We start from the raw sequence: 57,671 nt of genomic DNA, 5'->3' as shown, positions 1-57,671 counted from the left end.
TTTGGATTATCTCTGATAACAGAAAGACAGACTCATTGAGTTAGAAAGCCTTAAAGACAAACAATTCTCTTCTGCCCCTTCCCTTTTCATTCGGTTCTACGACTTTGAAATATGTCAATATCTTTTAATGATGAAGATGAAGCTTTGCTTTTTTTCTCATTTTTACATATAAGCTCACATCCTTCACACAAAACAGAGCATCCCTAAATAGTATGTTTTTCTTATTTATATTATTGTTTTATTTTAATGTTTCTAAGCCCATTTCACAACGGTGTATCTAAAAGTACTTACGAAAATCCTCTCACGAATGGTATAAAAATCGATTAGACACGATTAACCTTTAATTAATAAAACCTATAGCTCTATCATCCCTTAACTCCCAATGTTGCAAAAGCCCTTTCATTTAGAGCACTCATAAGAAGTATATTCACTGCTTTTTAGAAGTTTTTTATCCATGCTCCTCCTCAACTTGTATCATAAGTAAGCGGATGGTTTTGATTGATTCAACATCAAAAAAATTCGAATAAATTATATTTGAACTTTCATTAAAATTATAAACAATCATTATAAATCAATATATTATAAGAAAGCGCCCCGCATAAAAAATCAGCTAAATATTAGGGATACTCTAATTGTTTTATTCACTTTTGATGGTGGTGGTGGTGGAAAAGAACCAACGCGTCGAAGGGCTGCCATCGCTAATCGATCAAGTTCCGGGTCACCAGCAGAGACTACTACACGACTAGAAAAAATACTCCCCTGCTCATGCACCATAAATTCTAACTTCACCGTTCCTTTTGTACGATTGGTGCGCTGTCCCACAATATAATTTTTTTGCCTTTCTAATTGTGACTGTACCTTTGCTAACCACTCCATTAACAACATATCTTCAAGCCCTGCTGTACCGCCGCCCTTGTTGATGGAAGAAGAACGTACCGCCTTTGCATTGGAGCGCTTTACTACAGCCTTTGGCATCGGTATTGTTTTTTTGATAAACGCTTTATGCTCCACTTTTTGAGGTAGGGGTTCTTCCAAAGGCTTTAAGTCATCTTGTTCTACTATATGCTGAGGTTCTTCCGATTGAACTTCATCCACGGATTCCAATCCTTCTGACTCCTGCTCTAGGAGATCAGACTGTAATACTTCTTGCTCTGTATTAATATCCGACTCTCTATGAATATCTGGCAAGTCTGTATCAACATCCGGATATACAGTTTCTTGCATAAAAGTCAGCATAATCTCCGACGAGAGCAAACCATTACTTATACCAGTACTTTGAAAATAAAACTGTGCTGCCAATAATACATGCAAAAAGAAAGCCCCAATAAATGCACCAATCCAAAGAGTTAATAATTGTTTCGTATTTGCAAAATTCATCGTTTCTTCTGCCACTATTTTAAGCTTAATATTGGTGTTCAATCTCATTAAAACAGGCTATTTTGAAATTGCAACTTTTTTCTTGACTGATTTTGTCATGTTTAATATGGTCTTCTAATGATTTTGTGCCGTTGTCAAAATCATTCCTGCTTGGCTGGCAAGTTTTAATCAGTGAGTCCAGCCTTTTTGTATTAAAAAAATTTCAAAACAGAGAGGGGATGTTTAAAAGGGTTATGATGTGTTATGCAAATAAGACGAAAAAATATCTATAAAAGCTGTGTAATTTTAAGTGCATTATCGGTCTGTATACCTTCATTTGTTTTTGCACAAAATAAAGATGGAAGTGCTGTCACTGAACTTAAACCAATCCTTATTAAAGGAAAAAAAATAGAAGATGCTTCAAATTCAATAACCATTCTGACTGATCGTAAGAACAACAAGAATATTGATGAAAGACAAATAACTGATGTTTATGATGTGAGTCGTCTTAATCCTTCCGTATCCTATAACTCAGAAAATAACAGTTTCGTTATTCGGGGTTTAGATGCAAACCGTGTTCTTACGACAATGGATGGTATTTCTCTTCCATGGTTTAATGATATATTCCGTGGTGGAGGTGGAAACACAACTTTTGATTTCAATGCTCTTTCTACGTTTGATACTATTCAAGGGTCAGATTCTAGTCTTTATGGTTCTGGCGCCTTAGGGGGAATCATTGCGTTGCGTACCCTTGATCCTGAAGACCTGATCGTGGAAGAAAAGAATTGGGGAAGCCTTATAAAAGGTGGTTATAATTCTGTTGATAACAGCTGGCGCATCGATCAAGCTTTTGCTGTGCGTAATTACCGGACATTTTTACTTTTTCAAGGATCTTATGTAGAAGGTCATGAGCGCAAAAATATGGGAACAGTAGAAGGGTATGAGGAACGCACGCGCAAAAACCCTTCTCACTTTGATAAAAATAACTTGCTTTTTAAAATTCATCAATATTTGAGTGATAATCACCGCCTTGGTTTTACCGCAGAGCGTTTTGGTCATAATAGTAACACACATGAATTAAATTCGTCTAAAAGATACGCTCCAGGTTCCGTTTATGAGCAGGATAATAAACTTCGTGAGCGCTTTTCTCTTTCTTATAATTATAATGGTAATGGTGATGCAGTTCTTGATGCGTTTAATGGGCAGCTTTATTGGCAAAGGCAATCAAGTCGTTACGTTATGACAGGCGTTCGTGTTTCAGCTCCCAAAGGGGATTATTTGAGAGATAATTTCTTGCGTAATATCAATTATGGTTTCAATGCTAATGCCCTTAAAAAAGTGGATTTTGGCACTATAAACCATACGTTAAAGTTTGTAATGAATGTTTCGTCATCTAAATTTCATCACTATTTGTTAGGTAAAGACAATTGTCATATAAAAGAATACGCTCGGGGATGTCTTTTTGTTCCTGCTAATCGATCAGATTCACCAGACACAAATGGTTACAATTTAGGTTTTGTTTTTGAAGATGAAATTGGGTTGGTTGATGATCGTTTTCGTGTAACACCGGGAATCCGGTATGATTGGTACAAATATGTTCCTCAGAAAACACCTTCTTATGAGAAAGCACTGATTTCTGATAAATTCCCTCCAGAAAGAAGTGGTTCACGCTTTTCTCCTAAATTACGCGTGGAGTGGGATGTTCGTAATCAAGTAACGCTCTATGCTCAGTGGGCACAGGCTTTTCGTGCACCACGTATTTCAGAACTTTACGTCTCTTATATCAAACCTTCTGCTTATTACGTGAAAGGGAATCCTGATCTTCAACCAGAAACAAGCAATGGGTATGATGTTGGTCTACGGTATGGAAATGTAAATTTCGGTGGTTCCTTCAATGCCTTTTTCAATCAATATAAGAATTTCATAGATACTGAGGATAGAGGGCCATCAGAGGAATTTAGATTTGCGCGTCGGCATTACATGAATCGTTTTCACGTGCAAATTTTTGGTGTTGAGACAAAAGCCCATTTAGTTCTTAAAAATGGTTTTCATAGCAATGTTGCTCTTGCTTATTCACAAGGAAAAGATCTTGATAAAAAGGAGTATCTTAACTCAATTCCTCCTTTGAAAGCAGTTATCGGATTAGGATATGCAAAAGAGGTTTGGGGAAGCGATATTATCCTTACTTTGGCAGCTAAACGTGACAAAGTAGCCGGAGAATCTGATTACCAAAAAATTCCAGGATATCATGTCGTTGATATGACAGGGTGGTGGAAGCCATTCGGTGAAACGGGACCTATTCTAAGAGCCGGTGTTTATAATCTTTTCAATACAAAATATTGGAATGTATCTGAACTTCCTTCAGGTAAAAGTTCAACACCAAAAGATTATTATAGCCAGCCTGGTCGTAACTTTAAAGTGTCGTTTGTACAAAAATTTTAGTCACTTCTGTTAATTATTCGGTCAATAAAATTGTATTGATAAAAGGATTAATTATTGTGTTTCTATTTTCAACATCTTTAAAATTACAAAGATTTGGTAGAAAAGTTTTAATTCTTTCTGTTTTATCGTTTTTTGATTGCTCAGCTGTTGGCGATAGAGTGTTATTTTGTGATAGATTGAACTCTTAAAAGAATTTAATTTATTGCCTTGGAATTGTAAAATTTGAAAGTTAGTTTTTGAGTTAAGTAACATAAGGTAAATTCATGGCACATACAGCTGAAATGATTCTTCGTTTGCGTGAAGAAAAAAAAGAAATGCGAAACCGCGATTTTGCGGTTTCGATTGGTATATCTGAAGCGGAGCTTATTGCGGCTTATTGTACCATTGGAAAAGCAAAAAGGCTACAAACTGATGTTGCTACTCTCTTGGAAAATGCACCTCGACTTGGAACCGTCATGGTCTTAACTCGCAATGAATATGCTGTTCACGAAATAACGGGACGCTTTGAAAAAATTGTTCAAAACGAACATATTCCTATCACACTTGGTGAAATTGATTTGCGTATTTTTACAAAACAATGGAAGTTCGGTTTTGAATATGATGTCGTTATTCTTGGAAAACCTACAAAAAGTCTGCAATTCTTTGATCAACATGGCGTTGCTATTTTAAAGGTCTATTCTAAAGATATGACAAATATGGAAGAGTGGAATAAACTTGTTGAAAAGCTCCTTCTTGAAGATCAGTCTCCTGTTCTTAACATTCTTCCTGTTTCTCTCCCAGCCCAATGTGACATAACAGAATTGGATATTGAGAGTTTTCGGGATCGTTGGCGGAAAATGACAGATGTACACCAACTTCACAAAATTATTTCCGAATTTAAAATTAATCGACATCATGCTGTAAAATATGTTGGTAATGAATTTGCCGATGAATTACAGGTAAATGCTGTTGAAATAATGCTTAACCAAGTCGCACAACAAGAACTGCCAATCATGTGTTTTGTTGGGAATAAAGGGTGTATTCAAATTTTTAGTGGGACTGTAAAAAATATTAAGCAAATGGGACCTTGGCTTAATGTTCTTGATCCAAGATTTGACCTTCATTTACTCACGTCCGGGATTGCTAGTGTATGGCATGTTCGCAAACCTACCCGTGATGGTTATGTCAGTTCACTTGAAGTTTTCGATAAAGATGATGAGATGGTTATTCAATTCTTTGGCGTACGCAAGGAGGGTCAAAAAGAACGTGAAGATTGGCGTTCTTTGTTGAATAGTTTGCCATCATGCCAAGAAAACAGCAGTAACTAAGATAAGATAAGGTTAGACATGTTCATATCTCTTTTACATAGGTTATCAAACCTTTTTCTTACGTGTTTACTGCTCTCTCTTACTTGTTTTTCTAAACAAGTAATTGCTGAACCTGCAACGCGTTTTCCTGAAAATGCTCGAATTGTTTCTATCGGCGGCGCACTTACAGAAATTGTCTATGCATTGGGAGCCCAAGATCAACTTGTCGCTCGTGATAGTACAAGCGTCTATCCACAAGAAGCGCTCAAGCTTCCTGTGCTTGGATATATGCGTGCTCTTTCACCTGAGGGTGTTTTATCACTTGCTCCAGAGGGTATATTGCTTGTTGAAGGAAGTGGTCCCGCTTCAACAATTGATATTCTCAAAAAAACATCAATACCTCTGGTGATCATACCAGAAAACTACTCCCGTGAAAATGTGATAGAAAAGATTCGCCTCGTTGGTCAAGCCATTCATCGCGAAGTGCAAGCCGCGGCGTTAATTGAGAAATTGAAGCGTAATTTTTTAGACAACGATGCGCTTTTGGCGAAAGTAACAACACCAAAGCGTGTTCTTTTTGTTTTCTCTGTGCAAAATGGACGCGTCATGGCATCTGGAACAGGTACTGCAGCTGATAGTATGATCAAACTTTCAGGCGCTATCAATGCTATCACCGATTATAAAGGATATAAACTTCTCAACGGCGAAGCATTATTGAAATCAGATCCTGATGTTATTTTGCTTGTAAAACATGGTGCAAGATCAACCAGCATTGATAAGATTTTAGCCATACCGGCAGTTCAAGCAACAACTGCAGCGAAAAATCATGCCATAAAACAGATGGATGCTATGTATTTTTTGGGATTTGGTCCACGTACTGCAGACGCATCAAGAGAGCTTATTGAGATACTTTATGGTGCACATCAAAACGGTAAGAGCTGATAAAAATGGTAGACGGTACATCCATGATGCATTTACCTAAAGAAAAAGAAGGTAAAAAAATAAACCGTTCAAAGCAGGGAAAAATTTTATTATTAAGCTTAATAATATTCCTTATTTTCAGTATTTTTGGTGGGCTCTTGAATGGTGCAGCAAAGGTTTCTTTCGTTGATCTCCTCCATGTGATACTTACACAAGATTTTTCGGTAAGTAGTAAAACGCGTGATTACCTCGTGCTCATCGACATAAGGCTTCCCCGTGTTATCTTGGGATTATTAATTGGAGCAGCTTTAGCTGTCTCCGGTGTTCTTATGCAAGGGCTTTTTCGTAATCCTCTTGCAGATCCCGGAATTGTAGGTGTATCAGCAGGTGCTGGACTTGGAGCAGTCTTAGCAATTGTTGTCGGCATTGCTTTTCCTGTTTCATTTGCACCTTTTCTAGAGCCTTATAAAGTTATCATAGGTGCTTTTTTTGGTGGACTTTTATCAACGATTATTCTCTACATAATAGCAACGCATAATAGCTTTACCTCTATTGCAACCATGCTGCTTGCTGGTATTGCTCTTGGTGCATTAAGCAGTGCAGTTGTCGGAACATTGATTTTTGTCGCAAATGACCAACAACTGCGTGATATCACTTTTTGGAGTCTTGGCTCTCTTGCGGGCGCTACATGGTTGAAAGTATGGCTCGTTCTCCCTTTTATCGTTATTGGTCTTCTTTTCTCTCCCTTTTTATCACGAGCGCTTAATGCCCTTGCTCTTGGAGAAGCTGTTGCTGGCCATATTGGTTTCCATATTCAACGCGTCAAAAATATTGCTATTCCCCTTGTTGCTCTTATGTGCGGTAGTGCTGTTGCTGTCAGTGGTGGTATTGGTTTTATTGGTATTATTGTTCCTCATATTTTACGTCAACTCATAGGTCCTGATCATCGCTATCTCATTCCTTGCTCTGCTCTCTTGGGAGCAGCATTACTTATTTTTGCTGATATGTTTGCACGCTTAATTGTTGCCCCCGCAGAATTGCCGATTGGGATTGTAACAGCACTTTTTGGTGCACCTTTCTTTCTATGGATCCTTATATGCAAACGAGGAACAGACTTTTCATGATTGAAGCGACAAATATTTGTGTTCAGCGCGGAAAGAAGCAGATTCTTAAACACATTAATCTTCAAGCTAAAAGTGGTGCTTTTACCATTATTATTGGTCCTAATGGATCAGGAAAAAGTACTTTTATCAAAGCTCTGAGTGGTGAAATTCCTTACAGTGGAAAAATAACCTTAAATGGTTATAATGTATGCCAAACAAAAACTCATGTAATGGCAAAAATGCGCGCTGTACTACCACAATCAACAACGCTCGTATTTCCATTCTTAGTCCATGAAGTTGTAGGGCTTGGCCTTTCTGTAAACCAATTTAGCATTGCCAAAGCCGAATTGCAAAATCTTATCCAGAAAGCTTTAGAGTGCGTTGACCTTTCTGATTATGGCAACCTGTATTATCACCAATTATCAGGCGGAGAACAAGCTAGAGTACAACTTGCCCGTGTACTTTGCCAAGTCTGGAAACCTGTTCATAATGGGATTCCTCGCTGGATGATATTAGATGAGCCTATTGCTAGCCTCGATATTCAACATCAAATCATCGTTATGGATATTGCTAAACAATTTGCTCATTCTGGTGGCGGCGTTCTTGCTGTTCTTCATGACCTCAATCTCGCGGCACATTATGCAGATAACATGATCTTGCTCAAGGAAGGTGAGATTTATTGCGAAGGAAATGCAACTAATGTTTTGACAACACAAAATCTCCGCAATGTTTATCATTGTTCTTTAAACGTTTCTGAATTACCTAAAGAAGATATCCCTTTTATACTCCCTCAAACGACATCCTCCTATGAAATTAGATCTCTAAGCTATCGGCTTCAATCTAAAAACTAAAGTCCATAGCAAAATAAAACACGCAAATATTCAAGAATCTTTTTTATTTTTATATGAACTCCTTTTTGTCATCTATCATTAAAAAAGAAGACCAATTACCCTAAAGATATTTTTGGAAAAAAATACCAGTTTAAAATCTTTCAAGATTTTACGTAACTAAAAACATGTGAAGTTTTGTTTTGTTATCAAATTTTTAGATAATACGAATTTATACAACATAAATATGCGTTTTCCCACTCTTTCTATCACTTTTATCTTTATAAAAATGATTCAAGAAATACATACAAATGCCTTTGTTATAATAACGGGTGTATTATTTATATCTTCTAAGGACCATATAGAAATCAAGTACCTTTCTCCCCTCCATAAAAGATTTATTTGTAGCTTTAATGGTAATGTTTTCTTTATAACACATATACTTTAGCTTTTTGTATAAATAAATATTGATTTACAATGATATTTTTACTTTTCTCTCTCTATTAAAAAATTGTTTATTGGCATATCATAAAGAATTAACCTATTGAATAAAAACTTTAAAATAAACTCAATAACGCTTCTTGTAAGCCCCCTAATGCAAAAACAATACGGAATATAGGGATGAGGAGAGAGTATAGAAATAGCGTTGCTCTGCTGCTTCACAAGCATAACGATGATTCCACTCAAAGGGGTACTATCATTTACAGATAAAGCCTCCTACCATGGCAATGCAAAGAAATGAAATTGACAACAAGGTGAGAAATATCTTTATAAGATGAATTAACTCATACAGGGGTATGCTATTTTTGCACAAAAAAACGCTAAAAATATTGTACTTTTTTATGCCTCAGGTTGAATAATTTTATTACCTTCCCCTATCAAAACACCTTATGAAAAAATATATCTCCAGATCTCTTCACGGCACAGTTTAAATGATTTTTACACATTTTCCCTATGTTATCATACAATTATAAAAAAGTTATGATTTTCTTTTTTTATAATAAATTATATCCTTAACTCTTTCTTTCAATCATTTTAAAATTGTTTTTTGACTCTCTCAAGTATCCTATTAACAATATAGATTTCCTTTTCATATGCATAAAAAATAACGCGGAATTACTCCGCGTTAACAAAATTATCAAGGTGTATAGATTATTATTACTTAAACATACTCATGATTTTATAGCATAGACAACGGTTGTATTAACAGGGCGCGTTTCTGCCTCACCCGTATGGGAAAGAGTTACCTTGTGTGTATGTGCACCAGCAGAAGCTGTTCTCCCTTTCAGGGTCGTATTATAAGTATAATGATTCGGGAGTCTCCCAATATCACCAACGGGCCATCCTACCCCTTGATACTCAAAATTATGCGCATGCTCGCCTGCGTTTTCAATACTCCCAATATGCGTATGTGATTTTATGCTATCTTGTTGTTCATCTGCAAACTTTCTACCACCATCTAAACCCCGACCATTATCAAAGCCGCGTAAAAACATGCCTCTAAAATCAGGAACTTTAAAAGTTTTATTGCTGTCTTTTCCCCATTTATCACCTATTGCCTCGAATAACTGCGGATAATCTTCACGCTTATAGGCCTTACCATCACATAAAAGCCAACCATTTGGCACATTTTGCATAGCAAATGTTGCAATGAATCCAGAGGGGAAACTTTCTATCTTTGGTGGTGTAGGGTTTAATAAATACCAACCCTCATGCTCTTTTATTAAAACACCATTATTGTATACCATTTCATAAATGCCATCTGTTTGAAATTCTCCACCTTCTAATGGTATAATCCCCGCATCAGTGGCTTTATAGATAAGCTTTTCTCCTATATTATTAACAGTTATTGTTGTCACGCCAATATTTACACCACAAGCTTTAAAACGTATGACGATATCATTGTTGTATTTCTTTATAGGCGAAACTGTCTTTAAGGTAATTAATGTTGTTTTATCTTCCAAATTTACTATAAAGCTTGAATTAATAGACCCACCATTATCTGCAAGATATTCGCGCACACGCTGCATCATCGCCCGTGCACTATCATTAACAGAACTAGGCGGCTGTCCTTCTGCCCAATTAATGATACTATCTGAATAAGCATTTTCATCAGCCTTTAGAGACCAATCATAGATATTAGACATTTTAAATCCCCCATTATTTTCATAGTTTTTCTAACAACTTCTCGTTCTGTGCACTAAAATGTGCTGCCGCTGTTGATTGGTACATCATAACCACTGCACCATCCTTATTTACGCATTTTATCTCTCTTCACTCCTTCCAATTTTATAACCTAAATTCACCAGACGCTTTTCATAACATTAGTATTAATGCTTTCTCTTCTAATGTATAATGTAACCACCTCATCTAATGTTACTTAATATCTTGTTTTGTTGCTTTTCTGTTGTTATATAATTATTTTTTCAATTTCGCATCTTGTTGCAAAATTTATAAATACTTCCAAAATTTTTCTTATTATGGATTTCATATAACCATTACTGAATGTAATAACTTATCACCCACATAGAAAGTTTCTGACTTAAACATTATCTTTTTTTATTTTTTCAATAGTTTAAATCTATCTCGTCGATATTTTATACCATATATTTTAAACAAAGAAATTCTATCTTTTAGCTATCATTTGTATTAAAATTTTAAAAATTAGCTTCAAATTTTTTGCATGCTTCATTATGTTTTTATTCACATGCAGATACTGTGTTCTATTTTATTCAATTTATTCCTGAAATTGTGTTACAGGATTATCACCAATGTTTTTTTGAACAAGCTTTTGTTCAATCTAAATACATCATAGAGAATATATTCAATATGGCTATTTCCTCACGCTTTCATTGAACTGAAAATGAAATACTTTGAAATACTAAAGAAACACCACACACCTTCACAAAATTTGAAGGTTGTATCCGATCCGGAAAAAATTAAAAAGCATAACCTAGCGCCCTCCCCCAATTTTTATGAACAATATCCTTGTTTTTTAAACGCCCCATAACTAACTTTTCCCCTCCCACACTTAGCACATCTCCCTCTATATATTATTATATGTATATTTTTTTTGCAAGAACAATAAATCATTCTAAACAACATCTTGCAATTATTGGTGTTCTTCTTAATTCAAGGCAATATTATTTTTATAATAAAGATTAGGTATTGTTTCACGCTTTTGTTTATCGCATTCTTAATGGGAACATCCCCCTCATAAAGAATAAAGTACCTCAAACAAAATATAATGATATTGCATATTACGCACTTTTTAAGAAATATTGCTCAAAATATACTCCTTTCATTTTATGACAGCGCACGTCAATGATACAATAGAAAGCCATTATAGATCATCAGCTTTAAGCTTTTGAAGATACAAGTGGAATCCATCATACATTTTGTTGTCCCCCACGTTTTGACAGCCTCACATCTTAGAATGTTCATTAAATGACATTTGGCTTCCTTTCTTCAAGTGTTTTGCCCCATACGCTCCCACTTATGACGTGCAAGGAAGTGTTTTTATATGAAAAGATATATGATGAGAGGATCTTATGGTATTCTGAGTTATTATTTTAATATGAAAAAAATCTCAATCAGAGCCATAAACTATTTACTTTTCCCTGATAATCCGTTTTTAACTTTATTCTGGTTTATAAAAGCTTCAATATCATAGTTTATCACTTCATAATATCTATTTTCACTCTTAAAAACACACCAAAATCGTTTAAAATATATTTTTATGATTGACAATATAGATATTTAAGCCAACCATATTCGTATTAACAAAAATACTTCAAGTGGGAGGAGGCATGCAAATATTAGAATAGATATTGTATCAGTTTTTCAAAATAACTTTTCTTGAGCTGTATTGGGTTTTCTTTGCTACAAAGCAATACTATCCCTATTCATCTGAATGCTCGTGATTGATAATTTGAATACATCTCCATTAACATCGTAACTCCATTAACATCGCAACCTATTTTTGAACTCCGTGTCTATAAGGAAAAAGTTTGTGCAGAAAAATACTCCATCAATCAGTTGTAGCCCCTTTCCCGCTTCACGCAAAATTTATCAACAGAGCCTTCTCTTTTCTGATGTGCGCGTACCATTGCGTGAAATTTCACTGGCTGATGGCAGTGGTGAAAAACCTTTAAACGTCTACGATACTTCTGGCCCCTACACAGATAAAGATATGATCATTGATATTACAAAGGGCTTGCCAGCAATTAGCTTGCCTTGGCTCTCTAAGCGGAATGATACTGAAACTTATCCTGCACGATTAGTTAAACCTGAAGATAATGGATTGACTTCTGATAAAAACCTTACACCAGCCTTTAAACAAAAGCGTTCTATTTTACGAGCAAAAAATGGCAAAGCAATTACACAAATGGCTTATGCACGCGCAGGCATTATTACCGAAGAAATGGAATATGTGGCTATACGAGAAAATGAAGGATTAGTAGTAAAAGAACGGCAGAATGTACCATCAAATGAAACATTTGCTGGATCAATACCAGAAATTTATACTGCGGAATTTGTTCGCAATGAAATTGCTTGTGGACGCGCCATTATTCCACAAAACATTAATCATCCAGAATGCGAACCCATGATTATTGGGCGTAATTTTCGTGTTAAAATTAATGCCAATATTGGCAATTCAGCAGTAACGTCATCTATGGAAGAAGAAGTTGATAAAATGGTTTGGGCCATTCGCTGGGGAGCAGATACAGTTATGGATCTCTCAACAGGTCGAAATATTCATAATATCCGTGAGTGGATTATTCGAAATTCTCCTGTGCCCATCGGAACAGTTCCTCTTTATCAAGCACTCGAAAAAGTACAGGGTATTGCCGAAAACTTAACATGGGATATTTTCCGTGATACCCTTATTGAGCAAGCAGAGCAAGGTGTTGATTATTTTACCATTCATGCAGGATTAAGATTACCATTTATTCCTATGACCATTGATCGTGTAACAGGTATTGTTTCACGAGGCGGTTCTATTATGGCAAAATGGTGTCTCCATCATCACAAAGAAAGCTTTCTCTATGAACATTTTGATGAAATTTGTGATATTGCAAAAACATATGATATCTCTCTTTCATTAGGAGATGGATTACGCCCTGGCTCTATTGCCGATGCCAATGATGAAGCCCAATTTGCAGAGCTTAAAACTTTGGGAGAATTGACAAAAATTGCTTGGAAAAAAGATGTACAGGTTATGATTGAAGGTCCTGGGCATGTCCCAATGCACAAAATTAAAGAAAATATGGAGCAACAATTAGATCTTTGTCATGAGGCGCCTTTTTATACTTTGGGACCTCTTACAACGGACATTGCTCCTGGTTATGACCATATTACATCAGCAATTGGTGCCGCTATGATTGGATGGTTTGGAACTGCTATGTTGTGTTATGTAACACCTAAAGAACATCTAGGACTGCCCGATAGGAATGACGTAAAAACTGGTGTGATTACTTATAAAATTGCTGCTCATGCCGCTGACCTTGCCAAAGGTTTGCCTAGAGCACAATTGCGCGATAATGCTCTTTCGCGTGCACGATTTGATTTTAGATGGCACGATCAATTTAACCTTTCTCTTGATCCAGAAACAGCCTGTGCCTTTCATGATGAGACAATGCCTAAAGAAGCCCATAAATTGGTGCATTTTTGTTCCATGTGTGGACCAAAATTCTGTTCTATGCGTATTTCCCATGATATTCGTGAGGCAGCCGCAATAAGAAAAACAAAAGGGGAAGGTATGATCGCCATGGCCGAAAAATATCAGAAAAATGGTGACCTTTATATGGAAATTGTTCCTCCTCAAAAAAAGAAAGTAAATAGTTGAAGAACATTCTTATCAAAGGTGCAGGTGTAGGCGGCTTAACAGTTGCCTTTATGTTACAGCAAAAAGGTGCTTCTGTTACTGTATCGGCCCCCCCACATTCACCTATAGGAAGTGCTAGTTGGTATGCAGGAGGAATGCTTGCACCTTACTGTGAAAGGGAAAGTGCAGAACAAATTGTTGAAGATCTTGGTGTACAAGCTATACAATGGTGGCGTGAAACGCTCCCAAACCTTGTCATACAAAAAGGCACTTTAGTGGTTGCACCTACACGAGATAGAGGAGAGCTTGAACGATTTTCTGTGCGTACGCATAATCACAAAACCGTAGATAATACAGAAATAGCTCATCTTGAACCAGATCTTGCGGAACGTTTTAACTGTGCACTCTTTTATGAAAATGAAGCCCATATTGATCCTCGCAAAGCACTTATGGTTTTAAAAGAAAAGCTTCTCAACAATGGAGCCTGTTTTGTTGATGTAGAAATAGCTGAAAAAAATTTTGATATTGTTATTGATGCGACAGGAATAGCACGTTTAGGAAAAGATAAAAATATACGGGGCGTACGCGGCGAAATGCTTCTCGTGCGCTGCACCGATATTAAAATTTCGCGTCCAATTCGTCTTCTTCACCCACGGTTTCCTCTCTACATTGTACCTCGACAAGATAATATTTTTATGATTGGTGCAACGATGATTGAAAGTGACTTTGATGGTGCAATCTCTGTAAGATCAATGATGGAACTGCTCAACGCGGCTTATACTTTACATCCTGCTTTTGCTGAAGCAGAAATTATTGAATCTGGCGTTGGTGTTCGTCCATGTTATCCTAATAACTTCCCTTCTGTGCATAAAAATGGTAACTTTATTTCTATTAATGGATTTTATAGACATGGTTTTCTGTTGTCTCCAGAAATGGCAAAACGAGCAATGGAATTGGCATTGGAATAAAACATGCAAATATTTGTTAATGGTGAAACAGTCCAAACAGAAGTTATGACTCTCGGTCTCTTGCTTGAAGAATTGGGGTATGAAGGAAATTGGCTTGCAACTGCTGTTAACGCTGAAGTTGTTCCCATAGATGCACGAAGCCAATTTGTCTTGCATGAAGGAGATAAAATTGAAATTTTAAGCCCAATGCAAGGAGGCTAAAATTATGCTGAATCTTTATGGACGACAATTCTCTTCCCGTCTTCTATTAGGTACAGCGCAATATCCTTCACCAGCAATCCTTCGTGATGCTATTCATAAATCGAATACGGAAATTGTAACTGTTTCCTTGCGCCGTGAAACTGCAGGTGGAAAACAAGGTGGACAATTTTGGAAATTTCTTCAAGAACTTGGGGTAACAGTGCTTCCTAATACTGCTGGTTGTTATACTGTTAAAGAAGCCGTAACCACAGCGCAATTAGCAAGAGATCTTTTTAAAACAGCTTGGATTAAACTCGAAATTATCGGTAATTCAGACACCTTACAGCCAAATATTTTTTCCTTAATCGAAGCTGCTCAAATTTTAAACAATGAAGGTTTCAAAATTTTTGCCTATACAACGGATGATCTCATTGTTGCTGAAAAACTTTTCGACATTGGTTGCCGTGTTATTATGCCTTGGTGTGCTCCTATTGGTTCTGCCAAAGGACCTCATAATACTGATGGATTGCGTTCTATCCGTGCTTACCTTCCTGATGCTACTCTTGTTATTGATGCCGGCATTGGACGCCCATCACATGCCGCCATTGCAATGGAACTAGGTTATGATGCGGTCCTTCTTAATACCGCAGTTGCTAAAGCAGCTGATCCTGTCTTAATGGCTGAAGCATTTTCTAAAGCTGTTCAAGCAGGACGTATGGGATATAAAGCTGGCATGATCGAAGCACGCAATGTAGCAGTCCCTTCAACACCAATCATTGGAAAAGCGGTATTTTCATGAAACTGGATCCATTTTACCTCATCGTTGATAACGCTGATTGGATTGAACGTTTGCTTCCTCTTGGTATCAAGCTCGTACAATTGCGTATGAAACATGAAAATCAACAAATAATCCGTCAACATATTAAGCGTGCAAAAAACATATGCAATAAATTGGGAGCACAATTAATTATTAATGATCATTGGGAAATAGCAATTGATGAAAAGTGTAATTTTATTCATCTGGGACAAGAAGACCTAAGCAATGCTGATCTTCACGCAATTCGTAAAAGTGGTATAAAAGTTGGTCTTAGTACACATGATGAACATGAATTGGATATCGCACTCTCTGCTAATCCTGAGTATATTGCACTTGGTCCTATTTATCCGACAATCTTTAAAAAAATGAAATGGATGCCGCAAGGACTAGAAAAAATCAAACAATGGAGAAAGCGGATTGGTGCTTTACCTTTGGTGGGTATTGGTGGTTTAACACCAGAACGCGCAGTGGGTGTTTTAAAAGCAGGAGCAAATAGTGCTGCTGTTGTGACTGATATTATCCTCCATAAAAAACCAGAAGAGCGTGTACAGCAGTGGATAAAAGTGACACAAACATGGCGTTGATACCTTCTATTCTTATTGTTGCGGGCACTGATCCAACAGGAGGTGCTGGTATTGTTCGTGATATAGAAACCTCTGCACATTTTCAAATAAAAGCAAATTTAGCAATTACTTGTGTTAACGTACAAGATGATAATCGCGTTGTCGAAATCATTCCAATGCGTGGAGACCTCGTCGCTGCGCAAATGCGTGCTGCCCTAGAAGCAAATCCAATAAGCGCAATAAAAATCGGTATGACGGGGACAAAAGCAATTATAGCAGCAATCTGTAACGTACTCAAAGACTATCCCCATGTTCCAGTTATTTTGGACCCTGTACTTGTCGCTTCATCAGGAGGAAAACTAATAACGGAAACAATCATCGACACGATGATCGATAAACTGCTTCCTCATGTTGATCTTTTAACACCGAATAGAGAAGAACTCGCTCTTCTTAGCAAAAGTCCATTGGCATCTCATGATAAGCAAGCAATACAACAAGCAAAAAAACTTTTGTCATTGGGAGCTCGCTCTATTTTAGTAAAAGGGGGACATGCAGAGGGGCCTCTTGCAATTGATAGCTTCATTGACAAAACTGAAGTCATAAATATCTCTACTCCACGTTTAAAAGGAACAATGCGAGGAACAGGTTGCATTCTCTCAAGCGCTATTGCAGCGCATTTAGCATTAAATGAACCTCTCATTTCAGCTGTAAAAAAAGCAAAAGCATATATCCACACATTGCTTTTAACCCATTGTAAAAATAGTTTATAACGTCTTAGTATTTTCTCATATAAAAGTAATATTTATATATTTCAATTAATATATTTAATATTTTTAATAAAAGTTATTAAATATATATAATAATATAAAATTTATAATTAATCTTATAAATAAAATACTACAAAATTCACTTTCATTAAGTATTAAATATAGAATATAATGATAAAAAATATTATCACACCACTTGCATTCAGTAAAAAATTCTTTTAGTATGAGTGAGTTTAGTCTGTTTAAAAAGTTGAAATAACGCAATTTAAACAAATTATACATTTAAAGATGCATATAATCGCGAACATTCGCATTTTACGATTTGCCTTTTTTGTGAAAAGAGAGAATCCTATCAGCGTTCTTATACATTAATGGCTAGCGAATACATTTAATAAAACTTGAAGGATAATTTTGTTTGATCTATAATCGCTAGATCATTAGAAAAAATAAAATGTTAAATCAAACGCCATGCTCAATTTCCTATGAAGAACTCTTAAACTTTTATAAAGAAAGTGGTGCGGATGCCGTTCTGACAGATTTTCCTATTGATCGTTTTAAGCAGTCTGCTTGTTCAGAGAGAAAATTAATATCTGTCGTGAACATTTCTCATAATCAACAAGCATCTCCCAAAACATCTCCAACCATAAAATTAGATCATCATCAGCTGCATAACTCTAGGACTATACAAAATGAATCCACAGCTATAGAGAGTGCAAAAAATGCAAAGACACTTGATGAATTAAAATCTGCTCTCCTTGCATTTAATGGCTGTTCATTAAAATTGACAGCAAAAAATACCTGTTTTTCAGATGGAACAGCAGGAAGCCCCCTGATGCTTATAGGCGAAGCACCAGGACGAGACGAGGATATACAAGGAATTCCTTTTGTGGGAAAAGCTGGGATGTTGCTTAATAAAATCCTCGCATCAATTGGCTTAACAAGAAATAATGTTTACATTGCCAACACTATTCCTTGGCGTCCGCCAGGAAATCGTACACCAACACCAAGAGAAGTTGCCTTGTGCCGCCCTTTTATTGAACGGCACATTTATTTAGCGCGTCCTCGTGTTCTTATAGCACTAGGAGGCGTTGCTGCACAGTTTCTTACTGGATCTCAAAATGGGATTATCCGAACAAGAGGGAAATGGCATATCTATGAAAGCGAGGATAATATAAAAATACCTGTTATGCCAACTTTCCACCCAGCTTACCTTCTTAGAACCCCTAGTCAAAAGAAGCTTACATGGATAGACTTCTTAGAAGTAAAAAATCGCCTCGACAGCCTTTTGTAATTCTTTAATCCTATATTGCTTCTAAAATTAACACTCCCTTCTTTAACTCTTAAAATACAAATGGGAAAAAACTATGAAACAGCCAATAACATCTATTTATCGTTTGGAAGACTACCAACCAACCCCTTACGTTATCCCTAAAACACAACTTTCTTTCCAATTAGCACCGACAAAAACCTATGTTACAGCCATATTGTCTATTGAATCCCGTCACGATACAAAAGAATTAACACCTCTTGTTCTTTCTGGTGATGATCTTACTTTAATTTCCGTTTCTATTAATGATGAGATATTAGCCCCAAACACTTATAAAGTGACGCCTTCACGTTTAGAAATTACAACGCCACCAACGGCTCCTTTTACATTGAAATTGGTTACAGAACTGAATCCTGAAAGCAACCGCCAACTTATGGGGCTTTACCTTTCAAATGGTGTTTATTGCTCACAATGCGAATCGGAAGGTTTTCGTCGTATTACTTATTTTTACGACCGCCCAGATGTTCTTTCTACCTATAGAGTGAAAATTGAAGCAGATTCCCAAACAATCCCAATCTTGCTTTCCAATGGTAATCTGGTGGAAACAGGAACTTTAGAGAATAATCGCCATTTTGCCATTTGGGAAGATCCTTATCCCAAACCATCTTATCTCTTTGCTTTAGTAGGTGGAGATCTTGATAAGTTAGAAGACCATTTTACAACTGTATCTGGACGACGTATCGAGCTTGGTATCTATGTAGAAAAAGGAAAAACCGAACGCGCAACCTACGCAATGGATGCTCTTAAACGTTCCATGCGTTGGGATGAACAATGTTTCGGACGCGAATATGATCTTGATATTTTCAATATTGTCGCTGTGTCCGACTTTAACATGGGAGCAATGGAAAACAAAGGCCTTAACGTTTTTAATGATAAATATGTTCTTGTCGATCCTGAAACAGCAACCGATCAGGATTATAGAAATGTTGAACGTGTCATTGCACATGAATATTTCCATAATTGGAGCGGTAATCGTGTTACCTGTCGCGATTGGTTTCAACTCTGTTTAAAAGAAGGATTCACTGTTTATCGTGATCAGGAATTTTCATCAGATCAAAATGTACGCAGCCTACAGCGAATTGAAAATGTAAAAGCATTAAAAGCGACGCAATTTGCAGAAGACGCAGGACCTCTTGCGCATCCTGTACGTCCTCGTCAATATAGCCAAATTAATAATTTTTACACCACAACTGTTTATGAAAAAGGTGCTGAAGTTGTTCGCATGATACGAACTATTTTAGGTCCTACTCTTTTTCGTAAAGGCACTGATCTTTATTTTCAACGTCATGATGGACAAGCTTGTACAATTGAAGATTTTATTACCTGTTTTGCTGAAGTGTCTGGTCAAGACTTCTCCCAATTCATGCTATGGTATGAACAGGCAGGAACACCCAATGTAGAAATCGATAGTCATTATAGCGATGGTGTTTTAACAATTCATGCAAAGCAACATATTCCCGTTACCCCACAACAAAATACAAAAAAGCCCATGCTTATCCCTATCGTATTTGGCTTGTTAGGACCTAATGGAGAAAACCTCACCTATGAAGCAGATACAGATATTCAATCAGATGTTATGCTTTTATCCAAGGAAAGCCAAACCTTTACATTAAAGGGACTGCGTGAAAAACCCGTTTTATCACTGCTGCGAGACTTTTCAGCACCAATCATTCTACACACTCCATTCAATGAAAGAGAACTTATTTTTCTTGCACAACATGATGACAATCACATCAATCGCTGGCAATCTCTTAATCATTTAATGACGCAAGCTTTGATTCAAAGCATTCAAGATAAAACACAAGAAAAAGCAACACTTCCTTCTGCTTTGCTAAAGCTGATTGAAACGATCATAACAGATGAAACCTTAGAGCCTGAATTTCGTGCCTTCTGTTTAAATTTACCTAGTGAAGTTGAGCTTGCTCATACAATCGGTAAAAATATTGACCCAAATCGTATTCATTATATCCGCAATCAGTTTTTAGCTTCACTTGCACAAACTCATCAAGAGCTCTTAACAAAATTCTATGGACAAATGCAAACCCAAGAGCCCTATTCACCAAACACTGCACAAGCTGGAAAGCGAGCATTAAAGAATATCATACTGGATTACCTTTCCATTGCTGAAGCCAATCCAAATCGAGCTGCTATACAGTATGCAACAGCTGATAATATGACTGACCGTATGGCGAGTATCGCTGTTCTCGTGAAGCGTTTTAATGAAAATGAGCAGGCACAAAATGCCTTAAATGATTTTGAAAACCGCTATCGGCATGACCCTTTGGTCATGGATAAATGGTTTTCTATTCAAGCAATGGTTGCTGGCACATCAACACTCGAGAATGTTCAAAAGCTCATGCAACATCCGCTGTTTTCACAAGATAATCCTAATCGTGTACGTTCTCTAATCGGTGTTTTTGCCTCTAACAATCTCACGGGCTTTAACAGGATGGATGGAGCATCTTATCATTTTCTTTGCCAAGTCATTTTGGAAATTGACAAAAAAAATCCACAGCTTGCTTCACGATTATTAACAATGATGCGCTCTTGGCGACAATTAGAACCTATTCGACAACAAAAACTTGAAACTGAATTAAAAATGATTGCTGCTGCGCCAAAATTATCAAGCGATGTTGCTGATATCATCAACCGTCTGCTTACTTGAAACAAAAAATTATTTTAAATCAATATGCTATGATATTTTTTAAAATAAATTCTATAAACTATTCGATCATCATTAAACCTATAAACAGGCAATCTAAGCCTGTTTATAGGTCACGTTTAAAGTATTTTTTTCTTTTCATATTCCAAAATCATAAAAGTAAAATTATTTTTTTAAAAAAAAGACTGGACAGAAGACTCCTGTTTTGATTCATTGCACTCGATGGGGTTACTATGAATATCGAAGCAGTTTTTAAATCACATTATTCCAGAATTAAAGGAACGCGAGATGGCTAAATTGGACGCATATAATGCGCCAAGGGAGGTGTATGCTGATTCAAAATCAAGCGCTCAAAGTCGCAAGGAGCGGACAGAGCGTACCAATCTGTTTTCTGGTTCTGCCTATAAAAAACTTCTTTTTATTGAACCTTGGCTGCGACGTTCACTCCCATTTGTAATTCTTGCATTTCTTGTTATACTAGCAGCAATCCGTTTCCTATCAATCTATGATTGGCGCAACACAATTGATAAAAACACGCATTCTACCATCGCTCTCTTAGCTTCTCATATTACCAATACAATCGACCGTGACTTACTTGCCGCCACTCGACAAGGAAAAGCTGCTGCTCTTTCTCATAATCATTTACAAAATATCCTAACCAATTTTCGTAACAAAGGTTTTATAAAAACCAGCGCTGTTATTGCTATTGTCGATCAAAAAGGCAATGTCCTAGCTTCATCAAGTTCCGAGATTGTCTTAGGAAAACCCTTACAGGATTTTACCTCTGAAAGCATTGCTTTACAAGCTCTAGGAAAACATGCTGGAATCATGAAAATTACAATAGGAAAAAATATTCCTGCTCTCGCTTCCTTTCAGCAAACAGAAAATGGACAATATGGGGTATTCATCAGTGAAAAAATGCAACATATTTACATGGAATGGCGGAAAGCTCTCTCGTTAAATATAACCATATTCATTGGAACTAGTGGCGTTATCCTCGCTCTTCTTTATGCTTATTATAACCAAATTATACGAGCACGCAAAACAGATCTTGTTTCAGAAAAAATTCAAAACCGTATTGATATGGCAATGATGCGTGGACGCTGTGGACTATGGGATTGGAATATGGCAAGTGGACGCGTCTACTGGTCACGAGCAATGTACGAAATGCTCGGCTATGTCCCTCAAGATGCATTGCTCTCAATTTCCCAAATTAGCGCCATTATCAATCCAAATGATGCGAATTTTTTTGATCTTGCTCAGGAATTAATGAGCGGTAAAAAAAAGCATATCGATATTAACGTTCCTATGCGTCATGCTGATGGTCATTATGTATGGATGCGCATTCGTGCCGAAGTGACTGAAGAAGAAGAACCCCATTTGGTTGGTATTTCCTTCGATATTAGTGAACAGCAACAATTGGCTGAACAAACAGCGCAAGCCGACCTTCGTATCCGTGATGCGATTGAAAACATTTCAGAATCTTTCGTCTTGTGGGATGCTGAAGGACGTTTAGTCATGTCCAACAGCAAATTTTGCGAATATGCCGCTATTCCTAAACAAATTCTACAATCAGGTATCCAACGTGCAACCGTCGAAGCCATGGCACGTCCTGCACTCAGTGAATATCCCCTTAAAGATGATGGTACTGGTAACTTAACCAGTATTCGCCAAACGGCAGATGGTTGTTGGCTCAAAATTAACGAACGACGAACCCAAGATGGAGGATTGGTTTGTATTGGTACTGACATTTCTGAGCTTAAACAACAACAGGAAAAATTTGAAGACAGTGAAAGGCGTCTTTTTTCTTTCATTCAAGAACTCAAGCGCGCACGAGGGAGTGCTCAACAACGCGCAACAGAAGTTGAAAAACTTAATAAAAGTTTGAAAGCAGAAAAAGAACGCGCCGAAAGTGCTAATAAGGCTAAATCAGAATTTTTAGCCAATATGTCTCATGAATTGCGCACGCCTCTGAATGCTATTCTTGGTTTTTCAGACATCATGTTGCAATCAACTTTTGGTCCTCTTGGTTCACAACGCTATAAGGAATATATGCATGATATTTACAATTCAGGAACCCATCTTCTAACCCTTATCAATGACATCCTTGATATGTCAAAAATCGAAGCAGGAAGATTTACGCTTGATTGTAAAAATACCGATCTTGAGCCCATCATTAGTGAAGCAGTACGAACATTAACGCCTCAAGCTCAAGAAAAAAATATTGTTGTTACAACAAACATTACCCCAGAACTTCATGCTGAAGTTGATGGTCGTGCAATGAAACAGATTTTCCTTAATCTCATCTCTAATGCCGTTAAATTTACGCCTTCTGGTGGAAATATTGATGTCTGCGCTTTCAAGAAAAAAAATAACCTTATTTTTAAAATTACAGATACAGGTGTTGGTATTCCCCAATCAGCAATTAAAAAACTTGGGCAACCTTTTGAACAAGTTGAAAATCAGCTTACTAAATCTCATACGGGCTCAGGTCTTGGCTTAGCCATTTCACGCTCTCTTTTAGAACTCCACAAAGGAAAACTTGAAATTACTTCAAAAGAAATGAAAGGAACAACTGTAACGATTATAATGCCCATCACACAAAGTTAAATTTCTCCATTTTGTTCTCGTTGTAGTAAAATCTGTTTCCGTTTGTCCCCCCAACGATACCCTGAAATAAAACCATTTTTACGCACAACACGATGACAAGGAATGATAACAGCCAATTCGTTACGTGCACAGGCATGAGCAACGGCACGAAAAGCTTTCGGCATACCAATACGGCACGCTAAGATCTCATAGGAAATTGTTTCACCACATGGTATATCACATAATACTGCCCATACTTGTCGTTGAAAAACTGTACCATTTATATCTAAGGGAAAATTATATTTTTTTACCAGCTTAGGTGTTTCTATCATGGCTATAATATGGGCAACTTCTCTCTTAAATGTATTGTCACCTACAACTTGTTGTGCATCACCAAAGCGTATCGTAAACTCCTGTAATAATTGCTCTATAGTGTCTCCTAACGCTATATGACAAATCCCTTTTTGAGACCTAGCCACCAAAAGCTTTCCTATTGATACATCTTTCAGACAGAATACTCTCGTTTGGGAAATATTCAGCATTTTAGCCTTCTTTATATCTTAAAAAGTTTTGAACATCATCCATAAAGTAAAGGGAGAGTATTCACTCTCTTTTAAAAACAAACAAAATCATTCTGAAATTATCTCCTTAGCCATTGTATTAAAATACACTCTCACCTTTTTATGAAATGGAAAGATACATAGATTGACTTTCTTCCTACCCTAAGACGGAAACTTCGACCAGAGCTGATCTATCAACAATCTTGCTTTTTATATAACAGATTCCAATTGAAACCATTTGATATGGTTTATTTCATAAGCTCTCTACAGACAAATCCTGCCCTGAATTCTATCATACACTCTAACAAAAAACACCTTAATGTGGTAAATTTTCATACCTTATATCACAGCTCTAAACGGCAGTATTTTACAGAACAACACGATAAGCTTCCCATTTCATTTTACGAAATCCCATCGCACCATAAATAATGGCTTATGTTTTACAAGCAACAGAAAAAGCGCGTGCTCTCTTAAGCAAAAAACGTCATAAAACACAAAATATGCCGGCAATGGATTAGAAAGATGTTCCGGCTTTTTATGCTCCACGTATGCTTGAATATTCTAATTTGTTGGAGCACTGTTATTATTTTTTTATCAAAGGTCATACTTTTGATAGACTGACGAGATGACTCAACTCAAAAAAGAAATTTATCTTCAATTTTATGAAAAAAAGCATGGAAAAGGTATTTTAATGCTTACTTTCTTTGTCACTTAACTTATAAAATGATTGTAGCCTCAGAACTGAAATATTTTGCCCGCAACAATCGCACATAGATATTTGTCATAGGAAAAAGTCATGCCCAAACGCACAGATATAAAATCTATTCTTATCATCGGAGCAGGACCTATTATCATTGGTCAGGCATGTGAATTTGATTATTCAGGCACTCAAGCCTGTAAAGCATTAAAAGAAGAAGGTTACCGAATTATTTTGGTAAATTCTAATCCTGCCACGATTATGACAGATCCAGATCTAGCTGATGCAACTTATATAGAGCCCATTACTCCTGAAATAGTTGCCAAAATTATTGCCCACGAGCGTCCCGATGCCCTTTTACCCACTATGGGAGGACAAACAGCCCTCAATACTGCTTTATCATTAAAGCGTATGGGTATTTTAGACCGCTATCATGTTGAAATGATAGGAGCCAATGCTGATGCTATTGATAAAGCTGAGGATCGTGCTTTATTCCGCCAAGCGATGGCAAAAATCGGTTTGGAAACGCCACGCTCTATGTTAGCCAATGCAACAGAACTGAAAGAAGAAAATCGCCAACAACACGCAAAAACGTGTGCTGAACTTAAAGCCAAGCTTTCTGGTGCTGCGCTTGACAAAGCACTCGAAGAACTTGAGCGCAACTGGCGACATACCGAAGCTGATCGCAAACAACATTATATTGCTCATGCAACAGCAAAAGCAGTTCAAGCTCTTGATGTTGTTGGGCTTCCAGCTATTATTCGTCCTTCATTCACCCTTGGTGGAACTGGTGGTGGAATTGCTTATAACCGCTCTGAATTCTATGAAATTATTGAACGTGGGCTTGAAGCTTCACCAACAACAGAAGTATTAATTGAAGAAAGTGTTTTAGGGTGGAAAGAATATGAGATGGAAGTTGTTCGTGATAAGAACGACAATTGTATCATCGTTTGTTCTATTGAAAACATTGATCCGATGGGGATTCATACCGGTGATTCGATCACTGTAGCACCTGCTCTCACCTTAACCGATAAAGAATATCAATGTATGCGTAATGCTTCGATTGCTGTTTTGCGTGAAATTGGTGTTGAAACGGGGGGATCCAATGTACAGTTTGCTGTCAATCCTGAAAATGGGCGCCTCATTGTTATTGAAATGAATCCGCGTGTTTCTCGCTCTTCAGCGCTTGCCTCAAAAGCAACGGGATTTCCCATTGCTAAAGTAGCGGCTAAACTGGCTGTTGGTTATACACTTGATGAATTAAAAAATGATATCACGGGTGGTGCAACACCAGCATCATTTGAGCCTTCTATTGACTATATTGTGACAAAAATTCCTCGTTTTGCGTTCGAAAAATTTCCCGGTTCATCACCTGTCCTCACAACTGCGATGAAATCTGTAGGAGAAGTCATGGCAATTGGACGCACTTTTCAAGAATCGTTACAAAAAGCACTCCGTGGACTTGAAACAGGGCTTACGGGTCTTGATGAAATTGTGATTCCAGAGCATGCTGAAGGTGATGAAAAAAGTTCTATACGCTCCGCCATTGCCATACCAAGCCCTGATCGTCTACGCTATATTGCTCAAGCCATGCGCACAGGCTTACCCTTAAATGAGATTCACCAAATTAGCAAAATTGATCCGTGGTTTTTAGAACAAATAGCCTCCATCATTGAAATGGAGCAGCGTATCCGCATTCATGGATTACCCCAAGACGCAGATAACTTACGTATGTTAAAAGCTATGGGCTTTTCAGATGCGCGATTAGCCTCCCTTACAGGGAAAGAACCCGATTATATCGCAGCTTTACGCAAATCACTAAATGTTAAACACGTCTTCAAACGGATTGATACTTGTGCCGCTGAATTTTCTTCTCCTACAGCCTATATGTATTCAACATATGAAGTTCCCTTTGCAGGTGTAGAGCACTCGGAAGCACACGTTTCTGAACGCAAAAAAATTGCTATTTTAGGCGGTGGACCAAACCGCATTGGGCAAGGTATTGAATTTGATTACTGTTGCTGCCACGCTGCTTTTGCACTGCGTGATGCAGGATTTGAAGCGATTATGATTAACTGTAATCCTGAAACAGTTTCAACCGACTATGATACCTCTGATCGCCTTTACTTTGAATCTTTAACAACAGAAGACGTTATCGCTATTTTAGAAGCAGAACAGGAAAAAGGAGATTTGGTTGGAGTCATCGTCCAATTTGGCGGACAAACACCCTTGAAATTGGCAAGCGCTCTAGAAAAACACAACATCCCCATCCTAGGTACTTCACCTGACGCTATCGACTTAGCAGAAGATAGAGATCGCTTTCAAAAACTGTTATTTAAACTTAATTTAACACAACCTCAAAATGGTATTGCCCACTCCATTGAACAAGCACGCCTCATTGCCCACGAACTAGGCTTCCCCTTGGTTGTACGTCCCTCTTATGTTTTAGGAGGACGTGCTATGCAAATTATCCGTGATGAACGTAGCTTACAAAATTATTTACTTGAGAGTGTCCCTGAATTAATTTCAGAAGATATCAAAGTCCGTTATCCTAACGACACAACAGGACAAATCAATATATTGCTTGGTAAAAATCCGCTTCTCTTTGATACCTATTTAACAGAAGCAATTGAAGTAGATGTTGATTGTCTATGTGATGGCAAAGAAACACTAATCGTTGGTATTATGGAACATATTGAAGAAGCTGGTATCCACTCTGGTGATTCAGCATGTTCTCTACCAGTCCATACGCTCTCAAATAAAATAGTTACTGAATTAGAGCGCCAAACCAAAGCATTAGCACAAGCACTTCATGTTCGCGGCTTAATGAATGTACAATATGCTATAAAAGATGACACCATTTATGTCTTAGAAGTCAATCCCCGTGCTTCACGTACTGTCCCATTTGTTGCAAAAACGATTGGTCGCCCTATTGCTAAAATGGCTGCACGTATTATGGCAGGAGAAACGCTCCATGATGCTCTTCAAGCTTATGGTGGATTACCTTCTTTGCAAAAAAAACAACATATTGCCGTCAAGGAAGCAGTATTTCCTTTTGCTCGTTTTTCAGGTGTTGATACACTTCTTGGTCCAGAAATGCGCTCAACCGGTGAAGTTATGGGACTTGACTATGAATTTTCGCTTGCTTTTGCTAAAGCCCAACTTGGAGCTGGTGTAAAACTCCCTAAAGAAGGAACTTTGTTCGTTTCTGTAAGGGATGAAGATAAAAAACGCATCTTAAATCCTGTAAAACGTTTAACTGAGCTTGGCTTTTCTGTTGTCGCCACAAGTGGAACACAAAAATTTCTCACCGAACACCACGTTGAAGCAAAAAAAATCAACAAAGTTCTAGAGGGACACCCCCATATTGAAGATGCTATTCGTAATCGCCAAATTCAATTAATTTTTAATACAACTAGCACTGCCAGTGCCATCTCAGACTCAAAATCATTACGTTATGCAGCACTCATGCAAAATGTTCCCTATTATACAACAATAGCTGGAGCCGAAGCCGTCGTAGAAGCGATCAAAGCACTCAAAAAAAGGCACCTTGAGGTACGTTCACTACAAAGTTATTTTAGTTGAATTTTTTTCTACTTAGCAAAATATACACTGTTTTCTTATTTTTTCTTTATATAAAAATTGATTAAGACTTGCTTTTTGTTCTAAAAACTTTTATAGAGGTTTCATCGAATTTTCGGTTACGTGACTTTCTTTCCTGTGCAATCTGCACTTTCGACGAAACTTCTCCCACCTAATTTCGATCTACAACCGTATTGAAGAAATGAAAGCTTCAATGCTCAATATAATTATATATTCTAAGGAGTTTCCTATGTCTACAGGAACAGTTAAGTGGTTTAATACAACAAAAGGTTTCGGATTCATTCAGCCTAGCGATGGTAGTGCAGATGTATTTGTACACATTTCTGCCGTCGAGCGTTCAGGTCTAAACAGTCTTAATGAAGGGCAAAAAATCTCTTATGATGTTCTTCAAGATCGTCGTTCAGGAAAATTTGCCGCTGGTAACCTTGCAGCACTTTAAAGTTTAAATTCTGCAATATTTTATTTAAAAATCTTCGTCTGTAACGACGAAGATTTTTTATTTTGTATGAAGCATTATTTTACCTTGTTAAAATAAAAGACTGCTTATCTCCTTTGCACAATTCATCAAACCTCTTTTATACTTCCTCAAAAACTTTCATAAAATCTACGAAGAGATTATCTTGTAAAATATCTCAAAAAAGAAGAATATAAAGCCCGTGTAAGAGTATTTTGGAAGTTTTTTATTGCATACAATATAATCTCTTATAGAATATCCTTAAAGCAATAACCATTTGTTGATATAATATAAGGATTTAAAATTATGGCTTTTATTGCCGACAAACTGTCTCGTATCAAACCTTCTGCAACAATTGCTGCTTCTCAAAAGGCCCGTCATTTAAAAGCATTAGGGCGCAATGTTATTGCTTTAAGTGCTGGAGAGCCAGACTTTGATACCCCAGACAACATCAAAAACGCGGCTATTGAAGCTATTCGAAGGGGAGAAACAAAATACCCTCCCATATCTGGAATTCCAGAATTGCGCCAAGCAATTTCTGCAAAGTTTAAAAGAGAAAATAACCTTCTTTACCAACCAGAACAAATTATTGTTGGTACCGGTGGAAAACAAATTCTCTTTAATGCATTCATGGCAACTTTGAATAAAGGAGATGAGGTCATCATTCCATCCCCTTATTGGGTTAGTTATCCAGAAATGGTCGCACTCAACGATGGTACGCCTGTCTTTTTAGAAACAAAAGCCGAATTTTCTTATAAACTCCAACCACAAGAGCTAGAAGCTGCCATTACCCCCAAAACCAAATGGTTCATCTTTAACTCTCCTTCAAATCCATCAGGTGCCGCTTATACACATAATGAATTGAAAAAACTTACAGATGTTTTAGTAAAATATCCTCATGTTTATATCCTTTCCGATGATATATATGAACATCTCACATATGAGGGTTTTACCTTTGTGACTCCAGCTCAAGTAGAACCAGCGCTTTATGAGCGTACACTCACAATGAATGGTGTTTCTAAAGCCTATGCGATGACGGGATGGAGAATCGGTTATGCAGGCGGACCACAAGAATTAATTAAAGCCATGGATACCATTCAAGGACAGCAAACATCTGGAACAAGTGTCATTTCACAATGGGCTGCGGTTGAAGCACTCAACGGGCCACAAGACTTTATTGCTAAAAATAAAAGTATTTTTCAAGCACGCCGTGATCTCGTTGTCTCCATGCTAAATCAAGCTCCTGGCATTCACTGTCCAACGCCTGAGGGTGCTTTTTATGTTTATCCTTCTTGCACCGGACTTATTGGAAAGAAAACACCCAATGGTCAACGTATTACGAATGATGAAGACTTTGCCATAGCGCTTCTAGAAACAGAAGCTGTTGCTGTCGTCCAAGGATCTGCTTTTGGACTTGCATCAACTTTTCGTATTTCTTATGCAACATCAGAAGAATTACTTGAAAAAGCTTGTATACGTATACAGCGTTTTTGCAACAGTTTAATTTAAAATTTTTAATATCATCTCTTGTGATTGTTTTTTGCCGAATGTTAGTATATCCGAGAAAATATCTGAAACTGTGTCATGGTCTAAATCTATCGATTCAGCAAAAATATCTATGAATAAACACAAAAATAGATGCTGTAGATAAAGATCAAAAAAATTTAGCTATCAAATAAATGAATCGGTCTATTATCATAAGAGATGACAAGCCTATTCTACTTTCTCCATTCAATTTATAACTCTAAAAAAGACCGAGCACTTTTAAACACAATTGCCCTTATAATCAAAGGCCCTTACAATAAAATCTCTTCTATTTCTCAGCTTCTTCTTCGTCCTAAAACGAAGAAGAAGCCACCTCCTATCGTTGTGTAAGCAATCCAGTTTCCTTTAAGTTCTATTTAATAACACTTGATTTACTTCATAGGCTTTATGAACAAGACCTGCCTTAAATATTCACCTCACATTCTAATAAAAAGCACTTCATGTATAAGGTTTTAAATATTTTATATCACACCCCTAAAAGACAGACTTTTACAGTACAATAGAATATCCCCTCTCAAACTCCTCATTGAATTTTAGTATTCTTAAAAAAATTGTTGGATATCCACCAGTTTCGAAATTTTTTCTTTATCATCTTCCCATATATTGCAATTTCTAGGGACTCTTTCAAAAATTAAAAAAAAAGCCGGACATATGTCCGGCAAATTTGGAAAATCCTCAGAGATAAAATCAATCTGATAGATCTTCGTAAGGGAACACTCAAGAAAACGAAACTGGGAGGCAACATAATCAAGAGATAGTATTCTATGTCATTTTATAAGGAAAAGCACAACAAAGACTTAAGCGTATCTGCTATGCAATAAACACATAGCTTTAAATTTGTCTCCATCATGTACCACTCTCTTTAATTAAATAGTAAAAATGTTAACTACACCATCACACGATTGTCCATTTTTCAATATATAATAACCCTCACGGTTGCTAGTATTCATAAAAAACATTTATCCCTCTTTTCAAAAATATTTACCCGTACGGACTCCCTCCACTTTTAATGTGCAACAAATAATTTTAATTGATTCAATATAGGCAAATTTGAAACGAAAGAATATTACGGGAGTCTCAAGTTGCAAAACAGCTAATTATTCCTTATAAATTAAGATATTAATATTAAAAAGACCACTGGCGAGCTTTTAAAAAAATATAATCTCGAAAAGCATTTAACCTTGCCAAATTCTTTAAATTATAAGGATAACAAAAAAAAGTATCAAAAGAAGGAATATCAACCATATCAGGAAAAAGACGCACTAAATGCTCATCATTATTGACGATATAATCAGGAAGCACAGCAATCCCAAGATCACGCATAAGCGCATTCTTTATTGAGATGATATTGTTGATTTGTAAAACTGAAACGCGCAATGATCCATCACTTCTACCAGCCTTTTCCAACCAATTTAAACCAGACAAATAAGGTGGAACAGGTTCACCGAACGAAATAATACGATGCTCATCGAGATCAGACAATTTTTCCGGCTTTCCATAATTTGCAATATACTTTTCCGAAGCATAGACATGCATATGAATTGTAAAGAGTTTTCTTTGTATAAGATCAGGTTGTTTGGGTTGATGTAAGCGAACAGCACAATCCGCATGACACATTGTCAAATCAAGCTCTTCATCGGAAAGCAAAAGCTGAACCTGCATATCAGGATAAAGACTAAGAAATTCTGGCATACGCTCTGCAATCCACCCTGCCCCCATTCCAAAGGTCGAGGTCACACGCAAGTGCCCCGTTGGTTTTGCATAGCTTTCACTTAATTGCAAACGCACACTTTCAAGCTTCATCAAAACATCATGAGCTGTACGATAAAGAGTTTCTCCCTGTTCTGTAAGAATCAAACCACGCGCATGACGTTGAAATAAGGATACCCCAACCTCTTGTTCTAAAGCCGAAACCTGTCGTGAAACGGCTGATTGAGATAAATGAAGTTTTTGAGCAGCATGCGTAAAAGATCCCGCTTCTGCTGCAGCGTGAAAAACCCTTAACTTATCCCAATCCAACGGTGGCGCCACAATTAATTCTACCTCTATATTCTCTATGTTCTCAATGAGTGACTAACGCCTGGGTATATCCAAAAACCGTTCTGCTTCCAACGCTGCCATACATCCTCTTCCCGCAGCTGTTACAGCTTGGCGGAATGTTTCATCTGTCACATCCCCAGCAGCAAAAACACCAGCAATGCTTGTTGCTGTTGAGTCGGGTGCTGTCCATAAATAGCCACCTCGTTTTTGTTTCAGCTGTCCTTCAAACAGAGAAACAGCAGGATCATGCCCAATGGCAATAAATATGCCCTCTGCATTCACTTTCATCTCGTGACCTGTCTTAACATTTTTCAGACGTGCCCCTGTTACAACAGCGCCCATTGAATCTTGAGCTGGCAGCCCCACAATTTCTTCAACCACATGATCCCAAAGAACACGCACATTATTACAAGCCAGCAACCTATCTTGTAAAATTTTTTCTGCCCGAAACTGCCCCCGCCTGTGAACCACGCTTACACTTTTAGCCAAATGCGATAAATAAAGTGCTTCTTCAACAGCCGTATTTCCTCCTCCCACGACAATAACGTCCTTATCACGATAAAAAAAGCCATCACATGTAGCACAAGCGGAAACACCTCCGCCCATAAAGGTCTGTTCACTTTCTAAACCAAGCCAGCGCGCTTGAGCTCCTGTTGCAATAATCAGTGCATCACAAGAATATTGTGTTCCTGAATCCCCATATAAGACAAAAGGATACTTCAACAAATCAGCCTTTATAATTGTATCATAGATAATTTTTGTCCCCATATTCTCAGCTTGTTTTGCCATTTGTTCCATCAACCATGGTCCTTGAATGGGATCTGCAAAACCTGGATAATTCTCAACATCAGTTGTAATTGTTAATTGTCCACCCTGCTGCAAGCCCGTCACCAAAACCGGCTTAAGCATTGCTCTTGCTGCATAGACCGCCGCTGTATAACCAGCCGGACCTGAGCCAATAATTAGCAGACGAATATGCGATTGTACCATTAAATCCCCTTCACTTTATTATAAATTAATTATTCTATAAATGATAACGGAATGCAGCCTTTTAAAAAAATATTTTTCAAGAGCCCTAATTATGTTATGTATACTTCTTTTCAAGTTTTATGAAAAGGTCTGATTACTAATTCATCAAGGCACGCTAATGTTAAGAATTAATCCTTATCCTATAAAGAGAGAAATGTAACTTCTTATGAGCACAAAACCATAATAAAAAGAGATACAAAGATAGGGAACGATCATTTTTCAATTTATTATCAATGTCTGTGCACGTTTTGCCTTAATCATGGGAGGAGCAATGCTTTTGCCAATTTTTGTGGATTTGCACGACAACAATCGTAATTGGATAAGCTTTCTCTATTCTTGTGCCATAACCACCATGTTGGCAACGCTGATTCTTTTAGCAACTAAGGGAGCTACTTGTCGCTTTTCAGCACGGCTTGGCTTTATGCTCACTGTTTGTCTTTGGCTTACAGGAAGCATCGTAGGTGCCTTACCTCTTTATCTTTCTCCTCTTCCCATTTCTCTAGCAGGAGCCATTTTTGAATCTGTTTCTGGAATTACAACAACAGGCTCCACAGTCCTTTCTGATCTTGATAATTTATCGCGAAGTATTTTATTATGGCGTTCTCTTATATGCTGGATTGGGGGCATTGGTTTTATCGGTTTAGCCCTCTTAATTTTGCCTTCACTGCGTGTGGGTGGCGTGCGACTTTTTCATATGGAATCATCTGATAAATCTGAAAAAATATTGCCTCGCATCAACCAAATTGCTAACGGAATTATCATCGCTTATGTTGGGTTAACATTGGCTTGTATGCTTTCTTATTTTGCTGCAGGCATGAATTTATTTGATGCCATTAACCATGCAATGAGTACAGTAGCAACAGCTGGTTTTTCAACGCATGATGCTTCTTTTGGCTATTTTTCTGATACACCAGCCATCTTAATTATTTCAACAATCTTCATGTTGCTTTCTGCTTTACCTTTCGTACTTTATGTTAAATTAGTCCTTCCTGGACACTCCAAACGCTTCCTTGACCCACAAGTGATTGTTTTTCTCCATATCGTTCTCCTTTTCAGCTTTGCTTTAGCGGCATGGCTACGGTTTTATGATCATCGCGCGTTCCACTTGATTTTTCTTGATGTCATTTTTCACCTTTCATCCATTATTAGCACCACCGGTTACAGCGCTGAAGATTATCAACTTTGGGGACCGTTTGCGCTTGGAATTTTCTTTATTGTTTCTTTTACAGGCGGATGTGCTGGTTCTACTTCTGGTGGCATGAAAATCAATCGCCTCATTATTCTTTGGCGTATTACACAAACAAATATAGAAAAACTTCTTTCTCCTAATGTCGTTGTAAAAGCGCGCTACGATCACTCAAATATATCAAATGATGTTGCTCAAGCCGTTTTGTTTTTTGTCTGTCTTTATATGTTTTGCCTTGTTATCGGCACTGCACTTTTGCTTACAACCGGTCTTGACTTTACCTCTGCCTTTACGGGGGTCTTAACCGCACTTTCAAATGTTGGTCCAGGCTTTGGAGATATTATTGGCCCCACTGGTAATTTCTCTACAATCAACGACCATGCTTTATGGATTTTAAGTTTTCTAATGTTAGCTGGACGCCTTGAAATCATAACAATATTCGTCCTTTTTATTCCCGCTTTCTGGCGTGAACAATTCTAATGCAGAGAGTATTTTATTCTACCATGATAAAAAATTTACAAGATAAAAAGGTGTGAACAGTATGCATCATAATATTCACCCCTTACTCAATCCACTGAAGATTTTCTAAAATTTCCATACAAATCATCATATCAATGATATAAAAATAATTCAACAAAAATAATCAAATACCAATATTTTCAAAGCCATAACATATAAAACTTCACTTTATTGATCTTCTTTATCAAATAAAGTGGACGCATAGAACATTCTTTTTTACGAATAATCTCTCATGCAAAAAATATGAATATTTGCTGATAAAAGTGTTTTTTCTCTTTAATAGAGTTACCTCCTTATAGAAAAAAATGCTATTATATTACGAACTCACAAGCTTATAAAAAAAACATCTCACAGTACTCATCACCCCCATTTCACGACAGCCCTCATGAAAGATATAAAATGGGCACCATCATTTTTACTTAAATAACAATAAGGTGCAAGTCGGTACCAAAAAATAAGATATAAATTAGTACCACCATATTATTTTCTTTCTATTAATGTCGTAACAGCCTGCATTTCAGACAATTTATAAGAAATCTCTTTACACCTTGTCTTCAATAGTTTTTATCCACCACATGCCTTCTTCCAATTGTGATGTACAAGAAGATAGCTCTCATTGTTAATATCAACAGATTTTACATGAGAAAATCTTACGGTACTCAAAGCTCTTATTCAAATTGAAAAGGTAAATTATCTATAAAAATCATATATATATATATTGATCTTAAATCCATCTTATTATGAATTTATTGAAAATATGTACGACTATTTTATCCATGGAGATACCATCATTATCTTTTTAAGACAAAAAAACGTTTTTTTTGCTATCTATTTAAGTCTTACAAAACGAACAATATCAGCACGACCCCGTATAAGATAGTGCATAAATCCCCAGACTTGAGTTAAAGCATTATTTTCTTATTCTAAAATATCAATGAATAAAAGTAGCTTTCTTCTCTCCTAGTATGCTTTATCATAAACTACATATCGCTCTCAAGCGTATACATTTTTAATCTTTTATCCAAAATTTTGGGAACTTCTTATAGTGTTCTACTAAAGACAATATAAATTTTGTAAAATAACATTTATATCATTGAGCTGTTTTCTTGATAACTATGAAAAACCTTTAAGGAAAATACTTTTTACCATTCCTCAAGAAGATTTTTGATATAATAATCAAAGTCTTTTTTCTGCAAACAGTTCTTTGTAAACACTTTCAATCTTGCTTGCCTCTTTTTCCAAAGGAAAGTGCGTACGAACATGGGTTAAAGCTTTCTTTCCGGCGGCCAATGTTTTTTCTACATCAGCAAAATAAGGTTCAATTGCTGCTGTTAAAGCCGCTCCATCTCCTGCTTGAACAACCGTTCCTGTTCCCTCGACCACCAATTCTTTAAAAATTCCTACATCACTCGCCACTACAGCCGTCTGTGATGCCATTGCCTCCAATGGTGTCAGACCAAAACCTTCCAAACGAGAAGGAGTTACATAAAGTGATAAACGGCGATACCACACAGGTATATCAAGCCTTTCACCAAGAAAAATAATGCGGTCGTTTAAACCAGCTTCAGCAATCTTCTGTCGTAATTTCTTTTCAAAACCATAATGCTGTTCTGTAGTCCGACCAGCGATAAGTGCTGTCCATTCGGGATAGTCAGGCAATAATGCTATCATCGCGTCCACAAACAAATCAGTACCCTTTAAATAGCGCACGCGCCCAAAACATCCTACCGCATATTTTCCTGGCACCCCAGTTGCTGGAAAGTAATCATCAGGAATTTTGGGGGGTGAAAAACGCCTAATATCCACTCCATGCATAATAACCTTATGAGGCACTTCTAGATAGGTTCCCGTACATACACTAGTAGCGATAACTTTATCCATACGACGAAGCAACCATTTGGTAAAAGGCTTGTGTTCGCGTCGAGATGCCGAAGTAAAGATGAGTTTAAGCTTCATTCGCAAAACATCGCGCAAAAAGATCCCACAAAGCATCTCAATATTGCGTCGTGCATGCCAAATACGAAATGGCTTCCCTTTCGGACTTTTCCAAAGTCCGAAAAGGTCCTTAAAGGCAAGTGTCGGTAAAGTTCGTGGTAAACCAAACCCCAAAGTGGATATACGCACACCCTGTTCGCGTTGCAGTGGAATAAGCTGAATAATCGTAGATGTTACTCCCGACAAACGCCTTTTAAAGTGAGGCGCAATAATTTCAGTTTCGTCCAAAGATACACGCATAATAATCCATATGTTATTTAGATGTACTGAACCTTAATGATCTCGTAATTATGCGCACCACCTGGTGCATTCACCTCAATCACATCACCTTCTTGCTTGCCAATAAGTGCACGTGCGATAGGCGAAGAAATAGAGATTTTACCAACCTTTACATCAGCTTCTTGATCCCCTACGATCTGATACACTTTTTTTTCCTCAGTATCCTCATCCAAGAGTTTAATGGTTGCACCAAATTTTATTTTGTCACCTGAAAGACGCGAGACATCTATAACTTCTGCTCGTGCGATATAATCTTCAAGCTCATTTATACGCCCCTCATTATGACTTTGTGCTTCTTTAGCTGCATGATACTCAGCATTTTCAGATAAATCACCATGCGCACGCGCCTCAGAAATTGCTTCAATAATTCGCGGACGCTCCTGTTGTTGACGCCAACGCAACTCTTCTTTAAGACTCTCAAAACCAGCTGTAGTCATCGGAACTTTTTCCATAATCCGTCCCTTTCTATTACACGGAAGGTTTAATAAAAATACAAAAAACGGCTTCCAAAATTACTTTTGGAATCCGAAAACTACGATCTTTTTTATTATATAGTACAGTATCGCTGTTTTCCATATAAAAATAAATAAAGGAAACAAAACATGCACAAATAGTGATTAAAACATCTCATTTTGGTGTTTAAAACGTTAAACTTCACTCTTCTCTTTAAAGTGTCCTAAAGAAGAAAGAATTGTATTTTTTTCTGTTTTATCATAATCTAGTAAAAGAAATTATATAGGATATGAAGAGAGAAGGATAGAAAATCTCTAAAGAAATTCTTTACAGAAAAATGAAAAAAATCGTCATTTTTTTTATGTTTGGCTCTTTCTTTTTAGCCACAACAATATCAGAGGCAGCAGATGCTTTTGTTACGAGAAATCTTAATTTTAGAACAGGTCCCAGCACTCAATATGCACTTTGCGGCTTAATCTCTGCTGGAGAATTAGTTTTTGTTAAAAACTGTGAAGGAAATTGGTGCCATATCCGATATAACACTCAAATAGGTTGGGTGTCATCTCGTTATCTTTCATTTAAAGATGGAAATGATCTTTATCACACATATACAATGTCTTTAATGCCCAAACGTACCGATTATTCTCCATAACAGCCATAATAACTTATGCCCTCTTGAATATCATCATGGCAAAAATGCAATAGTGTTCACGAACAACCACAAATATGCTCCTTCCAAAGAAATACTTCGAAGAATTTGTCTCATAAAAAACTTGATCAATATCCTAATGAAAGCTCTAATAAACCAAAATAAATCTGTTCAATAACGTTTTGCTGTTGTCGTAATAAATTTGTAAAAATTAGTATTTTCTTTAAAATCACCAGCACTTTTCTATCAAAGGATACAACAATGAAAAATGGTGTTACTGCAACAGTAGAAGCTCTTTCTGCTCTTATTGCTTCAGGTAATCCTCTTTTTAAGAATGGTGCATTATGGACACCTCACCGCCCCATTCGTCCTGAAAAATCTGAAGGTGGTATTCCATTTCAACTCGAAACATCTTTTAAACCAGCGGGAGATCAACCTCAAGCCATTAAAACTCTGGTTGAGGGAATTCAAAAAAATGAACGTACACAAGTGCTTTTGGGTGTTACCGGCTCAGGGAAAACCTATACAATGGCCAATATCATTGAAAAAACACAGCGTCCAGCTCTGATTTTAGCTCCCAATAAAACTCTAGCAGCGCAGCTTTATGGGGAATTTAAAAGTTTTTTTCCCCATAATGCCGTCGAATATTTTGTTTCCTATTATGACTATTATCAACCAGAAGCCTATGTTGCACGCTCAGACACTTATATTGAAAAGGAATCCTCAATTAATGAACAAATCGACCGGATGCGTCATGCTGCAACACGCGCTGTCTTAGAGCGTGATGATGTTATTATCGTCGCATCTGTCTCCTGCATCTACGGAATTGGTTCCGTAGAAACCTATACGGCCATGACCTTCGAAATAGAAAAAGGAGACAAACTCAATCAACGAAAACTCTTGGCTGATTTAGTCTCTCAACAGTATTATCGACAAGATATCAACTTCGTTCGTGGTTCCTTTCGTGTTCGAGGGGATACAATCGAAATTTTCCCTGCCCACCTTGAAGATCGTGCTTGGCGTATTTCGCTCTTTGGCGATGAAGTGGAAACAATTACGGAATTTGATCCTCTCACCGGACAAAAAACAGGCGATCTTCAATCAATTAAAATTTATGCCAACTCACACTACGTAATACCACGCCCAACACTTAACCAAGCGATGAAATCTATCAAAATGGAACTCGTTCAACGCCTCGATGAGTTGAACGAAGCTGGACGTCTTTTAGAAGCACAACGTTTAGAACAACGTACAGTTTTTGATTTGGAAATGTTGGAAAGCACCGGTTCATGTCCGGGAATTGAAAATTATTCACGTTATTTAACAGGACGAAATCCCGGTGAACCACCCCCAACTTTATTCGAATATATTCCACTCAATTCTCTTGTTTTTATCGATGAAAGCCATGTAACCATTCCCCAAATTGGTGGTATGTACCGAGGTGATTTTCGCAGAAAAGCAACCTTAGCAGAATATGGTTTTCGCCTCCCTTCTTGTATGGATAACCGTCCTTTGCGCTTTGAAGAATGGGATGCTATGCGCCCACAAACGATTGCTGTCTCCGCAACACCTGGACGGTGGGAAATAGAACAATCTCACGGTACTTTTGCAGAACAAGTTATTCGCCCCACAGGGCTTGTTGACCCACCAACAGAGGTTCGTCCAGCCAAAAATCAAGTCGATGATGTTGTGAATGAAATTCGTAAAACAATTCAAAAAGGCTACCGTACATTGGTGACAGTTCTCACAAAGCGTATGGCCGAAGACTTAACTGAATATCTCCACGAACAAGACATTCGTGTACGCTATATGCATTCTGACATTGATACATTAGAGCGCATTGAAATTCTACGCGATCTTCGGCTTGGCATCTTTGATGTCCTCATCGGTATTAACTTGCTCCGAGAAGGCTTAGATATTCCAGAATGTGGTTTTGTTGCCATTCTAGATGCCGATAAAGAGGGCTTTTTGCGCTCTGAAACTTCCCTCATACAAACAATCGGACGTGCTGCACGTAACGTAGATGGCCGTGTTGTCCTCTATGCAGATACGATCACTGGTTCCATAGAACGAGCCTTACTGGAAACACAAAGACGTCGACAAAAACAAATAGCCTATAATGAAGAACACCATATCACACCGAAAAGTATCAAAAAAAATATCGGAGATATTCTTAATTCAGGCTATGAAAACAACCATATTCATACAAATATCCCTGATGTCATCGAGAAAAAAAATATGGTTGGCAACAATTTAGCATCTCATATTAAACACCTCGAAAAATTAATGCATGAAGCAGCTGCTGATCTTAATTTTGAAGAAGCAGCACACCTTCGCGATGAAATCAAACAATTACAAAAGATAGAACTAGAACTCGCGGAAAATCCCTTAACACATCATAGCGAACAATCCACCCATGAGCGCGTATTACAACCAAGTCTTTTCTCCAAACCAGACCTTGCACACATGGGACCAACCATGGACACTGGTATTTTGGAAAATCAAAAAGGAAAATCTCGTAAAAACACCCCTAATCAAGCAACAATAAAACGAAAAAAACGCAATCAATGAAGGAGCAAAAAATTTCAAACCGCATAAAATAATCTTCAGCTCTTCTAAAAAAAGACGAAAGCTCAAAAGCAAACAGCGTTATCCGAAAAATAGACAACCTCCAACATCAAGGGTGCTTCAATTTGTCTAAAACAACATGAGAGAGAACATTTTATAAAAAATTTCTAAAATATATTATATTTATACAGTTATACTCTGATATCTAACTCAATATTATTTATCCTTACAAGAAAATATTCAAATAGGACACTGTCCTATAACACAAATAAAGTAAAATAAGACTTTATCATAGCACCATAAGCCTATGATAAAAAATGATAACTTTTATTCATATCCCTATTGTTCAATTCATATTGTACCAAACAATAAAAAATTATCCCTAAATAAAGAGTTTATATTCCATAGTAAAAAATCGTGGACTCTCAATACAAACTTATTAATTAACCTCAAGCAGAGTACATTAATTGAAATCAAAATTCTGTTATGATTTCATTTTACTGTCTCGGCGATAGATTTAACTAAATAAATTTTTATTTTTTTTGTCACAATAAATCCCAAAATTGTTCAGGCTCTATTCAGTTTGAAACGTGTAGGATGTGAAAAATACGAATTTACACAAGGAGCATCATTATGAAAAAAGTGATCAGGTTAGCGGTATTATCAGCAATGTCAACTGTGACCGTTTTGATGCCGCTAAATGCAACGCTTGCGGATATGGCATGGAATCGTAGTGACTCTATCTCGAGAGAAATAGATGATATGATGAGGAAGATGCGTAAAGAAACAGATGATGCGATAAGGGAAATGAGGAAGAAAGCTGATATTCTGCCTTGCGGTTTTTCTCGCTCCCATTGTTCTGATAAAAAACGTAGCTTTTTATCTGATGATTTCCAAAAGTTTGTTGATGATTTCCACAAGAGTTCTGATGACGACAAGAGAAGATTTAAAGCCAAACATGAAAGGTCTGTAGCCAAACAGAGTAAGACGGAACAACAACATCACCACCACCACCACCACCATTATCATCATGTTGAAAACAAAACATATCATTACGTCGAGCGCAAAAAGACAAAACACAGTAATATTCATATAGATAACTCAGGAGATGCTTTAGCGGTGGGTATTCTTGGTCTTGCAACAGGTACGATTCTTGGTACAATTTTAAAAAAACCAGAACAGCCACAAGTGGTTTATCAAATAGTACCACAAAATCAGGTAATTTATCAAAAAGTTCCGCAAAATCAAAGAGTTTATCAAGTGCAGCAAACGGTGGCATATGAGCCACTCCAGCAATCATTAGAATCTGATTGGCTTAACTATTGCAAGAAAAAATACCGTTCCTTTAACCCTAAAACAGGGACCTTTCGAGACCGTAATGGTTTGGAACACATTTGTTATGCCCCAATAAATTAACTTCTGTTCCGTCCTACTAAAAAAGTTTTAAATGGCAAAAAAAAACGCTTCAAAGCGTTTTTTATTTGCTCATATATTAAAATCTTGAAGAAAAGGATTATTTTGGCGCTCATAGCCTATGCTACTTTTGGGATCATGCCCACAGATAAAACAAACATCATCGCCTAAGGGTAAAACTTTTTCTCGAAGGGATTGCATCAATTTTTCATAAGAACAGAAGGGGAAGTCCGTACGTCCAATAGAACCACGAAAGAGAACATCACCCAAGAAGACTAAGCACTCTTTTTCATTGAAATAAATAACATGACCAGGGGAATGCCCCAGTGTATGTAAAACCCTAAACTTATGTCCAGCAAAATACACACACTCACCATCTTCTAACTATATCGAACAACGCACCACGATGCTTTCGGGTGTAAGCCATGATTTAAGAACCATTCTCACCCGTTTTAAACTTCAGCAAACATTAGCAAATACTGACTTTGATATTAAGCAGCTTGAACAAGATGTGAGCGACATGCAAAATATGTTAGAAGATTACCTTGCTTTTGCCCGTAGTGAAGAAAGTGAGTGTGTTAAAACTTTTGATTTAAATGCTCTTATGCAAAAATTCTCTACCGATGCACATCTTCACAAACGCCAATTTTCCTACACCATTGAAAGCCCTACACAAATACAAGCACGTCCACGTGCCTTCACGCGTCTCATCAGCAATATTGTGTCAAATGCATTTTGTCATGCCAATACTGTCAAACTAACAGCCATATCCCAACAAGAATGTTTCCCATATATCAAAAAAGTTCCCGCAATATATTATATTTATACAGTTATAATATGATATCGAACTCAATATTTAGCCTCACAAGAGAGTAGTCAAACAGGACTGTATTCAATCACACAAATAAGGTTCTATGTTAGCACCATAAGCCTATAATAAAAAACGATAACTTTTGTTCATACACCTATTGTTCAATTCATATTGTATCAAGCAATAAAAAGTACTCATCAATAAATAATTTATAACCAATAGTAAAAAATCTGGTGCTCTAAATACAAGCTGCTTAATTAACCTTAAGAAGAGTACATTAATTGAAATCAAAATTCTGTCATGATTTTATTTTACTGTACCGGCAATGTTTTAACTAAATGAATTTTTATTTTTTTGTCACAATAAAGTCCAAAATTGTTCAGTCTCTATTCAGTTTGAAACGTGTAGGATGTGAAAAATACGAATTTACACAAGGAGCATCATTATGAAAAAACTCTTCAGATTAGCGGTATTATCAGCAATGTCTACTGCAACCGTTTTGATGCCATTAAATCCAACGCTTGCAGATATGGCATGGTATCATAACTATGACATGAGAAGGGAGGCTGGTTTACCGTCTCACAATTTTAGCTCCCATTTTTCTCATAGTGAACATCACTCTTTTGATAATCCCCACACGCGTCATTATGTTAGCCATAAATGGGGAGCACAACAACACCATCATGTTGAACACAAGACATATCATTATGTCGAGCGCAAAAAGACAAAACACAGTAGTATTAATATAAATAACTCAGGAGAAGCTTTAGCAATGGGCATTCTTGCTCTTGCAGCAGGTGCACTTCTCGGCAAAATTTTTAAAAAATCAGAACAGCCACAAGTTGTTTATCAAACCGCACCACAGCATCAAATTGTATATCAACAGGTTCCACAGGAACAGATAATTTATGAAGCTCCGCAAACGGTGGAATATGAGCCAGTACAACAATCATTAGAATCTGATTGGCTTAACTATTGCAAGAAAAAATACCGTTCTTTCAACCCTAAAACAGGAACTTTCCGAGACCGTAATGGTTTGGAACACGTTTGTTATGCCCCAATAAATTAACTTCTGTTCTGCCCTACTAAAAAGTCTTAAATGGCAAAAAAAAACGCTTCAAAGCGTTTTTTTTATTTGCTCATATATTAAAATCTTGAAGAAAAGGATTATTTTGGCGCTCATAGCCTATGCTACTTTTGGGACCATGCCCACAGATAAAACAAACATCATCGCCTAAGGGTAAAACTTTTTCTCGAAGAGATTGCATCAATTTTTCATAAGAACAGAAGGGGAAGTCCGTACGTCCAATAGAACCACGAAAGAGAACATCACCCAAGAGGGCTAAGCGCTCTTTTTCATTGAAATAAATAACATGACCAGGGGAATGTCCTGGGGTGTGAAAAACCTTAAACACATGTCCAGCAAAATGAACGCACTCACCATCTTCTAACCATTGGTCAGGAATACAGATGCAAGCATCAGTGATGCCATAATTTTTTGCGCTTTCGCTCACGGCATCCATCACAGGCTTATCATCGCGATGTGAACCGATAATTTTTACATTAAGCGCTTCTTTCACTTGCATTGCTGCTCCTACATGATCAAAATGACCATGTGTTATCCAAATAGCCTCAACGATAACACCATTCTTTTCGATTACGTCTTGAATTCGTGGCCAATCACCACCAGGATCAACGAGAACCCCCGTTTTACTTTCACTATCAAAAAGCAAAGTGCAATTTTGTTGGAATGTCGTAACTGGAATAATATGTATATTAAGACTACCCATAATATCCTTTTCAAAAATAACTTTTTTAAATTTATAAATAAAACTTTCTTTCCTTTAAGGTAAAGGTGCTGCTCGACAGCTTTATACAACTTATGTAAACTTGCATTTTGTGTAAACTAAATTTTTATCAAGGTTTTTTAAGAATGAGCAATCACGTTCAAGTTTTGTGTGACGATGCCCCTCACCTTCTTGTGATTGATGACGATACACGTATTCGCAATCTTTTATTTCAGTTTCTCATTAAAAATGGATTTCGTGTTTCAGTTTCAGCTAATGCGAATGAAGCAAGACGACTGTTAGCAAGTTTAGATTTTGATCTTCTTATTGTTGATGTCATGATGCCTGGCGAAAACGGTATTGATCTCACTCATTCACTCCGCCAAACAAAAGATGTCCCTATCTTTATGTTAACAGCTTTATCAGAAATAGACAATCGTATCCGTGGATTAGAAGCAGGGGCAGATGATTATCTGGCTAAGCCGTTTGACCCTCGTGAACTTCTCCTTCGCATCAACGCCATTTTACGACGTGGTTTTCCCCCTCACCAACCCAAAATTGAGCAAATAGTTTTTGGTCCTTATATATTTTCAATTTCACGACGCGAACTCAAAAAAGGAGGAGAAATTATTAAATTAACAGATAAAGAACAAGAAATGATGATCATTTTTGCCGAAAATGCAGGCGACACAATTCCGCGCCATAAATTCGCGACCGATGACAGCAATATAGGTGAACGTGCCATTGATGTGCAGATCAACCGCCTTCGTCGTAAAATCGAAAAAAATCCAGCACTGCCTATATGGCTCCAAACCGTGCGAGGAATAGGGTATAAACTCTCTATTGAATAGGCACAAGAATGATCAAACCTTTAAGATTTTTTCTTCGATGGTTAACGAAAAAAATGCCTAAACGGCTTTATGCTCGCTCTTTGATCATTATCATTGCTCCCATGGTGCTTCTGCAAACGGTCATTGCTTATGTCTTTATGGAACGCCATTGGCAAATGGTAACCGAGCGTCTTTCAACGGCTGTCGTGCATGATATTTCAGCCATTATTGATATTCTTGAAACATATCCCCAACAAGATAACTATGAAGATATCAAGCGTATTGCACAACAACGTATGGGATTAAATATTTCTATTCTATCTCCTACCTCCTTACCCCCTCCAGGACCTAAGCCATTTTTTGCAATTCTTGACTATTTTTTAAGTGAAGAAATCACCCGCCAAATTAACCGTCCCTTCTGGATCGATACCGTAGGAGATTCTGATCTTGTTGAAATCCGTATCCACCTTGGTCACAACATTTTACGCGTCTTTGCTCCACGCAGCCAAGCCTATGCTTCCAATACTGCTATTTTTTTAAGCTGGATGGTAGGAACAGCTCTTGTTTTATTGCTGATAGCAATTTACTTTTTACGCAATCAAATCAAACCGATTCAACAATTGGCTGAAGCAGCAGAAAGCTTTGGACGCGGTCGTCCTTTACCAAAAGGATTTCAACCACAAGGAGCTGATGAAGTCCGTCGTGCAGGCATCGCTTTTTTACGCATGCGTGAACGTATTGAACGCCAAATTGAACAACGTACCATGATGCTCTCAGGAGTAAGTCATGATTTAAGAACCATTCTTACACGCTTTAAACTTCAGCTGGCATTAGTAAATACTGACTTTGATATTAAACCGCTTGAGCAAGATGTAAGTGACATGCAAAATATGTTAGAAGATTATCTTGCTTTTGCTCGTGGTGAAGGAAGTGAAAGTGTCAAGACTTTTGATTTAAATGCTCTTATGCAAAAATTCTCCACCGATGCTCGTCTTCACAAACGTCAATTTTCTTACACCATTGAAGGTCCTACAGAAATACAAGTACGTCCCCGTGCTTTTACACGCTTGGTCAGCAATCTTGTATCAAATGCATTTTGTTACGGCACGACCGTTAAACTAACCGCTAACTCTCAACAAGAATCTTTTATATTAATAATCGATGATAATGGACCTGGAATTCATAAAAATATGCGCACAGAAGTTTTTAAGCCATTCTTTCGACTTGATAAAGCGCGAAATCAAGATGCAAGTGGAACAGGACTTGGTCTTTCTATTGCTCAAGACATAGCACGCAGCCATGGTGGCAATATACAATTAGATGAGAGCCCACTCGGGGGAGTGCGCGCTATTCTTAATGTCCCCCTATGAGCAATATTTCCGCAAACCGTCTGTAAAAATAACAGACTGTATATTTTAGGCATTCCCTACAGTTTCAAACAAAGTGTACTGTAGTGCCTTGTAAGCACTTTCTCCCGACAAAGCAACCATCTGAAATGCAACATAATGGCTTTCACAGGCTTTAAGTGCATGTATCAACAATGTTTCAACCTGTATATGAGATGGATGCATCCCACCAGCCAAAAGAAGACCTTGTCGATAAATAACTGAATTATTCCTTTGCCAGTAATCAAAATGTCCCAACAACAACTTTTCATTAATTGCTAGCAATAAGCGCTGTATTTCAGCTGTTCGAGCATTTTTAATAGAAAGATCAAACGAACAAGCTAAATGAAGTGCTTCATGCTCTTCCATCCATGAAAAAGCAAGACGATAGTTTGCGCGTTTTCCTTCCACACAAACGCTAATTTCATCTTGTGCATCCCGCTCAAACGACCAATCATATTCACAGGCAATCTGTTCGATAAAGTCAACAGGGTGCTCTTTTCTTTCTGTGGCGCAAAATGCAAGCCTCATCACAATCCTCAATCATCTTAAAACATTGTCAACAGAATATAAACCGTCTAAACTGTAACAATATTTTGCTACAATCAGAACCTTTACACCAAACAAATACACATAAAAACATCGACAGTACACAAACACCCAGAACACAATCGCGCTGTTTAGGGCAACCTGATAGTCATAAAACGAATCATCAAGTCTTTTCAGTGTATTGATACAATTTCATAGCGCCAGCCCCCCTGATTCAAAAAAATGTACTTTACCCCCAAAAAAAATCAAAAATAAACAAATGCTCCGCTCTAACAGACTCAAGATTAAGCATTTTTTAGTTTCACGCATCATATTGAAAAATTGGGGATATTTTTTTGAAGATTCTTTTTTTAAAACTATTTTACTTTTTTGTGTCTGCGTTTTTTTTTAATCATCTTTTTTTAAATCATCAAGGCGTCTTTTCAGATCAGCGTTATCAGCATGGATTTTCAGCACCATCTCCTTAAAAGTCTCAAACTCTTCGCGAGAAACAAGATCAAGTTTGTTTGCTATCTTTTCAGCCTGCACACGAAAAGCTGTTCCAGCTTCACGTCGTATGCCTTGCGCAACGTCAGCAGCATCCGTTGCTAATTTTGCTAATTCATCAAGAATACGATTTGATCCATTACGCATAACCTTTTTCCTTAAATTTTAATTATTGACGCACGCATTATAGCGTATTCTCATAACATTTAGATACTGTAATTTGTTCCTTTTACTCTATATTTTACATACTGTGCAGATTTTTCTTAATGATTTTGTTTAAGATTTTTTAATATTCCTTTTATCACCATATTTTTACCACGATAAATCAGTGGAAATCTATCTCCCTTTCTGACTAGCCTCCCTACTGACTTGACCATTGTGTATTCATCTGTCATTTCTGACCATCAGAGTCACTTCATATTCATCTCGTATAATGTAAGATGCTTAACTCATGAACAATTTGTCTTGTCCAGCCATTGCTTTTCCGTCTTTTCTTGATCCTGTTATTATCCAGCTAGGTCCCATAACACTTCATTGGTATGGACTTGGTTACGTGCTGGGTATTCTTTTTGCTTGGTGGTATGCGCAAAAATTATTAAAAAAAACATCTCTATGGTATAGAAACTATCCTCCTATGGATAAAGAAAAGATCGGAGATTTTGTTGTCTGGTCTGCCATAAGTGTTGTTGTCGGAGGGCGTTTAGGACAAGTTCTTGTATGGGATCCCATTTACTATTTTAATCATCCAAGTGCTATTATTGCCGTATGGGATGGGGGAATGTCCTTTCATGGCGGACTTATTGGTATTATCATTGCTATGATCTGGTTTGCCCGTAAAAATCATATTAACATACGAGCCATGTTTGATATCATTGCTGCAGGTGCTCCTATTGGTATCGGCATTGTACGAATCTGCAACTTCATTAACCAAGAATTATGGGGTAATATTACTACACGTCCTTGGGCTGTTTGTTTTCCTCTCGATCCTTACTATTTACCGCGCCATCCAAGCCAGCTTTACGAAGCATTTATGGAAGGATTTCTTCTCTTCATCATCCTGTGTCTTCTTATTTTTGGGTTCAAAGCATTAAAACGTCCCGGTACTGTATCAGGAACATTTATTATAGGCTACGCAGTAACACGCAGCATTTCTGAAATTTACCGTGCGCCTCAAGAAGATCCAGAATGGTTTTCGACTCTTTTCCATTCTACTGGTTTTACCTATGGCATGGCTTTATCTCTTCCCATGCTTCTTGTAGGGTTTTATCTTCTTCTCCACGCCTTTAAATATAAATCGACAGAAAATGGCCAATCTCAAAGAAAAAATTAAAGAAATTATTGTCCTTAATGGACCAATCACTGTTAGCCAATATATGACGTTGGCACTCACCGATCCCCAATTTGGTTATTATCACACACAAACCCCTTTTGGACATGCTGGTGATTTCATTACAGCACCTGAAATAAGCCAATTATTTGGAGAGATGATTGGCATTTGGACTCTTGCAAGCTGGAAAGCTCAAGGGTGCCCTCACCCTTTTATTCTCGCTGAAATAGGTCCAGGACGAGGAACTTTGATGGATGACATTTTGCGAACTATCCAAAAGCTCTCTCAAACGGCATTTAATGCTGCTGAAATTTTTCTGATCGAAATAAGCAAAAAACTTGCAAAAGAACAAAAAAAACGCCTTTTCTCTTATCAAAAACAAATCCATAGCATTGAAAATTTTAATCAAATTCCTTCAAAACCTCTCTTCCTCATTGCTAATGAATTTCTCGATACACTCCCTATCAACCAATATATTAAAGTCAATGGAGAATGGAAAGAGCGCCGCATTACAGTCAATCAAAATGGAGATTTCATCTTTATTGCTGCCCCGCATAAACTTCCCTCTTCTTGTCTACAAACCTGTTGTTCTAAAGTGCCTGACGGAACAATTTTTGAACATGCCCCCTTACGGCATCAATTCATGCAACAAATCAGCCACCATTTAGTGCAAGTGACAGGTTCTGCTTTACTTATCGACTATGGTGCTTGTGAGCTTGCCTTTGGCGATACCTTGCAAGCACTCTCAAAACATAGATTTCGTGATGTTTTTGATGCCCCTGGTGAACATGATTTAACATCCCATGTTGATTTTTCTTTTTTAAAAAACATAGCTCTTGAACAAGGCTGTTTTGCTGAAATCTTAGAGCAAGGAGAATTTCTTTTTAAAATGGGGCTACTGGAGCGCGCAAACCAGCTTGGAGTTGGCAAAAGTGCTCCTTTGCAAGACAAAATCCGCCAAGACATCGAACGGCTCGCTGGTCCAGATCAGATGGGAAAATTATTTAAAGTTTTACATTTCAGTGATAAAAACATCTCCATACCTCCTCAATTTTGGTGATCGGCGCTTTTGTCAATAAGCACATCATTATCTGAAATATTCATTGACAAATATGAACATCTCCATCCTCACTTTAAATAATCTCCATAAGGAACTTTTATGAAATCTATCCCTCATCCCATTCTTGCAAAAAATCTTTCTACTTTACACCCCCATGGAATAAAACATGGATTTTTTACACGTCAAGGTGGTATTTCAAAAAATCTTTATCATAGTCTTAATGTTGGGAAAGGTTCAAATGATCAACTTGAATATATTGTACAGAATCGTCTTTTGATTGCCAATTATTTTTCTATTGAAGCGCAAAATTTAGTCACAGTTAATCAAATACACTCCTGTAACGTTGTCGTAGCTCATCAAGCAACTATCGGTGCACCTCCTCAAGCTGATGCTCTGGTTACAACCACCCCAGAACTCGTTATTGGGGTTCTTACAGCAGATTGCGGCCCCATTCTGTTTGCTGATCCACAAGCTAGAGTCATCGCTGCAACTCATGCTGGCTGGCGTGGAAGCTTAAATGGAATTATCGAGAAAACAATTGCTGTTATGGAAAAACAAGGAGCCAAAAGACAATCAATAACAGCAGTCCTGGGACCTTGTATTGGCCCCTATCACTATGAAGTAACAAATGAATTTTACGACCAATTTATTGATTACCACAGCAAATACCAAAAATATTTTTTAAAAACAGACAAAATAAATCGCTTTTATTTTAATCTATGGGCATTTATTATAAACCAACTCAAAGAAGCAGGTGTTAATGCTTCTTGTGTAGAGCTTTGTACCTATCAAGATGAACAGCGTTTTTTCTCCTATCGCCGTGCAATACACCGCAACGAACCCGATTACGGACGGCAAATTTCTGCTATTATGCTGAAAAACAAAAGATGAGCCCCTTTTATGCTTGAGAACAATACCAAAACTGCAAAACTAAACTTTTTACCCAAATGGAAAAATAAACCCCATTGTACTTTGCTTTTTTCACGAAATTATCTAGCAGCCCATAAAATATGATAGCCTTCGCTATGATCATTTTCAATGTTTGGTTATAATGATTGAAGGCAAGATGATACTTCTTTTATTACTCCCCTTCATTCATCTTAAATATGAAGCATTCCCCATATTGAAAGTATTTTTATAAAGTAATAACCAAAAAGCTTAATCAATATATATACCGCATGGAGAAAAACTTTGCTCTAAAAGTAATAAACTTTTGGAAAAAGAGAAAACATACTGCATAGCTCTTTAATAATAATCGATAAAATTGTAAGGCTTTTGTAATTGTTCTCTTGCAATTTAATAAAAAGAAATTAAAAACCGTGTCGCATTCCCACCATGATGATTCAGAGGTTCTACTATGAAACTTTTCTGCGGAAATTCTAATCCACGCCTAGCTGAAGATGTTGCAAATTATTTGAACATCCCCTTAGGCAAAGCAACTGTAAAGCGCTTTGCTGATCAAGAAATTTTCGTAGAACTGCATGAAAATGTACGTGGACAAGATGTTTTTGTTTTGCAATCTACATCCTATCCCGCAAATGATCATTTGATGGAATTACTCATCATGATTGATGCCCTTCGTCGTTCTTCTGCGCGTCGTATTACAGCTGTTATCCCCTATTTTGGCTATGCCCGCCAAGATAGAAAACCAGGACCACGAACTCCTATTTCTGCAAAACTTGTTGCCAACCTCATTACTGAAGCAGGGGCCCATCGTGTTTTAACATTGGACCTTCATGCAGGACAAATTCAAGGTTTTTTTGATATCCCTACGGATAATCTCTATGCTGTTCCTGTCATTTCTCGCGATGTCAAAGTGCATTATTCTCTTGAAAATGTTATCGTTGTTTCACCTGATGTGGGTGGTGTGGTTCGCGCTCGCTCGCTCGCCAAGCGCTTGAACAGTTTGCTCGCTATTGTGGATAAACGTCGCGAAAGCCCCGGTGAATCAGAAGTTATGAATATCATTGGAGATGTATCGGGAAAAGATTGCCTTTTGCTTGATGATATTGTTGATTCAGGTGGAACTTTATGCAATGCAGCAAGTGCTCTGCTTAAACATGGTGCCAATAGTGTCACAGCTTATATCACGCACGGTGTTCTTTCTGGTAATGCAATCGAGCGAATTGCCAATTCAGAGATGAAAGAATTGGTTATTACAGATTCAATTATGCCAACACAAGCTATTGAGAAAACCCATAATATTCGTGTTTTGCCCATTGCCGACCTTATGGGAGAAGCAATAGCAAGGACAGCAGCAGAACAATCGGTTTCCAGCTTATTTGGTTAAAGTGGTTCCTTGGGGTCTCCCGGTGCTGTTTCAACACCAAGATCAGGAAAGGCAACAATACGTTGACCACTAAAATGCGTGTGAATAACAATAAGTCCACGCTCTTCAAAGTAGGTTAAAAGTCGGCGTGCACGGCTTAAAGAATGAGTCCCATAAAGACGTGCTAAAAATGCATCAGATGGACATGGCTTTCCCCCTAATGCGGCCTGTGCCACGTTCAAGAAGACTCCTTGAACATCTTCTTCCAAACTTTCTGATATCTGCAAAATATGTTTCCAATGTTCACTGACAGCCGTTTGTTCATCAACAAAAGCCTGAGCAATAGCCAATTTACGCCGAAATTGTGAAAGATTAAAAGGAACCTTTGACATACCATGGATACGACAACGAACTGAAAAATCTTGATAAAGCACCGCTGTTGAACGATAAAAAGCCTCAGAATCCTCAAGAATCTCCCGAATAATATGTTCTGCTTGGCCGTCACGCTCAACATCAGAAAGTTCAGGAAATAAACTCGGGTTTTCTTCCAACAACTCTTGTTTTTTATGCACTACCTCCTCTAACATCTCGTGCATTGACTTTTCCCTCATCGGCTCTCGTGTTTGTTTAAATGGCGTTAAAATTTCCTCTGGTGAAGCAGTAAAAACGAGCTCTTGCACATCATCCCGCTCTGTTGGAAGTGGCATTAATTTAGGGCTAGAAGAGCGTGCCAAAGTTTCAACAGAACCGATAATGATTGGTAAGGGACGTCGTGATAAAGCAGGGCCTAAAGCTATAAAATTTCCCCGTTCAAGATCTCTAAACATTTCCGCTTGGCGACGCTCCATTCCCAAGAGATCAGCAGCGCGCACCATATCAATATCTAAAAAAGTCCGCCCTATTAAAAAGTTTGAAGCTTCCGCAGCAACATTTTTGGCAAGCTTAGCCAAACGTTGTGTCGCAATAACACCAGCAAGACCACGTTTACGTCCTCGACACATAAGATTGGTCATAGCGCTCAAAGAAATTTTACGCGCTTCATCAGAAACTTCTCCTGCTGCAGTTGGAGCAAACAATTGTGCTTCATCGACAACGACAAGCATAGGATACCAATAATCACGTTCTACATCAAACAGTGCCCCAAGGAAAGCCCCTACAGCACGCATCTGTTGTTCAGTATCCAAGCCTTCAAGATTAAATACCACTGAAACTCGATGTTGTCGAATGCGATGGGCAATACGAGTCAATTCTAATTCACTACGTTGAGCCTCTACAATAACATGACCAAATTTATCTGCCAAAGTTACAAAATCGCCTTCTGGATCAATTACACAATGCTGCACCCACTTAGCACTTTGCTCCAGAAGACGGCGTAAAAGATGTGATTTCCCTGAACCAGAATTACCTTGTACAAGAAGACGTGTCGCCAATAATTCTTCCAAGTCAAGAAGTGCTGGCATCGATTTATGCAAAGCACGACTCTCTGACATCTCACCCAAGGCAATCTCAACCTTCATAACATCTCCAGTGTTTGATTTTGAACATATCAGCGCCAGCACATATTGGTTGATTCTCCATCCACACCGTAATTTGTAACATTTCCTCCTTTTTAACGGTAGAAATCATCGATTTTTCCCACAACTCTTGCATCTATGAATAGTTTGAACTATAGAACAAACTTCTGCGTAGACACCCTTGGAGGCAACGCAGAATGGAGTGATCGCTGTTGGTTAGCGCATATCTTCATATCCATGCAAAAACTATTACTGTTTTTGAAGGATCTCCAATCATGTAAAAAGGACTTAAATTATGAGCAAAAGCTACACTCTTAAGGCCGAAAAACGCGAGCGGGTTGGTAAGGGGTCCTCCCGTGAACTTCGCCGCAACGGTCTTATTCCTGCTGTCATTTATGGTGAAAAACAACCACCCTTGGCAATAACAGTTCCCTATAAAGAAATTTTCTACAAAATTCATGCCGGTGGCTTTCGTACCACCATTGCAACGATTATTCTTGACAAGCAAAAAATTATGGTTTTGCCAAAAGATTATCAATTAGATCCCGTGCGTGACTTTCCCCTCCATGTAGACTTTTTGCGCATCTCAGCAAAATCCGTTGTAGAAGTGAATATTCCTGTCCACTTCCTCAATGAAGATACGGCACCTGGACTTAAAAAGGGTGGTGTCCTCAATATTGTTCGGCACGAAATTGAATGTACAGCTCCAGCAAGTGCTATTCCTGAAGCTATTGAAATTGATCTCTCCAGCTACTCTATTGGTGATTCTATTCACATTTCAGCAGTGCAACTGCCAAAAGATGTGACTCCCATCATCCAAGATCGAGACTTTACCATTGCAACCATTGCAGCTCCTGCTGGCATGGATGTCAGCGATGAAACTTCTGAACAAGAAAATGATGAAGAAGACACGGAAACTTCATAAAACTCAAAAGGCGGGAATTTTTCCGCCTTAATTTATGAGACATTACCCTTACTCATACTTTGACTGAAGATACACATGTGGCTTATTGCTGGTCTTGGCAATCCTGGTTTACAATATCAAAATAACCGCCATAATATCGGTTTTATGGCTGTTGATGCCATTTATCAGTCCTTCTCTTTTTCTCCATGGTCAAAGAAGTTTCAAGCAGAAATCTCCAATGGTTTCATAAATAATGAGAAAATTTTTCTTATAAAACCACAAACTTTCATGAATCTTTCTGGTCAAGCTATCGGTGAAGCTTTGCGATTTTATAAATTAGATTTAAAGAATTTGATCATCATTTATGATGAACTAGACCTGTCACCGGGGAAAGTTCGTATAAAAATTGGTGGAGGACATAATGGGCATAATGGCATTAAGTCTATTGATGCCCATTGTGGTACTGACTATTGTCGTATACGCATAGGAATTGGTCATCCTGGAAGCAAAGAACTTGTTCATCAGCATGTCCTGGGAAATTTTACCAAATCTGATCAAGAATGGTTATCCCCTCTCTTAGAGACAATTGCAAAAAATATCGCTCTCCTTATAAAAGATGATAAATCCCTCTTTATGAATGAAGTTTCACAAACGATAAAACACAATCAGAACCATTAGCTTGCGTGTCCCAGTCGCGTGAAGAATATGAATAAAAACTCTTAAAAAATCCTCTTATAAACTTTCTCAAAGGCAAAATCTGTTGGCAACGTGAGAAGCTAGAAAATAGAACAGAATACAAGCTTGTATACACCTTTGAAAAAGAAAGGCTTATATTCTCTTTTGAGAGAAAGAGAAGATTGAACAGCAAACACAGCTCTCTCCAATCTTCTCCCCTAAATTAAAAAAAATCATTTGGCTGAATGGTCGACTGTAGCGGATCGTAACCATTTGATTGTTGACTATAAACTGTAGGAATACTCCTATTGTTTTGCAATACCACAACACGCGAACCAATGGGAACACGATCATAAAGATCGATAATATCTTGATTAAGCAAACGGATACACCCACTTGAAATAGCACGCCCAATTGACCACGATTCGTGTGAGCCATGAATACGGAAAAGTGTATCTTTCCCATTTTTGAACAAATAAAGTGCCCGCGCACCTAATGGATTATCGGGCCCTGGTGGCATTCCTTTCCCAAGATGACCATAACGTTCTGGTTCTCGAGCCATCATAGCTGCAGTAGGAGCCCAATTTGGCCACCGACGCTTGCGCTGTATAACCCCCTCACCTTCAAATGCTAGGCCTTCTTTACCGACACCAATCCCATAACGCAAAGCTTTTCCATTTTCACCAATAAGGTAAAGAAAACACTCTTGCGTATCTATAACCAATGTTCCAGGCGCATAAGATGTATAATAAATCACCTCTTGTCGCCAATATTTTGGATCAATTGTCGCAAGATCAACAGCAGGTAACGAATAGGTCTCATTCGTTACAGGAGCATACAAAGCCTGTATTTCTGGTGGAATGTATCGAACTTGTTGAAAAGGTACCGATGACATATCTGACTGACGTGTAGCACATCCAGCCAAAGCCAAAAGTGCTGCAATTAAAAAGGCACAACGAGATAACACTCTTCTATTTTCTCCGATTAATTATTTATGCAGATTTGCATACCATGAAAAACTTAGCACAATATTAACATTAATTCGAAGTTTTCTTATCCTTGTAACTAAGGAGAACAATAAGGTAAGAAGAACTAAGGTAAAAAAGTAGATACCTATTACTTTAGACTTTTTTCTCACTTATCGCAAGACCAGGACTATAACTCTTCTGAAAATATGCTATAAAAAGGAAGCTTTATCTTGACCAATAAAATTAATAGAAAAGAAAGACTCTCATGGGCTTTAAATGCGGTATTGTCGGATTACCTAATGTCGGGAAATCAACTCTTTTTAATGCATTAACAAAAACAGCCACTGCACAGGCTGCCAATTATCCTTTTTGTACCATTGAACCCAATACCGGAGAAGTTGCTGTTCCAGATTTACGAATGGAAAAAATTGCATCAATCGCTGGTTCAAAAGAAATGATTCCTACACGCATTAACTTCGTC

The 57,671-nt window shown here is 37.5% G+C and carries 43 protein-coding genes and 2 pseudogenes (1 of these 45 cut by a window edge); 32 read left to right on the top strand and 13 right to left on the bottom strand.

Annotation, left to right across the window (positions count from 1 at the left end; translation table 11 throughout):
• Positions 1-606: 606 nt before the first annotated feature.
• Positions 607-1,377, bottom strand: a complete 771-nt coding sequence (locus ACFIMG_RS04600) for an energy transducer TonB (protein ID WP_375679044.1) — start codon at positions 1,375-1,377, stop codon at positions 607-609.
• Positions 1,378-1,620: 243 nt separating this feature from the next.
• Between ACFIMG_RS04600 and ACFIMG_RS04595 the strand changes: the two genes are divergently transcribed.
• The 5 genes from ACFIMG_RS04595 (at position 1,621) to ACFIMG_RS04575 (ending at position 7,959) form a co-directional block, all read left to right on the top strand.
• Positions 1,621-3,798: a TonB-dependent hemoglobin/transferrin/lactoferrin family receptor gene (locus ACFIMG_RS04595; protein ID WP_375679024.1), complete on the top strand. Its 2,178-nt coding sequence runs from the start codon at positions 1,621-1,623 to the stop codon at positions 3,796-3,798.
• Between the two features lie 263 nt (positions 3,799-4,061).
• Entirely contained in the window at positions 4,062-5,105 is a 1,044-nt protein-coding gene (locus ACFIMG_RS04590) for a hemin-degrading factor (protein ID WP_375679023.1), read from the top strand.
• An 18-nt stretch (positions 5,106-5,123) separates the two neighbouring features.
• A complete protein-coding gene (locus ACFIMG_RS04585; protein WP_375679022.1) occupies positions 5,124-6,026 on the top strand; it encodes a hemin ABC transporter substrate-binding protein in 903 nt (300 codons plus the stop codon).
• 5 nt (positions 6,027-6,031) lie between these two features.
• The gene (locus ACFIMG_RS04580) at positions 6,032-7,129 is read left to right on the top strand and encodes a FecCD family ABC transporter permease (RefSeq protein WP_375679021.1); all 1,098 of its coding nucleotides are present in this window, start codon (positions 6,032-6,034) and stop codon (positions 7,127-7,129) included.
• Positions 7,126-7,959, top strand: coding sequence for a heme ABC transporter ATP-binding protein (locus ACFIMG_RS04575; RefSeq protein ID WP_375679020.1), 834 nt, complete (start codon positions 7,126-7,128; stop codon positions 7,957-7,959). The genes ACFIMG_RS04580 and ACFIMG_RS04575 overlap by 4 nt, the downstream gene beginning before the upstream one ends.
• 1,148 nt (positions 7,960-9,107) lie before the next feature.
• Here ACFIMG_RS04575 and ACFIMG_RS04570 read toward each other — a convergent pair.
• Entirely contained in the window at positions 9,108-10,082 is a 975-nt protein-coding gene (locus ACFIMG_RS04570; protein ID WP_375612960.1) for a tail fiber protein, read from the bottom strand.
• A 1,865-nt stretch (positions 10,083-11,947) separates the two neighbouring features.
• Here ACFIMG_RS04570 and thiC point away from each other — a divergent pair.
• From thiC to ACFIMG_RS04525, 9 genes are all read left to right on the top strand, one after another.
• Positions 11,948-13,783, top strand: a complete 1,836-nt coding sequence (gene thiC, locus ACFIMG_RS04565) for a phosphomethylpyrimidine synthase ThiC (protein WP_375629319.1) — start codon at positions 11,948-11,950, stop codon at positions 13,781-13,783.
• Positions 13,780-14,730, top strand: coding sequence for an FAD-dependent oxidoreductase (locus ACFIMG_RS04560; protein WP_375679019.1), 951 nt, complete (start codon positions 13,780-13,782; stop codon positions 14,728-14,730). The genes thiC and ACFIMG_RS04560 overlap by 4 nt, the downstream gene beginning before the upstream one ends.
• 3 nt (positions 14,731-14,733) lie before the next feature.
• Entirely contained in the window at positions 14,734-14,931 is a 198-nt protein-coding gene (gene thiS, locus ACFIMG_RS04555; protein WP_273791115.1) for a sulfur carrier protein ThiS, read from the top strand.
• Between the two features lie 4 nt (positions 14,932-14,935).
• On the top strand, positions 14,936-15,709 hold the full coding sequence (locus tag ACFIMG_RS04550) for a thiazole synthase (RefSeq protein WP_375611200.1): 774 nt from the start codon (positions 14,936-14,938) through the stop codon (positions 15,707-15,709).
• Positions 15,706-16,311 carry a thiamine phosphate synthase gene (locus tag ACFIMG_RS04545; RefSeq protein ID WP_375679018.1) on the top strand — a complete coding sequence of 202 codons (606 nt, stop codon included), beginning with the start codon at positions 15,706-15,708 and terminating at the stop codon, positions 16,309-16,311. The genes ACFIMG_RS04550 and ACFIMG_RS04545 overlap by 4 nt, the downstream gene beginning before the upstream one ends.
• Entirely contained in the window at positions 16,302-17,060 is a 759-nt protein-coding gene (locus ACFIMG_RS04540) for a hydroxymethylpyrimidine/phosphomethylpyrimidine kinase (protein ID WP_375611294.1), read from the top strand. The genes ACFIMG_RS04545 and ACFIMG_RS04540 overlap by 10 nt, the downstream gene beginning before the upstream one ends.
• Before the next feature lie 448 nt (positions 17,061-17,508).
• Positions 17,509-18,348: a uracil-DNA glycosylase family protein gene (locus tag ACFIMG_RS04535; RefSeq protein ID WP_375679017.1), complete on the top strand. Its 840-nt coding sequence runs from the start codon at positions 17,509-17,511 to the stop codon at positions 18,346-18,348.
• Positions 18,349-18,421: 73 nt separating this feature from the next.
• On the top strand, positions 18,422-21,049 hold the full coding sequence (gene pepN / locus ACFIMG_RS04530) for an aminopeptidase N (protein WP_375679016.1): 2,628 nt from the start codon (positions 18,422-18,424) through the stop codon (positions 21,047-21,049).
• A gap of 285 nt (positions 21,050-21,334) precedes the next feature.
• Positions 21,335-23,656: an ATP-binding protein gene (locus ACFIMG_RS04525; RefSeq protein WP_375679015.1), complete on the top strand. Its 2,322-nt coding sequence runs from the start codon at positions 21,335-21,337 to the stop codon at positions 23,654-23,656.
• On the opposite strand, the gene ACFIMG_RS04520 is transcribed toward ACFIMG_RS04525, so the two are convergent.
• Positions 23,653-24,177: a methylated-DNA--[protein]-cysteine S-methyltransferase gene (locus tag ACFIMG_RS04520; protein WP_375679014.1), complete on the bottom strand. Its 525-nt coding sequence runs from the start codon at positions 24,175-24,177 to the stop codon at positions 23,653-23,655. The genes ACFIMG_RS04525 and ACFIMG_RS04520 overlap by 4 nt on opposite strands.
• An 814-nt stretch (positions 24,178-24,991) precedes the next feature.
• On the opposite strand from ACFIMG_RS04520, the gene carB reads away from it, so the two are divergent.
• From carB to ACFIMG_RS04505, 3 genes are all read left to right on the top strand, one after another.
• On the top strand, positions 24,992-28,477 hold the full coding sequence (gene carB, locus ACFIMG_RS04515) for a carbamoyl-phosphate synthase large subunit (protein WP_375611195.1): 3,486 nt from the start codon (positions 24,992-24,994) through the stop codon (positions 28,475-28,477).
• 247 nt (positions 28,478-28,724) lie between these two features.
• Positions 28,725-28,934: a cold-shock protein gene (locus ACFIMG_RS04510; RefSeq protein ID WP_012754908.1), complete on the top strand. Its 210-nt coding sequence runs from the start codon at positions 28,725-28,727 to the stop codon at positions 28,932-28,934.
• Between the two features lie 321 nt (positions 28,935-29,255).
• Complete coding sequence (locus ACFIMG_RS04505; protein ID WP_375679013.1) at positions 29,256-30,458, top strand: pyridoxal phosphate-dependent aminotransferase; 1,203 nt, start codon at positions 29,256-29,258, stop codon at positions 30,456-30,458.
• A 1,161-nt stretch (positions 30,459-31,619) separates the two neighbouring features.
• Here the strand turns inward: ACFIMG_RS04505 and ACFIMG_RS04500 are convergent.
• Positions 31,620-32,525 carry a LysR family transcriptional regulator gene (locus tag ACFIMG_RS04500; RefSeq protein WP_273791217.1) on the bottom strand — a complete coding sequence of 302 codons (906 nt, stop codon included), beginning with the start codon at positions 32,523-32,525 and terminating at the stop codon, positions 31,620-31,622.
• Positions 32,526-32,567: 42 nt separating this feature from the next.
• On the bottom strand, positions 32,568-33,524 hold the full coding sequence (gene trxB, locus ACFIMG_RS04495) for a thioredoxin-disulfide reductase (RefSeq protein WP_375679012.1): 957 nt from the start codon (positions 33,522-33,524) through the stop codon (positions 32,568-32,570).
• Between the two features lie 310 nt (positions 33,525-33,834).
• Between trxB and ACFIMG_RS04490 the strand changes: the two genes are divergently transcribed.
• Entirely contained in the window at positions 33,835-35,229 is a 1,395-nt protein-coding gene (locus ACFIMG_RS04490; protein WP_375631664.1) for a TrkH family potassium uptake protein, read from the top strand.
• Positions 35,230-36,444: 1,215 nt separating this feature from the next.
• Here ACFIMG_RS04490 and ACFIMG_RS04485 read toward each other — a convergent pair.
• Both ACFIMG_RS04485 and greA read right to left on the bottom strand, forming a co-directional pair.
• Positions 36,445-37,503: a glycosyltransferase family 4 protein gene (locus ACFIMG_RS04485; protein ID WP_375679011.1), complete on the bottom strand. Its 1,059-nt coding sequence runs from the start codon at positions 37,501-37,503 to the stop codon at positions 36,445-36,447.
• 17 nt (positions 37,504-37,520) lie between these two features.
• Positions 37,521-37,994: a transcription elongation factor GreA gene (gene greA, locus ACFIMG_RS04480; protein ID WP_007347010.1), complete on the bottom strand. Its 474-nt coding sequence runs from the start codon at positions 37,992-37,994 to the stop codon at positions 37,521-37,523.
• A gap of 338 nt (positions 37,995-38,332) precedes the next feature.
• Here greA and ACFIMG_RS04475 point away from each other — a divergent pair, with 338 nt between their 5' ends.
• The 3 genes from ACFIMG_RS04475 (at position 38,333) to ACFIMG_RS04465 (ending at position 42,628) form a co-directional block, all read left to right on the top strand.
• Complete coding sequence (locus tag ACFIMG_RS04475) at positions 38,333-38,647, top strand: SH3 domain-containing protein (RefSeq protein ID WP_375612971.1); 315 nt, start codon at positions 38,333-38,335, stop codon at positions 38,645-38,647.
• 258 nt (positions 38,648-38,905) lie between these two features.
• Positions 38,906-41,215 (top strand): excinuclease ABC subunit UvrB, encoded by a 2,310-nt coding sequence (gene uvrB, locus ACFIMG_RS04470; protein ID WP_375679010.1) that lies wholly within the window; start codon positions 38,906-38,908, stop codon positions 41,213-41,215.
• Between the two features lie 630 nt (positions 41,216-41,845).
• Positions 41,846-42,628 carry a BA14K family protein gene (locus ACFIMG_RS04465; protein ID WP_375638078.1) on the top strand — a complete coding sequence of 261 codons (783 nt, stop codon included), beginning with the start codon at positions 41,846-41,848 and terminating at the stop codon, positions 42,626-42,628.
• A gap of 69 nt (positions 42,629-42,697) precedes the next feature.
• Here ACFIMG_RS04465 and ACFIMG_RS04460 read toward each other — a convergent pair.
• Positions 42,698-43,009, bottom strand: a pseudogene (locus tag ACFIMG_RS04460) (MBL fold metallo-hydrolase); the annotation flags it as partial.
• A gap of 4 nt (positions 43,010-43,013) precedes the next feature.
• Here ACFIMG_RS04460 and ACFIMG_RS04455 point away from each other — a divergent pair.
• Positions 43,014-43,412 (top strand): annotated as a pseudogene (locus ACFIMG_RS04455) (sensor histidine kinase); the annotation flags it as partial.
• 469 nt (positions 43,413-43,881) lie between these two features.
• Complete coding sequence (locus ACFIMG_RS04450) at positions 43,882-44,505, top strand: BA14K family protein (protein WP_375649438.1); 624 nt, start codon at positions 43,882-43,884, stop codon at positions 44,503-44,505.
• A gap of 70 nt (positions 44,506-44,575) precedes the next feature.
• On the opposite strand, the gene ACFIMG_RS04445 is transcribed toward ACFIMG_RS04450, so the two are convergent.
• On the bottom strand, positions 44,576-45,226 hold the full coding sequence (locus tag ACFIMG_RS04445) for an MBL fold metallo-hydrolase (RefSeq protein ID WP_375612975.1): 651 nt from the start codon (positions 45,224-45,226) through the stop codon (positions 44,576-44,578).
• A gap of 143 nt (positions 45,227-45,369) precedes the next feature.
• Here ACFIMG_RS04445 and ACFIMG_RS04440 point away from each other — a divergent pair, with 143 nt between their 5' ends.
• A complete protein-coding gene (locus tag ACFIMG_RS04440) occupies positions 45,370-46,074 on the top strand; it encodes a response regulator (protein WP_375679009.1) in 705 nt (234 codons plus the stop codon).
• Between the two features lie 8 nt (positions 46,075-46,082).
• On the top strand, positions 46,083-47,423 hold the full coding sequence (locus tag ACFIMG_RS04435; RefSeq protein ID WP_375679008.1) for an ATP-binding protein: 1,341 nt from the start codon (positions 46,083-46,085) through the stop codon (positions 47,421-47,423).
• A 45-nt stretch (positions 47,424-47,468) separates the two neighbouring features.
• On the opposite strand, the gene ACFIMG_RS04430 is transcribed toward ACFIMG_RS04435, so the two are convergent.
• Together ACFIMG_RS04430 and ACFIMG_RS04425 are read right to left on the bottom strand one after the other, a co-directional pair.
• Positions 47,469-47,969, bottom strand: coding sequence for a YbjN domain-containing protein (locus ACFIMG_RS04430; RefSeq protein WP_273724125.1), 501 nt, complete (start codon positions 47,967-47,969; stop codon positions 47,469-47,471).
• Between the two features lie 405 nt (positions 47,970-48,374).
• A complete protein-coding gene (locus tag ACFIMG_RS04425) occupies positions 48,375-48,620 on the bottom strand; it encodes an accessory factor UbiK family protein (RefSeq protein ID WP_273791228.1) in 246 nt (81 codons plus the stop codon).
• 304 nt (positions 48,621-48,924) lie between these two features.
• Here ACFIMG_RS04425 and lgt point away from each other — a divergent pair, with 304 nt between their 5' ends.
• The 4 genes from lgt (at position 48,925) to ACFIMG_RS04405 (ending at position 53,150) form a co-directional block, all read left to right on the top strand.
• The gene (lgt, locus tag ACFIMG_RS04420) at positions 48,925-49,803 is read left to right on the top strand and encodes a prolipoprotein diacylglyceryl transferase (protein ID WP_375679007.1); all 879 of its coding nucleotides are present in this window, start codon (positions 48,925-48,927) and stop codon (positions 49,801-49,803) included.
• Positions 49,778-50,860: a class I SAM-dependent methyltransferase gene (locus ACFIMG_RS04415; RefSeq protein ID WP_375679006.1), complete on the top strand. Its 1,083-nt coding sequence runs from the start codon at positions 49,778-49,780 to the stop codon at positions 50,858-50,860. Before lgt ends, ACFIMG_RS04415 begins: the two co-directional genes overlap by 26 nt.
• Positions 50,861-50,959: 99 nt before the next feature.
• Positions 50,960-51,751, top strand: a complete 792-nt coding sequence (gene pgeF / locus ACFIMG_RS04410) for a peptidoglycan editing factor PgeF (protein ID WP_375677802.1) — start codon at positions 50,960-50,962, stop codon at positions 51,749-51,751.
• A gap of 466 nt (positions 51,752-52,217) precedes the next feature.
• On the top strand, positions 52,218-53,150 hold the full coding sequence (locus tag ACFIMG_RS04405; protein WP_375679005.1) for a ribose-phosphate pyrophosphokinase: 933 nt from the start codon (positions 52,218-52,220) through the stop codon (positions 53,148-53,150).
• On the opposite strand, the gene ACFIMG_RS04400 is transcribed toward ACFIMG_RS04405, so the two are convergent.
• A complete protein-coding gene (locus ACFIMG_RS04400; protein WP_375611181.1) occupies positions 53,147-54,646 on the bottom strand; it encodes a helicase HerA domain-containing protein in 1,500 nt (499 codons plus the stop codon). The genes ACFIMG_RS04405 and ACFIMG_RS04400 overlap by 4 nt on opposite strands.
• Positions 54,647-54,938: 292 nt before the next feature.
• On the opposite strand from ACFIMG_RS04400, the gene ACFIMG_RS04395 reads away from it, so the two are divergent.
• On the top strand, positions 54,939-55,568 hold the full coding sequence (locus tag ACFIMG_RS04395) for a 50S ribosomal protein L25/general stress protein Ctc (RefSeq protein ID WP_375610123.1): 630 nt from the start codon (positions 54,939-54,941) through the stop codon (positions 55,566-55,568).
• Positions 55,569-55,643: 75 nt separating this feature from the next.
• Positions 55,644-56,225 (top strand): aminoacyl-tRNA hydrolase, encoded by a 582-nt coding sequence (pth, locus tag ACFIMG_RS04390; protein ID WP_375631640.1) that lies wholly within the window; start codon positions 55,644-55,646, stop codon positions 56,223-56,225.
• A 220-nt stretch (positions 56,226-56,445) separates the two neighbouring features.
• On the opposite strand, the gene ACFIMG_RS04385 is transcribed toward pth, so the two are convergent.
• Positions 56,446-57,189, bottom strand: a complete 744-nt coding sequence (locus tag ACFIMG_RS04385; RefSeq protein WP_375679004.1) for a L,D-transpeptidase — start codon at positions 57,187-57,189, stop codon at positions 56,446-56,448.
• 266 nt (positions 57,190-57,455) lie between these two features.
• On the opposite strand from ACFIMG_RS04385, the gene ychF reads away from it, so the two are divergent.
• Positions 57,456-57,671: the 5' portion of a redox-regulated ATPase YchF gene (ychF, locus tag ACFIMG_RS04380; protein ID WP_375612983.1), read on the top strand. It continues 888 nt past the right edge of the window; 216 of the gene's 1,104 nt are visible here — the first part of the coding sequence; the start codon lies at positions 57,456-57,458; its stop codon lies beyond the right edge, outside the window.

This window comes from Bartonella sp. AP11XZML, assembly GCF_042196445.1.
Classification (GTDB): Bacteria; Pseudomonadota; Alphaproteobacteria; order Rhizobiales; family Rhizobiaceae; genus Bartonella.
This window is presented reverse-complemented; position numbering and strand designations above follow the sequence as displayed.

Excerpts from the sequence above, each read along its gene's own strand:
- ACFIMG_RS04600 (WP_375679044.1), bottom strand. The coding sequence starts at position 1,377 with ATGAATTTTGCAAATACGAAACAATTATTAACTCTTTGGATTGGTGCA.
- ACFIMG_RS04595 (WP_375679024.1), top strand. The coding sequence starts at position 1,621 with ATGCAAATAAGACGAAAAAATATCTATAAAAGCTGTGTAATTTTAAGT.
- ACFIMG_RS04590 (WP_375679023.1), top strand. The coding sequence starts at position 4,062 with ATGGCACATACAGCTGAAATGATTCTTCGTTTGCGTGAAGAAAAAAAA.
- ACFIMG_RS04585 (WP_375679022.1), top strand. The coding sequence starts at position 5,124 with ATGTTCATATCTCTTTTACATAGGTTATCAAACCTTTTTCTTACGTGT.
- ACFIMG_RS04580 (WP_375679021.1), top strand. The coding sequence starts at position 6,032 with ATGGTAGACGGTACATCCATGATGCATTTACCTAAAGAAAAAGAAGGT.
- ACFIMG_RS04575 (WP_375679020.1), top strand. The coding sequence starts at position 7,126 with ATGATTGAAGCGACAAATATTTGTGTTCAGCGCGGAAAGAAGCAGATT.
- ACFIMG_RS04570 (WP_375612960.1), bottom strand. The coding sequence starts at position 10,082 with ATGTCTAATATCTATGATTGGTCTCTAAAGGCTGATGAAAATGCTTAT.
- thiS (WP_273791115.1), top strand. The coding sequence starts at position 14,734 with ATGCAAATATTTGTTAATGGTGAAACAGTCCAAACAGAAGTTATGACT.
- ACFIMG_RS04550 (WP_375611200.1), top strand. The coding sequence starts at position 14,936 with ATGCTGAATCTTTATGGACGACAATTCTCTTCCCGTCTTCTATTAGGT.
- ACFIMG_RS04545 (WP_375679018.1), top strand. The coding sequence starts at position 15,706 with ATGAAACTGGATCCATTTTACCTCATCGTTGATAACGCTGATTGGATT.
- ACFIMG_RS04540 (WP_375611294.1), top strand. The coding sequence starts at position 16,302 with ATGGCGTTGATACCTTCTATTCTTATTGTTGCGGGCACTGATCCAACA.
- ACFIMG_RS04535 (WP_375679017.1), top strand. The coding sequence starts at position 17,509 with ATGTTAAATCAAACGCCATGCTCAATTTCCTATGAAGAACTCTTAAAC.
- pepN (WP_375679016.1), top strand. The coding sequence starts at position 18,422 with ATGAAACAGCCAATAACATCTATTTATCGTTTGGAAGACTACCAACCA.
- ACFIMG_RS04525 (WP_375679015.1), top strand. The coding sequence starts at position 21,335 with ATGGCTAAATTGGACGCATATAATGCGCCAAGGGAGGTGTATGCTGAT.
- ACFIMG_RS04520 (WP_375679014.1), bottom strand. The coding sequence starts at position 24,177 with ATGCTGAATATTTCCCAAACGAGAGTATTCTGTCTGAAAGATGTATCA.
- carB (WP_375611195.1), top strand. The coding sequence starts at position 24,992 with ATGCCCAAACGCACAGATATAAAATCTATTCTTATCATCGGAGCAGGA.
- ACFIMG_RS04510 (WP_012754908.1), top strand. The coding sequence starts at position 28,725 with ATGTCTACAGGAACAGTTAAGTGGTTTAATACAACAAAAGGTTTCGGA.
- ACFIMG_RS04505 (WP_375679013.1), top strand. The coding sequence starts at position 29,256 with ATGGCTTTTATTGCCGACAAACTGTCTCGTATCAAACCTTCTGCAACA.
- trxB (WP_375679012.1), bottom strand. The coding sequence starts at position 33,524 with ATGGTACAATCGCATATTCGTCTGCTAATTATTGGCTCAGGTCCGGCT.
- ACFIMG_RS04490 (WP_375631664.1), top strand. The coding sequence starts at position 33,835 with ATGCTTTTGCCAATTTTTGTGGATTTGCACGACAACAATCGTAATTGG.
- ACFIMG_RS04485 (WP_375679011.1), bottom strand. The coding sequence starts at position 37,503 with ATGCGTGTATCTTTGGACGAAACTGAAATTATTGCGCCTCACTTTAAA.
- greA (WP_007347010.1), bottom strand. The coding sequence starts at position 37,994 with ATGGAAAAAGTTCCGATGACTACAGCTGGTTTTGAGAGTCTTAAAGAA.
- ACFIMG_RS04475 (WP_375612971.1), top strand. The coding sequence starts at position 38,333 with ATGAAAAAAATCGTCATTTTTTTTATGTTTGGCTCTTTCTTTTTAGCC.
- uvrB (WP_375679010.1), top strand. The coding sequence starts at position 38,906 with ATGAAAAATGGTGTTACTGCAACAGTAGAAGCTCTTTCTGCTCTTATT.
- ACFIMG_RS04465 (WP_375638078.1), top strand. The coding sequence starts at position 41,846 with ATGAAAAAAGTGATCAGGTTAGCGGTATTATCAGCAATGTCAACTGTG.
- ACFIMG_RS04450 (WP_375649438.1), top strand. The coding sequence starts at position 43,882 with ATGAAAAAACTCTTCAGATTAGCGGTATTATCAGCAATGTCTACTGCA.
- ACFIMG_RS04445 (WP_375612975.1), bottom strand. The coding sequence starts at position 45,226 with ATGGGTAGTCTTAATATACATATTATTCCAGTTACGACATTCCAACAA.
- ACFIMG_RS04440 (WP_375679009.1), top strand. The coding sequence starts at position 45,370 with ATGAGCAATCACGTTCAAGTTTTGTGTGACGATGCCCCTCACCTTCTT.
- ACFIMG_RS04435 (WP_375679008.1), top strand. The coding sequence starts at position 46,083 with ATGATCAAACCTTTAAGATTTTTTCTTCGATGGTTAACGAAAAAAATG.
- ACFIMG_RS04430 (WP_273724125.1), bottom strand. The coding sequence starts at position 47,969 with ATGAGGCTTGCATTTTGCGCCACAGAAAGAAAAGAGCACCCTGTTGAC.
- ACFIMG_RS04425 (WP_273791228.1), bottom strand. The coding sequence starts at position 48,620 with ATGCGTAATGGATCAAATCGTATTCTTGATGAATTAGCAAAATTAGCA.
- lgt (WP_375679007.1), top strand. The coding sequence starts at position 48,925 with ATGAACAATTTGTCTTGTCCAGCCATTGCTTTTCCGTCTTTTCTTGAT.
- ACFIMG_RS04415 (WP_375679006.1), top strand. The coding sequence starts at position 49,778 with ATGGCCAATCTCAAAGAAAAAATTAAAGAAATTATTGTCCTTAATGGA.
- pgeF (WP_375677802.1), top strand. The coding sequence starts at position 50,960 with ATGAAATCTATCCCTCATCCCATTCTTGCAAAAAATCTTTCTACTTTA.
- ACFIMG_RS04405 (WP_375679005.1), top strand. The coding sequence starts at position 52,218 with ATGAAACTTTTCTGCGGAAATTCTAATCCACGCCTAGCTGAAGATGTT.
- ACFIMG_RS04400 (WP_375611181.1), bottom strand. The coding sequence starts at position 54,646 with ATGAAGGTTGAGATTGCCTTGGGTGAGATGTCAGAGAGTCGTGCTTTG.
- ACFIMG_RS04395 (WP_375610123.1), top strand. The coding sequence starts at position 54,939 with ATGAGCAAAAGCTACACTCTTAAGGCCGAAAAACGCGAGCGGGTTGGT.
- pth (WP_375631640.1), top strand. The coding sequence starts at position 55,644 with ATGTGGCTTATTGCTGGTCTTGGCAATCCTGGTTTACAATATCAAAAT.